We start from the raw sequence: 55,306 nt of genomic DNA, 5'->3' as shown, positions 1-55,306 counted from the left end.
CCCTCGGCGATGTCGCCGGTAGCCTGGGCGGCCTCGGCAACCTGTCGTCGGTGTCCTCCAGTAGTAGTGGCAACGTTGCCGGCCTGCTGGAGTACTGCGCGAAGAACAATTACCTCAACGCCGATGCGGCGACCCAGGTGAAGGACAAGCTGCTGGGCAAGCTGCCGGGCAACACCACCACCAGCGACAGCGGCTACAAGGACGGTGCCAAGGGCATCCTTACCGGTAGCGATGGCAAGAGCCTCGATCTCTCCGGCAGCGGCATCAAGGAGAAGGTCACCAAGCAGGTGTGCGACAAGGTCCTCAGCCAGGGCAAATCGCTGCTCTGACAAGGCTTGCGCACTGCACGGAATTCATCGCGGACTTCGTCCGCGATCGTTCCTTCTACGCGGGCCGAGATTTTTCATAACGCACGTCGCGCTCGTCCACGCGCGTGACCAGCTCCCAGCCCTGCTTCAGGTAGAACCCGTTGGCGCGAATCTCGTCGCCGCCATCCGTCAGCAGCCAGATCCGCTCGTGTTCGCGGAAGAGCTCGGCCTCTGCAGCCCTCAGTAGCGCGCTGCCCAGCCCGCGGCCTTCCCATTCGGGCCGCACGAACAGGGCGAAGACTTCTGCCGATGCCCTATCCACCATGGCGAAGCCCCCGGCGCTGCCGTCCACTTCGGCAATCCAGGCGCAGGGGCCTGCCTCCAGCGCCTCCTCCAGCACTGCCGGTGTAATGCCCAATTCGGCCATCTGCTCACGGCTCAGGTGGTTCTGCCGCACGCTGGTGCGGATGTCGAAGAGGGTGTCGATGTCGGCGACAGTCGCGCGACGAATGCTGGGTGTCATGTGTCTTCCTTGCATCGGTGGCCACAGCGGCGACACCTTTCGGGCGGTGCCGCCGCTTCCGCATCAGGATGCGGAAAAGGCCGGGTGGTAGGCGACCTTGCCGGTTGCCGGAATGTCGCCCAATTGAAGTGCCATGAAGTACTCCGGCGGAATGCCTTCGTAGCGGATCGCCGGGTCCACGACAAAGCCGAAGCGGCGGTAGTAGCGCGGGTCGCCGAGTACCACGCAGACCTGGGCGCCGAGCGCCTTCAGCTGTTCCAGTCCGGTGCGGATCAGTGCTGCGCCTACGCCCTGGCCATGCAGGTCAGGGCGCACGGAAACCGGGCCCAGGCCGTACCAGCCGAGGGCTTCGCCGTCGAGCGTGATGGGCGAGAAGGCCGCATGGCCAACCAGTTCGTCGCCACGCCGGGCGACCAGCGACACGCTCAGCGCGCCGGCGGCACGCAAGGCGTCGACAATGGCGCCTTCGGTGCCGTCGCTGTGTTCAGCCACGGCGAAGGCCGCTTCGGTTACCTGGCGGATGCTGCCCGCGTCCCCAGGCCGTTCGGGTTCGATGTCGTAATGCATGCTGCAATTCCTCTGGTGTGCGGCCGGGGCGCAACGGCGACCCGGCCGGCGAGCGTCAGCGGTTGTCCAGTTGTGGGCGCACGGCGCCCAGCCCGGTGGGATTGATGCGATAGGGCGCGCCGCCGCGAGAGACGATCAGGCGCTTGTTCCTGAGCTTTTTGAAGACTGCCAGGGTGCAGTCGGCCAGTACGTACCCGTCACGGGTATAGCACTCGACGAAGACGACGCGCCCGGAGTCGTCGCGCTGGAAGGAAATGTGGCCGCCCTTGGCCAGGACGTGCAGGGTCCGTTGTTCCGGTCTGGAAATGTTCACGGTGGAAACCTGTATGCAGTAGGTGCGAAAAAACCGCAGACACAAGGTTGTGTCCGCCAGCGTTTGTGCGCATCGATAACCGTCCCGCCTTGTGGCAAGGCGCCGGAGGGTTATCGGACTACTGCTATCTCCAACATGAAACCTGTCTCAACGGATCAGTGAGAATGCCCGGAAGTGGGCGCGGCAATTCTAGGCGCCAGGCAGGAGGGCGATCAACCCGCAGGTTGTTGCCGTGTCTTTCGTCTGCTCCCGGCCGATACGGTAAGCTGCCAGGCCTTGCCCAGCGTTCCATCCGGAGAACGATCCATGGAAGACCTCAACACCCTCTATTACTTCACCCAGGTGGTGGAGCAGGGTGGTTTCGCCGCTGCCGGCCGCGCGCTGGACATCCCCAAGTCCAAGCTCAGCCGGCGCATCGCCCAACTGGAGGAGCGCCTGGGCGTGCGCCTGCTGCACCGCACCAGCCGGCACTGCTCGCTGACCGAGATCGGCCAGGAGTACTACCAGCGTTGCGTCGCCATGCGCATCGAGGCGGAAGGCGCTTCCGAGGTGATCGAGCGCAACCGCGCCGAACCGCGCGGCCTGGTGCGGCTGGCCTGTCCGACGACGCTGCTCAACTCCTGGGTCGGGCCGATGCTCACCCGCTACCTGCTCAAGTACCCGCTGGTGGAGCTGTTCATCGAGAGCACCAACCGCCGTGTCGACCTGCTCCACGAGGGCTTCGACATTGCCCTGCGGGTGCGCTTCCCGCCGCTGGAAAACACCGACATGGTGATGAAGGTGCTGGCCAACAGCACCCAGTGCCTGGTGGGCAGCCCGCAATTGCTGGAGCGCAGGGCCGGCGACAGTTCCCCCATGGGCCTGGGCCAGCTGCCCAGCCTGCACTGGGGCGGCATGCAGCGCGAATACCAGTGGGAGCTGTTCAACGAAGAAGGCGAGCGCCTGCTGATCTCGCACAAGCCGCGCATGGTGACCGACGACCTGCTGGCCCTGCGCAACGCCGTGCTGGCCGGCGTCGGCATCGCCCACTTGCCCCGCGTGGCGGTACGCGAGGACCTGGCCGCCGGCCGGGTGGTGGAATTGCTGCCGGGCTGGTCGCCCAAGTGCGGCATCGTCCACGCGATCTTCCCGTCACGCCGCGGCCTGCTGCCCTCGGTGCGCACGCTGATTGATTTCCTCGCCGAGGAGTTCGGCGAAAGCGACATGGTCTGATGGCTCAGTGGCTGTCCGCGCTGGGTTGCGCGGGCGGCGCGATCTTCTTCATCAGCGGCACCAGCAGCAGCGTCACCGCAAAGCACGCACCGACCAGCAGGAAGGCGTCGGCGAAGGTCAGTGTCTGCGCCTCGCGCCAGGTCAGGTCCCACAGGTGCCTGAGCGCCTGCTGGCTCGGTTCGCCATTGAACTCCAGTGACGGCGCCAGCCATTGGTTGAGCGCCTCGTTGCTGCTGTTCAGGTGCTCCGCCAGGCGCAGGAAGTGCAGGTTGGCGCGGTCGTTGAGCACCGTGGCGCAGGCGGCGATGCCGATGGCGCCACCGAGGTTGCGCATCAGGTTGAACAGCCCGGAGGCGAGCTTCAGGCGCTCGGGCGGCAGCGAGCCGAGCGCAAGCGTCACGGTGGGTGCTACGCAGAACTGCTGGGCCATGCCGCGCAGGGCCTGCGGGAACATCAGCTGCGCGGCGCCCCAGTCGTGGGTCAGCGGGGCGAACTCAACCATCGACAGGGTGAACATCACCATGCCCAGCAGCAGGATCCAGCGCAGGTCGACGCGCCGGGCCAGCGCGGCGTAGAGCGGGATGCTCATGATCTGGAAGATGCCGGTGGAGAAGATCGCCAGGCCGATGTCCAGCGCGCCATAGCCGCGTACACGGCCGAGGAACAGCGGCGTCAGGTAGATGGTGGCGAAGATGCCGATGCCGGTGACGAAGCTGAACAGGCAGCCGAGGGCGAAGTTGCGTTCCTTCAGGGCGCGCAGGTCGACGATGGGGAGCGCCGCGGTCAGGCTGCGGTAGATGAAGGCGACGCCGCACAGCGCGGAAATCCAGGCGGTGGCGAGGATGGTGTCGTCGCTGAACCAGTTCCAGCGCGGGCCTTCCTCCATGGTGTATTCCAGGCAGCCGAGGAACAGCGCCATCAGCAGGATCGCCGGGTAGTCGGCGCCCTTGAGCAGCGACAGGTCGGGCTTGTCGATGCGCACCATGATCGGCACTACGATGGCGACGAACAACCCCGGCACCAGGTTGATGTAGAACAGCCAGGGCCAGGAGGAAATATCGGTGATCCAGCCGCCGACCACCGGGCCGAGGGTCGGCGCGAGGGAGGCGATGGCGCCGATGGTGGCGGCGACAATCACCCGCTGCTTGCCGTCGAAGTAGAGAAAGCCGGTGGTGAACACCATGGGGATCATCGAGCCGCCGAGAAAGCCCTGCAGCGCGCGGAAGGCGATCATGCTCTGGATATTCCAGGCCATGGCGCAGAGCAGGCTGGTAAGGGTGAAACCCAGCGCCGAGGCGGCGAACAGCCAGCGTGTCGAGAGCACCTTGGACAGCCAGCCCGAGAGCGGGATGACGATGATCTCGGCGATCAGGTAGCTGGTCTGCACCCAGGCGAGTTCATCGGCGCCGGCCGATAGTCCGCCACCGATGTCGCGCAGCGAGGCGGAGACGATCTGGATGTCCAGCAGGGCGATGAACATGCCCAGGCACATGCAGGCGAAGGAGATCACCTTGCGCCCGGTGGAAAGGCTTTCCACCGGCACCACCTCGTTGCTCCAGAAGTTCACGGCCGGCTGCCCTGGGCGACGCGCTGGTCGGCATCGCCATGGTCATGGGCGCGGGTGTCCACTTCCACCAGCACGGACAGGCCGGGGCGCAGGTTGCCGAGGCGACCGTCGGCGTCGTCCAGGTGCACGCGCACCGGCACGCGCTGGACGATCTTGGTGAAGTTGCCGGTGGCGTTCTCCGGCGGCAGGATGCTGAACTGCGCGCCGGTGGCCGGGGCGAGGCTGTCCAGGTGGCCGTGGAAGACCTTACCGGGAAGGATGTCGGCCTCGATGGTCACCGCCTGGCCAGGTTGCATGCGGGCCAGCTGGTCTTCCTTGAAGTTGGCGTCCACCCACAGGCCTTGTGCGGGGACCACGGCGAGCAGTTGGGTGCCGGCGGCGACGTAGCTGCCGACCCGTGCGCGGCGGTTGCCGATGTAGCCGTCTACCGGGGCGCGCAGCTCGGTGTAGCCGAGGTCCAGGCGTGCCAGGTCGCGGGCGGCGATGGCCTGCTCCAGCGCGGCCTGGGCCTGTTGCCGCTGGCTCTGGATCACGTCGAGCTGGCGCCGCGCGGCGAGCAGGCTGGCGCGAGCCTTGTCGCTGTTGGCGCGGGCGGATTTGAAGCTGGCGTCGGCGCGCTGCGCGGCTTCCACGGAAACGGCGTTGGTCCGCACCAGGGTGGCGTAGCGGTGCTGGTCGTCGCGGGTGCGTACTTCTTCGGCGGCCGCCGCGTCGATCTCCGCCTGGCTCTGGCGAATCAGCGCATCCTGCAGCGAGGCCTGGGCATCGACATTGGTCAGCGCCGCTTCCTCGGCATGCACGGCGCCGTCCGCCTTGGCCAGCGCGGCGCGGTAATCGCGGTCATCAATGCGCGCCAACAGGTCGCCGGCATGCACCAGCTGGTTGTCGCTCACCTTCAATTCGGCGATATAGCCGGCCACGCGCGGGCTGATCACCGTTACGTCGCCGCCGACGTAGGCATCATCGGTCTTCTCCAGGAAGCGACCGTCGAGCCACCAGTGCCCGGCGTAAGCGCCCGCGCCGAGAACGGCTGCCGCTGTGACAGCGAGCTTGAGGGCCTGGCGCGACTTCGGTTTTGCCGTGTCGACGGCTGGCGTGGCGGGAAGGGTGACGGGCTGGTTCATGGCGGCCTCGCTCAGGCGTGATCGGCTTGTGGGATGTGGACGGGGACGAACTGGTCGCCCTCGCGGCGATGGATCTGGTGCTGCGGGCCGATGGCTTCGCCGCTGTCGGCGTCCACCAGGGCGATACGCACTGGGCGGCCCGTGCGGGTGTCCACCAGTTCGGCGGCGCTGGCCATGCCGGCGTGGCGCTTGCCCCACTGCAACAGCGTGAGCAGTACCGGGCGCAGGTCGCGGCCGCGATCGGTGAGCAGGTATTCGAAGCGCGGCGGATGGTCGTTGTACTGGCGGCGTTGCAGCAGGCCGCTGTCCACCAGTGCGCGCAGCCGACGGGTGAGGACGTTGCTGGCGATGCCCAATCGTGCGAGGAACTGGTCGAAGCGCGTGGAGCCGTAGAAGGCTTCGCGAAGGATCAGCACGTTCCAGCTGTCACCGATCAGGTCCAGCGCCTGGGCCACGGGGCAGGGGAGGTTTTCGAAGCTGGATCTGCGCATGGCGGCCTCTCTTTACATGAATGTCGTCATCTAATAAGGCCGCCTTGCCACGGGCCTGGCAGGGCGTCAGGCCAAAGGCGGCTAGAAAGATTATGGTTGTAATCTAAAGGGGTCGCTTGCTTTGCGCAAGTGACTCATCGAAGGGGAAACGGGCGTGGGGATGAGCGGTATACCGAGGTGATATCACCGCTGCGCAAAGAGTTGCCCAATTCTGCGGAAGTTGCCTGGAGAAGTTCTGGGAAGTTGCCCTGAAACCATCTTTTGATGAGTTGGAAATTGGCCAGGAGAATTATCCGGGAATGGCCTGGAACACTTGTTCCATAACTTTCCTGCAGGCAAAAAAAGGCCGCCTGGGGAGGCGGCCAAACCAAAGGATGATGAAGTGGAGCAATCCTCCGGACGCTCTGGAGCGGGCATCCGGGACTCATGTTCTTCATCGGGGCGCAAGCTTAATGGCGATAGCGACAAATGCTTAATCATTCGTCTCGATATCGACTATCGACAAGGCTGGTTGGAGGGCGAGGCGGCGGATTGTTATCTCTTCGCTCGCTCTGCCTATGGCGGGGAAACATAAGAAAGTTATTCAGGATTCAATCGATACGCCTGCCAAGACAAGTCCAACAAAGGGGTAGAAGATGTCTGTTTTCCGTCTTTCCATGCTGGGGGCGATCGTCGCCGGCATTCCGTTCCAGCTGGCGCATGCCGCCGCCGTTGCCGATCAGTCCGAAGCCACCGGCTTCATCGAAGGCAGCACGGCTTCGCTGCTGATGCGCAACTACTACTGCAACAGCGACCGCAAGTCCGGCGCCGGGGACCGCAAGGACTGGACCCAGGGCTTCACGCTGAACTACAGCTCCGGCTTCACCCAGGGCACCGTCGGCTTCGGCGTGGAAGCCTTCGGCAACTGGGGTATCCGCCTGGATGGCGGCGCTGGAACCTCCGGCACCGGCAACCTGCCAGTGCGTGACGATGGCTCGCCGGAAAGCGAATACGGCCGTGCCGGCGGCGCCGTGAAGCTGCGCGTCTCCAGAACCGAGCTGCGCTGGGGCGACCTGCAGCCCACCGCGCCGGTATTCGCCGCAGGCGGCACGCGGCTGTTCCCGCAGACCGCCACCGGCTTCAACGTGCTCAGCAGTGAGATCGAGGGGCTGGACCTGGACGGCGGCCACTTCACCGGCGGCAATGGCCCGGTGACCACCAACGGCGACCATGGCATCTGGGCCTCCTACGCCAACGTCGAGGCCAGCAGCATCGACTACGTGGGCGGCAAGTACGCGGTCAACGACGCGCTGAATTTCTCGCTCTACGCCTCCAAGCTGGAGGACGTGTGGCGCCAGTACTACGGCAACGCCAACTACACGCTGCCGCTGGCGGACGACCAGTCGCTGAACTTCGATTTCAATATCTACCGCACCAACGACGACGGCAGCGCCAAGGCCGGCGAGATCAGCAACACCACCTGGTCGGCCGCCGCCGCGTACACCTTCCTCACCGCCCACACCCTGACGCTGGCCTACCAGAAGGTGCATGGCGACACGCCGTTCGACTACGTGGCGTTCGGCGTCAACGGCCCCGGCGACACCGGCGACTCGATCTTCCTCGCCAACTCCATCCAGTACTCGGACTTCAACGGCCCGGAGGAGAAGTCCTGGCAGTTGCGCTATGACCTGGCGATGGCGACCTACGGCATTCCCGGCCTGAGCTTCATGGCCCGTTATGTCAACGGCCATGGCATCGACGGCAGCAAGATGGCCGCCGACAGCCCCTACCGCGGCTACGGCTACGGCGATGACGGCAAGCACCACGAGACCAACCTGGAGGCCAAGTACGTGGTGCAGTCCGGGCCGGCGAAGGACCTGTCCTTGCGCCTGCGCGAGGCGATCCACCGCGGCAATGCCGACCAGGCCGAGGGTGACGTCAACGAGTTCCGCCTGATCGTCGACTACCCGCTGTCGATCCTGTAACGCCACTGCAGCACCTTGCTGGGTGCTGCAGTGGGGGCTCTTCGTAGGAGCGAGCTTGCTCGCGAATGGATTACCCGGCCGCTCCAGCGTCAAGCGGTTCGCGAGCAAGCTCGCTCCTACAGGACCCGACGTCACGCGCAGATATTCCCGGTTCGCAGGGCGCATAACGCGCCAGCGTCATCCGCCCGGCGAGGGCGGTCTTCTGCGAGCCTGGAGTGCGGGCGGGGCGCTACAATCGGCGCTCCGTTCCCGTCCCGCGAGAAGAGTCGATGTCCGAAGAAGAGCGCCGCACGCAACTGATCGATGGCCCGGTGGGCAAGCTGCAATTGCTGATCGACCGGCCGGGTGTGCCGCCGCAGGGCATCGCGCTGATCAGCCATCCGCAGCCTTTGCTCGGTGGCAGCCCGAGGCACCGCGTGCCGCTGACCCTTTCGCGCAAGCTCTGCGGCGCTGGCTGGCTGACCGTGCGGCCGAGCTTCCGTGGCGTGGATGGCAGTGAAGGCGACTACGCCGAAGGTGTCGGCGAGGCGCAGGACATGCTGGCGGTGATCGAGCATCTGCGTAGCGAGTATCCCGATCTGCCGTTGGCGCTGGTGGGCTTTTCCTTCGGCGCCTATGTGTTCGCTCGCGTTGCCAGCGAGCTGGCACCAGTGGCGGATGCGGTGGCGCTGATGGGCTTGCCGGTGGGAACGGTCCCCGGCGGCCGCGACTACGAAGCACAGGCGGTGCCGGCCGACTGCCTGCTGCTGCACGGCGAGGCGGACGAAATGGCGCCGCTGGCCAACCTGCTGGACTGGGCGCGGCCGCAGCAGCGCGAAGTGGTGCTCTATACCGGCGCCGACCACTTCTTCAAGGGCTGCCTGGAACAGGCAGTGGAGAGGGTGCTCCAGCACCTGCAGCGCACAGTGTCCTAGCAAGACTGGTTGCTGATGGCGTGAGCGCTGTTCTCCGCACGCAGGGCGTGCAGCGTCCAGAGGCCGCCGCAGAAGTCGACGGCGCCGAACAGCACCACTATCGGTTCGCACAATTGCAGCAGGGCAAAGGCGGCGAAGCTGGCCAGCACCAGGGCGCGGGTATACACCGAGGCGAGGAACAGCGGCCGGGATTCGCTGCGGGCGGCGGCGAGGTAGTAGACGCCGATGTTGAACGCCAGCACGCCGACGACCCGTATCCACACCTCCGACGTGGTGGCGACGTGGAACAGGCCGAGCAGCAGGTTGGGCACCAGCATCAGCGCCAGGCCCAGCAGCATCAGGTAGCAACCGAACCATTTGAGGGTGAGGGCAGGTCTGGACATCGTGCAGGTTTCCTTGCGGGGAAGCGGGGCCGAGCGCCCCGCGATGGGCTGAGGGTCAGCGGGTGCCGCGCCGACGCAGGGCCGACGGGCTGAAGTACTCGCCGTCCGGCAGCGCCTGGGTGAAGTCGATGCTGGCCGGCTCTTCGTTGTCCAGGTTCATTGCCACGTAGCGGCGCGCCTGCAGGTCGTGGAAGACGTCGATGGAGGTCCAGGTGGTGGGCAGCTCGTAGTAGCTGCGCAGGTAGGCCATCGATACGCGCCACAGTTCACCGCGGCCGTCGTACTGGTCGACTTCGGCGGCGCCCCAGCTGTCCTCGTCGAGGAACAGCACGCGCTTGGAGTAGATATGCCGCGCGCCCGGCTTCAGCGTGCCTTCCACCACCCACACGCGGTGCAGTTCGTAACGGGTGTACTGCGGGTTGAGGTGGTTGGGCGTGAGCAGGTCCTTGTACTTCACCTCGGCGCTGGCCAGGCGGAAGTTGTTGTAAGGGATGTAGATCTCCTTCTTGCCCAGCAGCTTCCAGTCGTAGCGGTCCGGCGCGCCGTTGTACAGATCGGTGTCGTCGGCGGTGCGCAGGCCATCGGAGGAGGCGATGGGCGTGTCATACGCCAGGCTTGGCGCACGACGCACGCGGCGCTGGCCGGCGTTGTAGGCCCAGGCCTGGCGCGGCTCCTTCACCTGGTCCAGCGTCTCGTGCACCAGCGCGGCGCTGCCGGCCAGGCGCGCCGGGCTCTTGGTGAAGGCGAGGAAGTAGAACATGCGGTTGCCCAGACCTTCGAAATTGCCGCCCGGCTGGTAGTACTTGAACAGCGCCTCCTGCTGGGTGACCACCGGCGAGTAGTCGCCGTTGCGCTGCACGGCAGCCTCGGCGGAGCGGCGCACGATGAAGGTGCCACGGTAACGGGCGATGTGGTTCCACACCGCTTCCACGCCGCTCTGCGGAATCGGGAAGGGAATGCCGCCGAAGGCATCGACGAAGCCATTGCCGTTCTCCGCCAGTTTGGCCGTGGTGGCGTTCTTCAAGGTGTTGTCGTAGACCCACTGCGGCGCCGAGCCGCTGCGCCGGGTCGGGTAGACCGGAATCTGGAAGGTGTCCGGGTAGTTGTTGAACATCGCCAGTTGGCCGGGCGTGAGGTTGGCCTTGTACTGGTCGAGGTTGGCCTTGGTGATGGTGAACAGCGGCTTGTCCGCCGCGTAAGGGTCGATGGGGTGCTGGCCGGGTTTGAAGCCGGCCGGGGCCTGGGTGATGCCACCGGTCCAGGCGGGGATGGTGCCGGCGGCGTTGCCGGCCTTTTCCGCGCCCAGCGGCGTGAGGGTGGATTGCAGCCTGGCTGCGTCCTGCGGGGAAACCGCCGCCAGCGCACTGCCGGCGGACAGGGCCAGCGCGACAGCGGCGCTGATCAGGGTACGGATGTTGCCCATGGTGAATCTCCGCTCAGAAGGAGTACTTGACGTTGAAGCCGACGTTGTCGCGGTCGCGGSYGGCGTTKTYCTGCCCGGCGCCGTAGAACTCGGTGTACTGCAGYTCGGCTTCCAGGSYGTTCAGGTAGGTGGCCTTGAGGCCCAGGGTGTAGGCCTTGCGCCCGGCGATGAAGTTGCCGGCCTGCTGCGAGTTGCCGCTGAAGTCGTCCTTGTAGACGCCGTAGGGCGAAAGGTTGACCCCGGCGAACACGTCGTTCCAGGTACCGGTCAGCAGCAGGGTGGCGCCGTAGGCATTGCGGTTGACCTGGTCCCCGCGGTCGAAGCCGGAGACGTACGCGCCGTTGCTGCGGCCGGAGTAGTAGCGGGTGCTGCCGTCATAGGCGGTGTATTGCAGGCTGCTGCCGCGCAGTTGCTCGGCGGCCACTTCGAACACGCCCATGAACGAGTCGAAGGACAGCGACGGGCCGAAGTTGTAGATCGTCCCCAGCGAGCTGTTGAAGGACTCGACGCGCTCGTAGTCGTGCACCGCTCCGCCGAGGCCGACCATCTGCCCGCCGACATTGACCTTCTGCCCGTCGGCGATCTTGCCGGCCTGGGCGAGCATGTCGCCGAGCAGGTCGTTGGTGGTCGCCACGCCGATCGGCAGGTTGGGCCGGTAGGCGATCTCGCCGAACAGCGAGGCGTCGCCCAGCGTGGTGTTGAAGCTCAGGCCGTACATGCGGATGTTCTCGACGTACTCGCGGCGGGCGTTGGCCTGATTGGCCATGTCCACCGCCGCGGCGGCGTTGACCAGGCCGAGCATCTGCCCACCGCTCTGCACCAGCGCATCGTAGGACGGCGAGCCGACCAGCTGTGCCAGCTGATCCATGTCCAGCCCGGCGTAGCTCTTGTTCAGGTCGGCATAGATCACCGGGTCCTTGGCGTGGTAGTTGACGAAGTAGAAGCCGAATTCGGTGGAGTTGAGCTGCTCGGCGATGTAGTGGAAGGCCACGCCGAACTGGCCGTCGTTCTTCGCGTTGATGTCCTGGCCGATGTGCGACACCTTGAAGTAGCCGTTGCTGTCCAGGTAGTCGGTGCCCTGCAGGCCGGCGAAATGGCTGGCCGAGAGCTGCGGGTAGAGGGTCTGGAACAGCGGGTCGGACAGCGCCTTCACCCGCGTGTAGCCGGTGTTGCCGCCATCGGCGAAAAGGTCGGTTTCGGAGAAGAAGGTGCCGGCCGGGTCGAGGCGGGTTTCCTTCCAGTTCCATTGGTAGAAGGCGTCCATCGACAGGTTGTCGGTGAGGCCGACGTTGAAGCTGACCGCTTCCACCGGCATCAGCACTTCCTTGAGCTCCGAGCCGGGCAGGCGGAATTTGGCAGCGTCCACCGGGTTGGTGGTGTTGATGCCGCCCCGGTAGAACACGCCTTCGCCCCAGTTGAAGACCTGGTTGCCCAGGCGCGCGCTCAGCGGATGGTCGGCGACGTCCCAGTTGCCGTAGAGGTAGGCGTCGAGGATTTCCGCGCGGTGCCCGGCGGTGTCGCGGGTGGCGTCGGTGAAGTGGTCGTTGTGCGGGTAGCTCTGGCTCGGCTGCGGCGGGTCGTTGTGGTCGTAGTAGTCGTTGCGCTTGTCCATGATCTGCGTGTCGTAGAACGCCGAGCCGCGCATGAACAGGCCGTAATTCTGGTAGGTCGCCTCCAGGTCCGAGGTGATCTTGTACACCTCCGAGGCCAGGCCCGTGCTGAAGTTGCGGTTGCCGTCGTTGCTGTTGACGTCGTTGTTGGTCTTGTCCTGACCTTGCACGCGCCACAGCGCGCCGTAGGACACGGTGGTGTCCAGCGAACCGCTGAGCTGGTTGTCGAGGAAACTGAATTCGACGGCCTTCGACTGGCCGCTGAGCATCAGGGGTAAAACGCAGGCAAAGGCGGACCCGGTCTGCAAGCGACGCTTGCGGGATCTGGTGGTCATGTGAGGCTACTCCAACGACTGGTTCTTATTGTGTGTGTCATCAGATGGGGCCGCGTGGCGGCGCCCCTTCGGATAGTGCTCTGCGAAGGCAAATGGGCGTGTTGGGTTCACGCCGGGTGCTGGTCTCCGGTGGTCGGTGGCGCCCGCATTCAGCGGGCGAGGGAAGCTGGCGTGCCAAGCAGCCAGCGTGTGCCGCGCAGTCGTGCCAGCGTCCAGCACAGCGTCGCCAGCATCAGCGTGAGGTGGTAGAGGTCCACGCGCGGGATGCCCCACCAGTCGCCTCGCCCGGCGATACCCAGCCCGGCGAGGACGAACAACAAGGCGCCGGCGATTGCCAGCGGCCAGCGCTGCGAGCGGCCGGGCCAGGCGATGGCGATCAGCGCCAGCAGGTTGCCGGCCAGCGCCAGGTTGTTCGGCAACCAGAGCATCAGCGCGGCGAGGGCGGCGAGCAGCAGATGGCGGGTGGCACCATGCAGGCTGCCGACGGCGATCAGCAGCAGGCTGATGCGCCCGGAGATGCCAGTCATGGTCTGGTGCGCCAGTCGCGCCGTCTCCAGGCCGCCATAGACCAGCGCACCGAGCAACGCAGTGAAGGTGATCAGGGCGAATCCGGCCACGCGCCAGCCGTGTCCGTTCTTCAGGCTGTCCGCCGCTGCCCAGACGCTCGCGGCGCACAGCAACAGTTCGCAGAGCACGCTGGAATTCATCTCAGACCTCCAGCGATTGCGGCTGGCGCAGCGAACGCAGCAGCATGCCGAACAGGGTCAGTGTCGCGGCGAAGAACAGCGCTACTGCCCAGGCTACCGGCAGGCCCCATTGCAGGTGGCCGATGGCGGCCGGAATCGCCAGCGAACACAGCCACAGCAACTGCCAGCGGCCATTGCCAGGCGCGCCTTCCAGGCTGCGGCCGAGTACCCACAGCGAGGCGATGATCCACAGCGCTCCGACCACCTTCCAGGCCAGCGGCAGCTGGTAGGCGAAGGCCAGGAAGCCCATGCCCAGCACCATCAGCAGGAGCATCTGCAGCAGGCAGTAGAAGGCCGTTGCGGCGGAAATGCGTGGGCGATAGATACGGAATGCGGTGATGTCGTGGGGCGGTTTCGGATCGAGCCGCTCGGCAGCGGCCGGGCGCCAGCCGGGGCGGGCGAACCAGACGCGAATTCTGTCCCCCCAGCTGTCGGCCAGGCGGGCGTCGGCAAGCAGGTCGCGGTACTTGTGGAAGTTCGCCTTGAGCGGATCGAAGGTCTTCAGCTGGCCGTGGATGCCGTAGATGATCGGCTCTTCCGACGCCGGGCGCTCCTTGGCGAAGGTGCCGAACAGGTGGTCCCAGAGCATCAGCACGCCGCCGTAATTCTTGTCCACGCAGTAGGCGTTCTGGCCGTGGTGCACGCGGTGGTTGGACGGCGAGGCGAAGCACTGGTCGAACCAGCCGAGGCTGCCGATGTGGCGGGTGTGAATCCAGAACTGGTAACCGAGGATCACCGCCCCGGCGACGATGAACACGCTCGGCGGAATGCCGATCAGCGCCAGCGGCCAATAGAAGAACCAGTTGGTGAGGAAGCCCGTGCTGGTCTGCCGCAACGCCGTGGAGTAGTTGAATTCCTCGCTGGAGTGGTGCACCACGTGGGACGCCCAGACCAGGTTCACTTCATGGCCCATGCGGTGGTGCCAGTAGTAGCAGAAGTCGTAGCCGAGCAGGCCGATGACCCAGACCCACCAATGCGAGGTGGAGAGGTCGAACAGTGCCAGGTACTGGTAGGCCAGCAGGTAGACACCGAAGTTCAGGGCGCGCACGAACAGGTTGATCACCTGGCCGCTGAGCCCCAGTGACGCGCTCGACAGGCTGTCCGAGAGGGCGAAGGTCTGGCGCCGCCGCCAGAAGCTCCAGAGCAGTTCGACCAGCAGCAGCACGAGGAATGCCGGCACGGCGTAGACGATCATGTTGGGCATGTTTCTGCCTCCTTTTTTTGTTGCACGGAGGCTAACGCGATGCGCCAGGGCGGGCGTGATGCAGGGCGCCAGTGCGCATGTCCAGTGGCGTCAATCGGCGGCGCATACGATTGGGTGATGGCGACCCATAGACGCCAGGAACGGCATTACCTGTAGGAGCGAGCTTGCTCGCGAACAAGGCCAAGCCTGACGCGGACATTTCGGGGGAATGCGGTTCGCGAGCAAGCTCGCTCCTACAAGGGCCCCCGCGCCGGAGGTCAGGCGCTGCGCAGGGTCTTGCGGAAATCTGCCGGGGAGATGCCGCGTGACTGGCGGAAGGCATGGCTGAAGGCACTGGCCTGGGAGAAGCCGAGCATCAGGGCGATCTCCATGACGCTGGAATCGGTGCGCCGCAGGTAATGGTCGGCCAGTTCCATGCGCATGGTCTCCAGCACCTGGGAGAAACTTTCGCCCTCGGCGGCCAGCTTGCGCTGCAGGGTGCGCGGTGACATGGCCAGTTCGCTGGCCAGCCCATCCAGGCTGACTTCGCCGCCGGGCATGTGCTCGATCAGCAGCGCCCGCAGCCGCCCGATCACCGAGAGCGGTGCGTAGGAGCGGCCCAGCTGCAGGTCCGCCTCCAGTAGGAGGCTCTTGTGGGTGCGCGGGTCGGCGCCCTGGATTCGCGCGGCGAGCATCGCCTCGGGGAAAACCAGTGCGTTGCGCGGGGCGTTGAACTGGACGGGGCAGCCGAAGAACTCGTCGTAGAGAGCAGCGTCGCCTTGCGCGGCGTGAATCATCTGCACTTCCAGCAGCGGCGCGCTGCTGCCGATCAGCCAGCGGCCGAAAGCCGTCCAGCCCGCCAGCACGGCGTCCTGCTGGCAGGCGCAGTAGGGCTCCAGCTCGGTGATGCGCTGGTCTTCGAGCAGTACACGGCCGTCCCCGATGACGATGTGCGTCTGGCTCGACGGGCTGTCGAAGACGATCTTGCCGAAGCGCCGGATCATGCTCATCGACTCGCCCAGCGTGGCGCTGGTCATCGACACCGCCCCCAGCACGCCGTAGCTGCCGGGGCGTACCGCCGCGCCCACCAGCAGGCCGAAGTGCGGCAAGCCGCTCATGCGCACCGCCAGCTCCAGCAGGGCCCGCAGCTGGTGCATGGGGATGCGCAGGATCGGGTCGGCGAGGCGCTCGCGCTGCAGGCCGATTTCGTTCAGCAGCAGTTCGCCGTCACAGCCGTATTGCTCGGCGGTGTTCAGCACGTGGTTGACGAAGGCGGCGCTGGCGGTGGCGGGATGCATGGCGTGTGGGGCGATCCGGTGGTCCGGTTGGAGAGCGGGTGCAATCTAGCAAGTCGGGCGCCGCCGAGGCCAGCGGCGTCCGTCGGCACGCTCAGACGCGGCCGCTGACCGGAATCCCGGCGCCGGTGATGGCGGCGGCCGCATCGCCGAGCAGGAAGAGAATCACCCCCGCCAGCTGTTCGGCCGTGACCCAGCGGCCGAAGTCCGCCTCCGGCATGGCGGCGCGGTTCTGCGGCGTGTCGATGATGCTCGGCAGCACCGCGTTGACCGTGACGCCCTGGTCCTTGAGCTCCTCGGCGAGGCTTTCGGTCAGGCGCAGCACGCCGGCCTTGGAGGCGGCGTAGGCGCCCATGCCGAAGCCGGCCCGGCTGGCCGCGCCGGCGCCCAGGTTGACGATGCGCCCGGTGGCGGACTGGCGAATCAGCGGCAACAGCGCCTGGCACGCGCACAGGGCCGTGCGCAGGTTGAGGGTGTAGAGGCGGTCCCAGCACTCGACCTCACCTTCGGCCAGGGTCTGCCAGGCAAAGCCGCCGGCGACGTTCACCAGCGCGTCGAGCCGGCCGAAGCGTTCGTCGATCCGGCGCGCTGCGGCCTGGGCGTCGGCCAGCGAGGCGAGGTCGATACCGGTCAGCAGCAGGGCGCCTTCGGGCGTATGGAAGTCCGCGGGCGGCGCTTCGGCCCGGTCGATCAGCACAAGCAGTGCGCCGGCTTCGGCGGCCTGGATGGCCAGCGCCGCACCGAGGTTGCCGAAGGCTCCGGTGATGGCGATGACGCGTTGGGAAAGCGATGAAGGCATGATGAATGGCGCTCGGTGGTTGACGTTCTTGTGGGTATGCTGCGAACGCTAATCACCCTGCCGCCGCGCGGCATGTTCCTGCGCGCCAGATTGGATGCGGCAGCGCGTCATCTGCTTGCCGGGCAGTGCAGGTTCAGGCCAGGTTGCGGAGGTAGGCCCAGGGATAGATCCCGCGGTCATGGCCGTCGTCGAACACCAATTGCACGCCGTAGCCCTGCAGGTTCAGCTGTTGCAGGACTACGCCTGCCTTCACCAGCTCGATGCGACCTTGCAGCCGCGCTGCCCGGCATTGCGAACAGGGGCAGGCGCCGCGCAGGCGGGTGAAGGCAATGCACTGCTCGACGCCGTCGTCCCAGCGGATGCGCAGTTCGCCGTCTGTGCTGGAGCGATGCAGCGCGACCGGCGTGTTCATGTCGACTGGCCCAACTGATTCAGGGCGATGCGCACGGCCTTGCGGACTTCCGGATCGCCGTCCTGCTCGGCGTTGCGCAGTGCCTCGATGGCATCGCCGCTGCCCAGTTCGCCCAGGGCCAGCGCGGCTTCCTTGCGCAGGTTGCTGATGCTGTGCCCGAGCACGACCTTCAACCCCTCCAGCGCCGGCAGGTAGCGCAGCTTGCCCAGCGAACGGGCGGCGCGCAGGCGGACCTGCCAGAAGTCGTCTTCCAGCGCATGCACCAGCGCTTCGCCGGCTTCGGGCAGGGCCAGTTTGCCGAGGGTGCCGGCGGCTTCCTCGCGCACTTGCCAGGCCGGATCGGCCAGGGCGGCCTGCAAGGCCGGCAGCACGCTGGCGTCGATGGCCAGGCCCAGCGCGCCGGCGGCGGCGCGGCGGACCTCTGCGTCCGGGTCGTCGCGGGTCAGCCGGGCCAGGTGCGGCAGGGCGTCGGTGCGTTTGAGCCAGCCGAGGATGCCCACGGCTTCGCGGCGTACGCCGGCATCGGTGTCTTGCAGCGCGGTGAGTGCCGGTTCGGCGGCGGCTTCCAGGCGCAGTTCGCGCAGGGCGCGCAGGGCGCTGCGGCGGACGAAGATATCGCTGTGCGCAGCCCAGGGCAGCAGGCGTACGCCGGCCTCGGCGGTCTTCAGCTCGCTGAGGCTCTGGGCGGCGGCTTCGCGCACGTCCTCGGCGTGGTCGGCAAGGGCCTGGCAGAGCGCGTCCACCACGTCGGGCTCTTCCCAGGCTTCCAGCAGGCGTGCGGCTTCGGCACGCACGCTGGCGGCCTCATCGCCGGTCAGTGCGGCAGCGAGCCAGGGCAGGCCGTCAGGGTCTTCAAGGTCGGCCAGTTCGATCAGGGCGATGCGGCGCACGCCGGCGTCGGCATCCTGCAGACGCGGTTGCAGGTCGAGGATGTCAGGATTATCGGTAGTCAGGCTGAAGTCGGTCATATGGCAAATCGCGGTATCCGTTGTGGAGTGGGCAGCCCCAGCGGCGTCAGACGCGGCAGCTGGCGGCCGTCTTCGTGGCGCAGCAGTTCCAGGCAGTGACGCTTGAGGCGGGAGAATTCCGGGCTGGTGAGCAGGTCGGCGTGGCGTGGTCGCGGGAAGTCGAGGCGGATGTCTTCGAGGATGCGCCCGGGGCGCGGGCTCATCACCAGGATGCGGTCGGCAAGGAACAGCGCCTCGTCGATGTCGTGGGTGATGAACAGCACGCTGGTGCGCAGGCGCGTCCAGATGTCCAGCAGCAGTTCCTGCATCATCATCCGCGTCTGCGCGTCGAGGGCGCCGAAGGGTTCGTCCATCAGCAGCAGGCGTGGCTGGTTGATCAGCACGCGGGCGATTTCCACGCGTTGCTGCATGCCGCCGGAGAGCTGCGACGGCCAGCGATTGGCGAAGCCGTTCAGACCGACCAGCTGGAGCATCTCGTCGGCCTGGCGATGGCGTTCCGCGCGGGGCACGCCGCGCATCTTCAGGCCGAAGGCGACGTTGTCGCGCACGCGCCGCCAGGGCAGCAGGGTGTGGTGCTGGAACACCATGCCGCGCTCGGGCGAGGGGCCGGCGACAGGACCACCGTCCACTTCCAGTTTGCCGGCACTGGGCGCCAGGTGGCCGGCAAGGGCACCGAGCAGGGTGGACTTGCCGCAGCCGGACGGGCCGAGCACGCAGACGAATTCGCCAGGCTCGATGGAGAAGCTCAGGGACTGCACGGCCTCGAAGGCGTCGCGACCGCTGCCGAGGTGGATCGACAGGCCGTCGACGCGCACGCGCCCCGGTGCGCTGGCGGGCAGGCTCATGGCTTGCCTCCGGCCTGGCGCTGCCAGGGTGTGACGAGGCTGCCGAGCTGGCGCACCAGCAGGCTGCTGGCCATGCCGAGCACGCCGATCAGCAACATGCCGACGACGATGTCGGGGTAGTTCTGCAAGGTGTAGGACTCCCAGGTGTAGTAGCCGATGCCCCATTGGCCGGAGATCATTTCGGCGGTCACCAGGCAGAACCACGAGGTGCCCATGCCGATGGCAAGACCGGTGACGATGCTCGGCGCGGCACCCGGCAGCACCACCTCGCGCAGCAGCGCCAGGCGCCCGGCACCGAGGCTGCGGGCGGAGGCGAGCAGGCGCGGATCGACCGCTTCCACGCCGTGGATGGTGTTGAGCAGGATGGGGAACAGCGCACCGGTGAAGGTGATGAAGATCATCGACAGCTCGGAGCTGGGGAACATCAGGATCGCCAGCGGAATCCACGCCACCGCGGGGATCGGCCGCAGCACTTCCAGCGGCGGCAGCAGGCTGTCGCGGGCCCAGCGGCCACGGCCGATGAGCAACCCCAGGGCGATGCCGGCGAAAGCCGCCAGCAGGTAGCCGGCGAGCACCCGCAGCAGGCTGCTGCCCAGGTGGCGGCCGAGCTTGCTCGATTGCGCCAGGTTCCAGGCCGCTTCCAGCACATCACGCGGGCCGGGCACGTTGGCGAAGGTGACCACGCCGAGGTTCACGTGGCGCGCGCTGAGCACCTGCCACAGCGCCAGGCAGACCAGCAGCGAGGCCAGGCGCAGGCTCCAGCGGGTGAGGGTGGTGGTGTTCATCATCGTTCTCCGTCGAGCCCCGGCGCGCGCGGCACCGGGGCTGCACCTCAGCGGCTGGCGACCGCCTGCTGGCTGGCAGCGGCGAAGTCGGCGACTTCCCCGCCGTGCTGGCGGGCGAAGGCGTCGGCCTGTTCGCGCAGCAGGAAGGCGTCCAGCGCGCCGTCCTTGCCGCGCACGAACCAGGCCTGACTGGCCAGCAGCTTGATGCCGCTGTCGCTGGCCTGGGCGTAGACGGCGCGGATGTCCTTGCCTTGCTGCTTCAGCTCGGCGAGTTGCCCCAGCGCTTCACTGGCGGTCGCGTAGCTGCGCACCTTCGGTTCGCCGCGCACCCAGATCTGCGCGACCTTGCGCGTATCGCTGATCGGCTTGTTGGTCAGAATGTCGTTACCCAGCAGTGGCTGCTGCGCGTAGTTCTTCAGCGCGGCGTCGTAGTCGGCGCCGGAGGCCTTGAAGGCGGCGCGGATGTAGCGGTCGTCGACGAACTGCTCGACGTTCAGGCCGCGGTCGGCTTTCTTCAGCAGCTTCAGGGTGTCGATGGCGGTGGTGACGGCCTGGCGGTATTCGGGCTTCCAGGTCAGGTCGCGGGTCTGCAGGCCGAGCGGGCCGTGGAACAGGTAGTTCACTTCGGCGGGAATGCCGGCGACTTTCTCGATCAGCTCGCTGTATTTCTCCGGGTCTTTCGCCAGCAATTGGTTGGCTTCGTAGGTGGCGCGCAGGTAGGCCTCGACGATTTCCGGGTACTGCTGCGCGTAGTCGGCTTCCACCAGCGCGCCGTGGAAGGTCGGTGCCTTGGCCTGGGAGCCGTCGTAGATCTTGCGGGCGATGCCACGGCTCTCGAACAGCTCGGCGAAGGGCACGAAGTCGGCATGGGCGGCGATCTTGTTGGCCTGTAGCGCGGAGCCGGCGACTTCCGGCGGTTGCGCGATGATGGTGACGTCCTTCTCCGGGTCCCAGCCCTGAGCGGCGATGGCGCGCAGCAGCAGACCGTGGGCGGTGGAGGCGAAGGGCACGGAGATGGTCTGGCCCTTGAGTTCGGCCAGCGACTGCACCTTGGACGAGGCGGGCACGACGATGCCGTTACCGCTGCCCTCGATGCTCCCCGAGAGCACGCTGATGAACAGGCTGCGCTTGCCGGCCGCCTCGTGGGCGACGCCGTTGAGCGAGCCGGGGAAGTCGGCCATGGCGCCGAAGTCGAGCTTGCCGGCGAGCATCTCGTTGGTCAGCGGCGCGCCGCTGGTGAAGTTCTTCCACTGCACGTCGTACTGCGCGTCCTTGTACTTGCCGTCGTGCGGCAGGTACTTGTCGAGCAGGCCGAGTTCGCGGATCAACAGGCCGCCGGCGGCGCAGTTGATGGTGGTGTCCTGGGTTCCGATGGCGACGCGGATGGTCTCGCCATGGGCGGTGATACTGGCAATGGCGAGCGCGAGGCCGGCCAGGGTGGTGCGCAAGGTCATGGGTGTTCCCCTCGAATCATGAGTGTTGGAATCGTCTCCGCCGCAGGCCTTGCGGTGGGAAACGAGGGGCGGTGCATCAGGCGTCCGGCGGTGGGGCCGGATGGCGTTTCTTATGGGTTGTTCGGGCTTTTCGTAGGAGCGAGCTTGCTCGCGAACAGCCCTGCTGCAGGAGTTGGTTCGCGAGCAAGCTCGCTCCTACAAGGGAACTTCGTTGCGGGAGCTCAACGCAGGAGGTACGGAATCTCCACGCGCACCGCACCGGTCGGGCAGTCCTTCTCGCAGGGCATGCAGTACCAGCATTCGTCGAAGGCCATGTAGGCCTTCTGGGTGGCGGGGTTGATCGCCAGCAGGTCCATCGGGCAGACCTCGACGCAGACGGTGCAGCCCTTGTCGGCGATGCACTTGTCCTCGTCCACCGTCACCGGGGCGCTGGAGCGGAAGAAGATTTCCTGGGGTTGGTAGGCCATTGCACGCGGTCCTCATCGTGTTGCTTGCCGGCCGTCGTGGCGGCGGGCTGATTCTGTTCGGTGGTTCTGGGGTGGCACTGGTGCTCGGGCCCATCCCTCACCCCAGCCCTCTCCCAGGGGGAGAGGGGGCCGTTCGGTGGGTCTGGAAAGCACCGAGTCAGCCGGCGAGCGCCGATTCATTCGCCGCTCAGGACAGTCGCCTCTCCATCAGGAGCGGGGCGCGTAGCCAGGGTTAGGGTGAGGGGCTCTTCAGGGCGCAAGAATTCAAGCCGCCTCGCTCTTTACCCGCAGTTTTTCGTAAGCCTGCTGCTCGTCTTCATCGAGCGCGATCACATAGGGCTCGATGGGCTTCTTGAAGCTGGTCATCTCGCCGTCGTCGCCCTTCTTCAGGTGCGCATGGCAGAACCAGTCGGCGTCGTTGCGCAGCGGGTAGTCGACGCGATGGTGGTACAGGCCCCAGCGGCTCTCGGTACGGAACAGCGAGGCGCGGGCGGCCATCTCGGCGCAGTCGCGGATCACGCTGACTTCCATGGCGCGCATCAGCTCGTGGGGGTTGTTGGCCTTGAGCTGGTCGAGGTCGCGGGCGATCTCGGCGAAGCGCTGCAGGCCGATCTCCATCTTCCTGGTCACCTTGGGCGGCTGCAGGTAGTCGTTGACCATGCGCCGCAGCTTGTACTCCACCTGTGCTGGCGGTAGGCCGTGCTCGCGTTTCAAAGGCGCGAAGACGCGTTCACGCTCACGCTCCACCTGGGCGCTATCGACCTCGCGGAACTCGCGGCCGGCCACGTATTGCGCGGCATTGGTGCCAGCGAACCAGCCGTAGGTGAAGGCGCCAAGCATGTAGTTGTGCGGCACGGCAGCCATGTCGCCGGCCGAGTACAGGCCCTTGACGCTGGTCTCGGCCTTCTCGTTGACCCACACGCCCGAGGCCGAATGGCCGGAGCAGAAACCGATCTCGGAGATGTGCATCTCCACCATCTGCTGGCGGTAGTCGGTGCCACGGTTGGCGTGGAACTGGCCGCGGCTGGGGCGTTCGTTGCTGTGAAGGATTTCCTCGATGGTCTGGATGGTTTCCTCGGCCAGGTGGTCGAGCTTGAGGAACACCGGGCCGTTGCCGCCTTCGAGCTCCTGGTGGAACTCCCACATCATCTGGCCGCTCCAGTAGTCGCACTCGATGAAGCGCTCGCCCTTGCTGTTGGCGGTGTAGCCGCCCAGCGGGCCGGTGACGTAGGCGCAGGCCGGGCCGTTGTAGTCCTTGATCAGCGGGTTGATCTGGAAGCACTCCAGGTTCGAGAGCTCCGCGCCCGCGTGGTAGGCCATGGCGTAGCCGTCGCCGGCATTGGTGGGGTTCTCGTAGGTGCCCATCAGGTAGCCCGACGAGGGCAGGCCCAGGCGGCCGGCGGCGCCGCAAGCGAGGACCACCGCCTTGGCGCGGATCACCTGGAACTGCGCGGTACGGCAGTCGAAGCCGAGCAGGCCGTTGACCGCGCCTTCTTCATCGGTGAGCAGGCGGGTCACCACCAGGCGGTTGGTGATCTCGATGCGTGCACGCTTGAGCTGGCGGTACAGCACCTTCTTGATGTCGTGGCCCTCGGGCATGGGCAGCACGTAGGCGCCCATGTGGTGGACCTTCTTCACCGCGTAGTCGCCGACCTCGTCCTTCTCGAACTTCACGCCCCAGCGGTCCAGTTGCTGCAGGGTCTCGAAGCTGTGGGTGGCGTAGGCGTAGACGGCGGCCTGGTTGACGATGCCATCGTTGGCGACGGTGATTTCCTTGGTGTACTGCTCAGGCGTGGCGTGACCGGGAATGATGGCGTTGTTCAGCCCGTCCATGCCCATGCTGATGGCGCCGCTGCGCTTGACGTTGGCCTTGTCCACCAGCAGCACGCGCAGCTCGCGGTTGGCTTCCTTGGCCTTGATCGCCGCCATGGGGCCGGCGGTGCCGCCGCCGATCACCACGATGTCGTAGGCGAGTTCCTTGTCCTCGGGGATCTGGGAGAGATCGAACTGGGTCATTGGTGCTGTCCCTTGTGGCGGTCGATGCGCAGGCGGTACTGGAAGGCGTCGCCGCGGTAGTAGAGGTGTTCGTAGTCCAGCGGCGCGCCGTCGGCGGTGTGGGTCAGGCGTTCGATGCGCATTACCGGCGAACCTTCTTCCACCTCCAGCGCGCGGGCCAGTTCGGCATCGGCGAGGATGGCGTCGATGGCGAGGTCGGCATGGCCCAGGGGCAGGGCGCAGTCGTTCTCCAGGATCAGGAAGATGTCGCGGCTGACCAGGTCGGCCTTTTCCAGCCGCTTGCCAACGGCCTCCGGCAGCCAGGTGATTTCCAGCGACACCAGCTCGCGGTTGACCAGGCGGGCACGCTTGATCTGCACCACGTTCTCGCCCTCGGCGACTTGCAGACGGGCGGCAACCTGGGCGTTGGCGGGCACGGTCTTGAAGCTGCGCAGGCGGTTGATCACTTCGTAGCCGCGCTGGGTCATGGATTCGCCCAGGCCCTGCAGGGTGCTGACGTTCTGGAAGGCCTTGGGCTTGGCGACGAAGGTGCCCTTGCCGTGGATCTTGAAGATCAGCCCTTCCTTCTGCAGGTCGCCCAGCGCCTGGCGCACGGTAATCCGGCTGACCTCGAAGGCCTTGCCCAGCTCGGCCTCTGACGGCATGCGGCTGAGCGGCGGATAGGTGCCGTCGAGGATGCGCGTGCGGAGGATTTCCTTCAGCTGGCTGTACAGGGGAACGGGGGAGAGGGGGAGTAGTTCGACCATAGTTCATAACTTGTTATGACGAGTTGCCGAAACTATAAAAGGAATAGCTGATTCAGGACAAGAAACGATTTCGCATAAGCATAGAAAGCGCCGTCAGCAGGGGTATCTCAGGTTTTTTTGTAGGAGCGAGGGGGACGCCCAGTCCTTGCTCGCGAACCGCCTGATGCCAGAGCGCCCGGGTAATCCGTTCGCGAGCAAGCTCGCTCCTACAGGGTCAAAAGTCCTCGCGCGGAGATTTCCGCCCCATAGGGCGGACATAACCTCAGAACGGCCGGCTGCCAGACAGGCTGATGCGCTTCAGGCGCCGCTTCTCGCTGGCCGGGAAGGCGTTGCGACCATGCAGCACGGCCTGGTTGTCCCACCAGACGATGTCGCCCACCGACCATTTGTGGCTGTAGATCAGCTCGGGCTTCTGCAGGTGTTCGCGCAGCCGCTCGACCAGTGCGGCCCCTTGCACGGGATCGGCACCGGGGATTTCCACCTCGGTGTGCACGGAGAGGAACAGCACGCGCTTGCCGTTTTCCGGGTGGGTGCGCACCAGCGGGTGTTCGGTGCCCTGGATGGGCTCGATGTCCGGGGTGCGGTAGCGCACGAAGGTGCCGTTGTAGCCGCCGCTCTTCAGGCGGATGAACGGTTTGTAGTTGATCAGGCGCAATGGGTCGATCTCGGCGCGGGTCGCCTCGTCCAGTGTCTCGTAGGCGCGGGCGAGGTTGGTGAACTGGGTTTCGCCGCCGGTCCTGGGCACCTCTAGGGCGTAGAGGAAGGAACCGGAAGAGGGCACCGGCGTCCATTGATGGTCAACGTGGGCCGGCAGGGCGAAGTTGCCCAGTTCACCGTCCTCGGTGTTGGCCACCTTGACGATGTCGGGGGCCTTGCCGTCTGCACCGGAGGACAGCACGGGCACATCTGCCGGTGGCTGGAACACCGCGCCGAACAGCGTGGCGAAGCGCAGGTACTGCTGGTCGTCCAGGTCCTGGTTCTTGAAGATCAGGATGTGGTGTTCGCGGTGGGCCTGCCTGATTGCCAGGATCTGTTCCGGGGTCAGCGGCTCGCGGGCGTCGAGGCCGTGAACTTCGGCGCCCAGCGGGGCGTCGAGGGGGACGATGGCGAAGGGTTCGGGGGTGGGTTGTTGTACGGCGTTGGATTGGGTCATCTCGAGAATCCTGAGTTTGGGGCTTCTCTCACCCCAACCCTCTTCCGGAGAGAGAGGGGGCAGTCCGATGCAGCGGGTCATCCCGTTGCGCCGATCTACTCCCTCTCCCCTTGGGAGAGGGCGGGGGTGAGGGGCTTTGGGGAAAGGCTCAAACCTTCTTGATCGTCCGACTACGCTGCCCGTCGATACCCACCGGCACTTCGCCGCTGAGCGTCACGCGGCGCACGATGCGCGGCTGGGTGCCGTAATCGTCGACGGCGTAGTGCTGGGTCGCGCGGTTGTCCCAGATGGCCACGTCGCCCGGCTGCCAGCGCCAGCGCACGGTGTTTTCCAGGCGGGTGACGTGGCTCTGCAGCACGGCGAACAGGTGCGCCGAGTCGTGCTGCGAGAGGCCCTTCAGGCGCTTGACGAAGTGTCCGAGCAGCAGCGTCTTCTCGCCGCTGATGGGATGCACGCGCACCACCGGGTGCTCGGTCTCGTAGACGGTGGAGGTGAACACCTTGCGGTATTCCTCCAGGCGCGCCGGGTCGACGTTCGGGCGCACGCTGGCATAGTCGTATTCGTTGCTGTGCACGGCCCAGAGCGAGTCGGCCAGCGCCTTCAGCTCCGGCGTCAGGTCGTCGTAGGCGGTGGCGGTATTGGCCCAGACGGTATCGCCGCCAGACTCCGGTGCTACCACGTTGCGCAGGATCGACGCCTTGGGATAGGCGTCGACGAAGGTCACGTCGGTGTGCCAGGAGTTGGCGCGGCGGCCCTGGGCGCCGTCCAGCTCCAGCAGGTAATGGGTGCCTTCCTGCACCGGCACGGTGGGGTGCGCCACCGGCTCGCCGAGCAGCTTGGCGAAGGCTTCCTGGCCCTGGTCGTCGAGCTGGGTCTGGCCCCGGAAGAAGATCACCTTGTGCTGCACCAGCGCAGCCTGGATGGCCTCGATGGTGGCGGCGTCGAGATCGCCGGAAAGCGTCACGCCGCGAATTTCCGCACCGATGCGGCCGGCTACCGGGTGGATGTCCAGGTGTACCAGGTCTTGCTGAATGGCTTGTGCTGCAGTGCTCATCTCATCGTCCTCTTGCTGTGGCAATAGCGCCGCGCTCGGGAGCGCGGCGGATGGGGATCAGAAGTCGTAACGGACCGACGCGCCCAGAGTCCGCGGCTGCCCCACCGAGGCGGTGTAGGAGCCGTTGATGCTGGCGAAGGCGGCCAGGTAGTAGTCCTTGTCGAAGGCGTTCTTCAGCCAGACCGAGGCGTCCAGCTGGCCGTCGCCGAGGTCCTTGCGCAGGCCGACGGAGAAGTTCGCCAGGCCGTAGCCGTCGATCTTCGAGAGGTCGGAGTTGTCCAGCGTGCCCTCGGCCTCGGAGCGGTAGGAGTAGCTGCCGGTCACGTACGGGCGGATGCCGTCGTCGAGGTTCCAGGCGTATTCGCCATTGAGGTTGGCGATCCATTTCGAGGCGCCGACCACGCGTTGCCCCGTGAGGTCGCAAGTGGCGGGCGCACCGGGCTGGGTGGAGATTTCCGCCGGGCACGGGGCGTCCTTGAACGACAGGTAGGTGACGTCGTTGTAGGAGCCGTTGAAGTTCAACGTCAGGCCGCGAATGGGCAGCGCGGTGGCCTCGAACTCCAGGCCGCGCGAGCGCACGCTGCCGGCGTTGGAGAGCACCGAGACCAGCTGGGTCGAACCCGGCGGCTGGTACAGCGTGGTGGCCTGGTAGCCGTGGATGCCGGTCCAGAAGAGGTTGGTGTTGAGTTGCAGGCGGTTGTCGAACAGTGTGGTCTTGATCCCCAGTTCGGCGTCGTTGGCGCGCTCCGGGCCGACCAGCAGGGAGTCGGCGCCGGCCGTGGGCGCACTGGCCACGGCCAGGTTCACGCCGCCGGACTTCTCGCCGTGGGACAGCGAGGCGTAGCCGAGCAGGTCATCGGTGAACTGGTAGCTCAGGCTCAGCAGGGCCGAGGGCGCGAAGCTGTAGAGACTGAGGTCGCCCGAGTCGTAGGCGCCCAGTTGGTTGTTGCGGACCACTGCGCCGACGCCACTGACCGGCGCACCGCCGACCGGGGCGAAGCGCTCGACCTTGGCGTCCTTCTCCTCGTAGGTGCCGCGCAGGCCGGCGGTGAAGTCCAGCTTGTCGGTGAGGTGCCAGGTGCCCTGGGCGAACAGCGCGAAGCTGTCGGTTTCGATCTTGCCGTTGGCCTTGGAGTAGGTGTTGTTCAGGGCGTTGAGGTTCGCCCCCAGCAGGTACGGGTCGGCCAGCGGGCCGTAGTCGGTGAAGGTCTTGTTGCCCAGGTTCTGGTTGAACGCATAGGCGCCCAGCACGTAGTCGAAGAAGCCGCCGGTGGGCGAGGCCAGGCGGATTTCCTGGGAGAACTGGCGGTCGTGGACTTCCACGCCGGTGTTGTTGATCGCCGAGACGTTGAGTTGCTCGTCGTTGGCCGGGGTGAAGTGCCAGTAGCGATAGGCGCTGATGGAGGTCAGCTTGTAGCCGCCGTTGAGGTTCCAGTTGGCCTCCACCGAGCTGCCGCCCTGGTGCACGCTGACGTGCTGGCGGCTGTTGATGTTGACCTTGTGCCGGTCCGGATCGCGGATCGGCGAAGCGCCTACTGCGGCGGCGCGCTGCCAGAAGCGGTCGGCGGCGCCATAGACCACCATGCTGCCGTTGCTCGAATCCTCCTCGTTGTAGTCGTTGATCCAGCGCAGGTCGAAGTCCTCGTTGGGTTTGAACAGCAATTGCCCGCGGATGCCCTGGCGCTCGCCGCCGTTCAGGTAGTTGTCGTCATGGACGTTCTTGATGTAGCCGTCGTCGCGGGTGCGGTAGGCGGACACACGCCCGGCCAGGGTGTCGGTCAGCGCGCCGGAGACGGTGCCCTTGCCCTGGAAGTAGCCGTCCTGGCCACCGGAGACCTCGACGCTGCGCTCGGGGCTGAAGGTCGGTGCGCGGGTGCTGATGTTCAGCACGCCGGCCGTGGTGTTCTTGCCGAACAGTGTGCCCTGCGGGCCGCGCAGCAGTTCCAGCTGCTCGATGTCCAGCAGGTCGAACACTGCCATGCCTGGGCGGCCCAGGTAGACGTTGTCCAGGTAGACCCCGGCGCTGCCTTCCAGGCCGTCGCTGGCCGGGTTGTTGCCGATGCCGCGCACGGCGATGCTCGACTGCCGCGCGTGGATGAAGGCGACGTTCACGCTGGGCAGGATCTGCTGCAGGTCCTGCACCTTGTAGACGCGCTGGGTTTCCAGAGTTTCGCCGCCGACCACGGTGATCGGCGTGGGTACCTTCTGCGAATCCTCCTCGCGGCGGCGGGCGGTGACGGTGACCTTGCCCAGGGTGGCATCGGCCTTGGCCGGCGCGGCGCTTACGGCCTTATCGGTCTGAGCGGCAGTCGTGCTGTCCTCGCTTTCCTCGGCGAGCACCGGCAGGGCGCCGCCCAGTGCCAACAGCAGGACCACTGCGTAGTCCGGAGCGCGCAGCCGGCGCGGGGCGAAGGGGAAGGGCGAATGTCTCGAAATCATGCTGTGTCCTTGTCTGTCCGCGCCGATCGCGGGCAAAAGGGGGCCGCGCCACACGAAAGTGGCGAGCGACGTTTTCTCTATGGGGTCTGCGGCGTTTGCTGTCAGCGACAGCGCGGCTGACACATTCGCGAGGAAAGGAGGGGCAAGGCTGGCATCGGGCGACTCCTGGTCTGAGCTATATTCTTAGTTCATAAAAGAATAGATGTTTGTTTTATTCTTCATTGACGGAATAAGAGCTTGCATTTAAAACCAGCGCATAACGAGCGGCAAATGCCTTTGCCCACTATTTTCAATGCCGGAAATGCATCATGGATCTGCGCCAACTCCGCTACTTCATCGCCCTCAACGAACACCGCAGCTTCGTTCGCGCGGCCGACGCCATGGGCATTACCCAGCCGGCGTTCAGCCGCAGCATCCAGGGCCTGGAGCAGGAGCTGGGCTGCCGCCTGGTGGACCGAGGCAGCAAGGACCTGCGGCCGACTCCCGAGGGCCAGGTGGTGCTGCAGCACGCGCTGAGCCTGGTGCAGGGCGCGAACAACCTGAGCCATGCGGTCGCGAGACTGAACAAGCTGGATTCGGGCGAGTTGCGCTTCGGCAGCGGGCCGGCCCCGGCGCAGAAGCTGGTGTCCGACGCGGTGTCGCGCTTCGTCCAGCGCTACCCGCGCATCCACATCCAGTTCGGCGTGGACAACTGGGAGCGCCTGGCGCGCAGCCTGAGCCGCGAGGAGATCGAATTCTTCGTCGCCGACATCCGCCATTTCGAAGCCGACCCGAACTTCCAGACCCGTGCGCTGAAGCCGCGCAGCGGCCTGTTCTTCTGCCGCCAGGGGCATCCGCTACTGGCCAAGGAGAGCCTCTCCACCAACGACATGTTCGCCTACCCGCTGGCCGCCACGCTGATCCCCCCCAGCGCGCGGAAGATGCTCGCCAACCTCAGCGGCAAGATCGACATCACCACCAATGTGCAGTGCGAGGACATGGCCTCGCTGGTGCGCATCGTCAGCCAGACCGACGCCATCGGCATCGCCGTGGAGGAGGCCCTGAGCGAGCCCATGGCGCGCGGCGAACTGGTGCGCCTGCACTTCCGCAACCTGCCCAACAACGTCGACATCCTCCAGGCCCGTTGCGGCATCGTCACCCGCAGCGGCGACCGCCTCTCGGCAGCGGCGCGGGCAATGATCGAATTGCTGGTGGACCTCGACGCTGGGGTGGAGAGCGCGGTGGCGTGAGGCGGGTTGTCATGGGAGCAAAGCGAACCGGTAGGGCCAGCAGCTAAGATAGGCTGGCCGCACTGTCCATGGCTGCCTGCAATGAACCTCTCCTTCCGCCCCGCCCGGATCACCGATGTCCCCTACGTCCAGCGCGGCGAAGAGGCCTATATCCGTGAGTGGGAGCCTGCCCATGAGGCGCGCTGGAGGGAAGGCTTCGACCGGCATCTGGCGCGCTGGCTCGATCACTTTGAGCGTCTGACCATTGCCGAGCACGCCGGCGAAAGCGTGGGCTATAGCTTTTGGATGCCGGAAGATGGCAGCGCGGAACTGTGCACCCTGGGCGTCAGCACGGCGTGGCGGGGCAGGGGCGTCGGTGCAGCGTTGTTGCAGCGCTACATCGAGGACGCCCGGCAGGAAGGCTATACGCGACTCAAGCTCAGTGTGCGCCCCGACAACCCGGCGCGGCGCCTGTATGAGCGCGCCGGGTTCCAGCCACGGGGCTGCGACGCCCTGGGCTATCGGCAGTACGAATTGCTGATCGACTGAGGCGTCAGACCCACTCGGTGCTGCGCTTGCGCCGCACGCGCAGCATGGTCGGCAGGATCAGCCCGGCGAGCAGGCCGGCGCCGGCGATGCTGCCGCCGTAGGCCATGTAGCGCATCAGCACCTGCTTGTTCTCGTCGCCCAGTTGAGCCTGGGCATCGCGCAGTTGCGAGCGGGCTTCGTTCAGCTCGCTATCCAGCGCGGTACGCGCGGCCTGAAGTTCGTCGATGAGCTTCTTGCGCGCATCCAGGGTTTCCTGCATGCCCTGGACACGGTTCTTCCAGCTGTCGTCGATGGTCTGCAACTGCGTGGTCAGCTCGGTGACTTTCTGCTCCAGCGCCGGCAGACGTTCGGCCTGGCCGGGTTTTTCCTGCAGGTCCTTGCTGGCGATCCACACGCTGTTGCCGCTGTCGCTGCGTACCTGGCTGTAGTCGCCGGAAGTGCTGAGCAACTGGACCTGCTGCCCGGACGTGAGGGTGCCAACGATACGGTAACCATCGGTGGGGCCGCTGCGCACATAGGTGCTCAGGCTGTCGTTCACCCAGCGCGCGTTGCTGGCGGGCTCCTCGGCCTGGGCCGGGACGCCGGCTGCCAGCAGGCCGGCAAACAGGCAGGCGCCGAGGGCGCGGGTCTGGAGGGGAGAAACTCGTGCAGGGAAACGACGCGATAGGGACATGGGCAATCTTCACATGACTTGAAACGAAACCCGCCTTGCGGGAGTGAAAACGCCGGCCGGGCGTTTTATTTGAAACGAAGGGTTCAGAACTAGCCGGGTGGCCAATGGCCAGGGGCTCCACCCGGTGGGCCGACAGCACACAGACAGTCGTCGGACGCCGAGAGTTCACCGGTAGGAAATTGCACGGATGAGTGGTGGAAATACGAAGGCCCATGCCGCCCATGGACGCTTCGCCGTGATGGCGAGGCGTCCATGGGGCTGGCTTCAAGGCTTGCGGATGTTGACCAGGGTGGCGCCATCACTGGCGTTGCGGAACTCGAAGGCGACCCTGTCGCCCACGCTCAGGCCGTCGAGTTGTGCAGCGGTGGCCTTGAAGGCCATGGTCATCGGTGGCCAATGCAGCGCCGCCACCGGGCCATGCGCGAGGGTGACGAGGTGGCGTTCGGCGTCGATGGCGCGGACGCTGCCCTCGGCGCTCGCGATGGGCGTTTGCTGGGCGCTGTCCATGCTTATGCCGTCCATCTTCATGCCGGCGTCGTCTTCGGCCAGGGCGGAATGAGACAGGGCGAGTAATAGGGCGCCCAGGGTGATCAGTGGGGTTTTCATGGGATGTCTCCAGGTTGCGGTTGGCTGGCTGCCGACGACTGACGACGACGCATCAGCCAGTAGGCGGCGGGAATGACGAACAGKGAAAGSAGSGGCGCGGTGATCATGCCGCCGACCATSGGCACGGCGATGCGRCTCATKACCTCGCTGCCGGTGCCGCTGCTCCAGAGGATSGGCAGCAGGCCGGCGACGATCACCGCCACGGTCATGGCCTTGGGGCGTACCCGCTGGACTGCGCCCTCGCGGATCGCCGCCAGCAGCGAGGACGGCTGGTTGGCCCGGGGATGCTCGGCCCAGGCGTTCTTCAGGTAGACCAGCATGATCACGCCGAACTCCGCGGCCACGCCGGCCAGGGCGATGAARCCRACMCCCGTGGCCACCGACAGGTTGAAACCCATCAGGTACAGCAGCCAYACGCCKCCGGTGAGKGCGAAGGGCARGGTCGCCATGATCAGCAGGGCCTCGTCGATGCGCCCGAACGTCAGGTAGAGCAGCACGAAGATGATCGCCAGGGTCGCCGGGACSACCAGCTTGAGGCGGGCGTTGGCGCGCTCCAGGTACTCGAACTGTCCGGAGTAGCCCAGGCTCATGCCCGGAGCGAGCCTCACCTCGCGCTCCACCGCCTGGCGCAGGTCCGCCACGACCGAGGCCAGGTCACGGCCGCGGACGTCGACATACACCCAGCCGGAAAGCCGGGCGTTCTCGCTCTTGAGCATCGGCGGCCCCTCGCTGATGCCTATTCGCGCTACGCTGCCGAGGGTGATCTGGCCGCCCTGTGCGGTGTAGATCGGCAACTGGCGCAGGGCCTCCACCGAGTCGCGCCATTCGCGCGGGTAGCGCACGTTGATCGGATAGCGGGCCAGCCCTTCCACCGTTTCACCGATGTTCTCSCCGCCGATGGCGCTGCYGACGATGGCCTGCACRTCGGCGATGTTCATGCCGTAGCGCGCCGCCGCCTGGCGGTCGATRTCGACGTCGATGTAGCGGCCGCCGGTCAGGCGTTCGGCCAGCGCCGAGCTGACGCCCGGCACCGTCTTCGCCACCCGCTCCACCGCCTGGGTCGCACGGTCGATCTCGGCCAGGTCGGTGCCGGCGATCTTCACCCCGATGGGGCTCTTGATGCCGGTGGCGAGCATGTCGATACGGTTGCGGATCGGCGGGATCCAGATGTTGGTCAGGCCCGGCACCTTCACCACGCGGTCCAGTTCCTCCACCAGCTTTTCGCTGGTCATGCCGGGGCGCCACTGGTCCCTGGGCTTGAAGCGGATGGTGGTTTCGAACATCTCCAGYGGCGCCGGATCGGTGGCGGATTCGGCGCGCCCGGCCTTGCCGAAAACACTGGCGACTTCCGGCACGCTACGGATCAGGCGATCGGTGTTCTGCAGCAACTCCGAAGCCTTCTGCGCGGAGAGGCCGGGCAGGGCCGAGGGCATGTACAGCAGGTCGCCTTCGTTCAGCGGCGGGAGAAACTCGCCGCCCAGGTGGGACAGCGGCCAGAGCCCGGAGAGGAACACCAGCGCTGCCACCGCCAGTGTGCTCCGCGGCCGGCGCAGTACCGCATCCAGGGCCGGCTGGTAGAGGCGGATCAGCCAGCGATTGAGCGGGTTGCGCTGCTCCGGTGGCAGCTGCCCACGAATCCAGTAGCCCATCAGTACCGGCACCAGGGTCACCGACAGCCCGGCGGCGCCGGCCATGGCGTAGGTCTTGGTAAACGCCAGCGGGCCGAACAATCGGCCCTCCTGGGCTTGCAGGGTGAACACCGGGATGAACGACAGCGTGATGATCAGCAGGCTGAAGAACAGCGCCGGCCCCACTTCCACGGCGGCCTCGATCATGACCTTCCAGTGCTGCTCGCCGACCAGAGGAACGCCAGGGTGCTGCCGGTGCCAGGCCTCGACGCGCCTGTGTGCGTTCTCGATCATCACCACYGCCGCGTCGACCATCGCRCCGATGGCGATGGCGATGCCGCCMAGSGACATGATGTTGGCRTTGATCCCCTGRTGACGCATGACGATCAGCGCGATCAGCACACCCACCGGCAACGACACGATGGCCACCAGCGACGAGCGCAGATGCCAGAGGAAGGCAGCGCACACCAGCGCTACCACGAGGAATTCCTCGATCAGCTTGTGGCTGAGGTTGCTCACCGCGCGGTCGATCAGTTGGCTGCGGTCATAGGTGGTGACGATCTCCACGCCTTCGGGCAGGCTCTTCTTCAGTTCCTCCAGCCGGTCCTTCACCCGCGTGATGGCTTCGCGGGCGTTCTTGCCGCTGCGCAGGACGATCACTCCGCCCACGGCTTCGCCTTCGCCGTCCAGCTCGCCGATGCCGCGGCGCATTTCCGGGCCGAGCTGGACACTCGCGACGTCGCCCAGGGTGACCGGGCTGCCATTACCGGACAGGCGCAACGGGATGGCGCGAAAGTCGGCCAGGCTCTTCAGGTAGCCCGAGGCGCGTACCATGAACTCCGCCTCGCCCAGCTCCAGCACACCACCGCCGGTTTCCTGGTTGGCCTTGCCGATGGCCTCGATCACCTGGCCCTGGGTRATRCCCAGGCTGGCCAGCCGMACCGGGTCGAGCAGCACCTGGTACTGCTTGACCATGCCACCGACGGTGGCAACTTCCGCAACATCAGGCACCGTCTTCAGTTCGAACTTGAGGAACCAGTCCTGCAGGGCGCGCAGCTGGGCGAGATCATGCCGGCCGCTGCGGTCCACCAGGGCGTACTGGTAGATCCAGCCGACGCCGGTGGCGTCTGGGCCGAGCGCCGTCTTCGCCGTGGGCGGCAGGCGCGACTGCACCTGGTTGAGGTACTCCAGCACCCGCGAGCGCGCCCAGTAGAGGTCAGTGCCATCCTCGAACAGCACGTAGACGAAGCTGTCGCCAAAGGAGGAAAAGCCGCGCACGGTCTTCGCACCGGGCACCGACAGCATGGTGGTGGCCAGCGGGTAGGTGACCTGGTTCTCGACGATCTGCGGTGCCTGTCCCGGATAGCTGGTGCGGATGATGACCTGGACATCGGAAAGGTCTGGCAGGGCATCGACCGGTGTACTGCGTAGCGTCCAGACACCCCAGGCGACAATCAACAGGGTAGCCAGCAGTACCAGGAAACGATTGGCCACCGACCAGCGTATGAGCTTCGCGATCATGGCTGTTGCTCCTGCTTGCGGACCTGTTCGATTACCAGGCCTGAGTCTCCCTGGCTGACACCGAAGCGAATGCGATCGCCAGGCTTCAGGCCGGCTGCCAGTTCAGGGCGAGCGAGTGCAAAGGTCATGGTCATGCCGGGCATGCCCAGGGTGTTGAACGGGCCGTGGCTGATGGTCAGACCCTGTGCGGTGATCTCCACGATGCGGCCATCCGCTTCATGCACAGCAGGCATCGTCATCTTTGCCGCCGGCTCTTCTGCCGTGCGCGCTTCGATGCCTTTCAGGCTGGCCTCCGAGTCGATCAGGAACTGCCCGGAAGCGACCACCCGCTGGCCTTCGTCCAGACCTTGAAGTACGGCCACCAGCCCATCGTTCTCCTGGCCGAGACGCACTTCCACCGGGCGGAACCGGCCTTGGTCCTCCGCCAGCATCACAAGATTGCGCTTGCCGGTGCGGATCAGCGCTTCGCTGGGGATCTGCAGCACATCGCTCTGGCCGGCCAGGTCGAGGCTGACCTGTGCGGTCATGCCGGGGAACAGTTGTCCATCTGGGTTGGGCAGCTCGATGCGCAAGCGCAAGGTGCGGCTCTGCTGGTCGTTCTCCGGAAGGATGCTGGTCAGGGTACCGGTCACCGGATGGCCTGGCAGCGCTGGCAGACGGGCATCGACCGACTGGCCGGCCTTGAGTCCTGCGGCTTGCACCTCCGGTACGGCGGCCTCCAGCCAGACACGACCCAGGCCGTTGATCCTGGCCAGGGGGGCGCCAACGGCCAGTGTCATGCCGGGGCGCACCTCCAGCTCACGGATGACTCCGGCAATCGGCGCGTCCAGGGTAGTCACCGGCTGGACTCTGCCGCTGCGCTCGATCTGTTGCACGAGTCCGTTCGGCATGCCGGCCAGCAGCAGGCGTTGTCGCGCCGCCGCCAGTAGCGCCGGTTCGCCCGAATGGCGCAAGGCGATGAACTCTTCCTGCGCCGCCGCCCACTCTGGCACCAGCACATCGACCATTGGAGCTCCGGCGCTCACCACGTCGCCCGGCGCAAGCGAGTAGGTACGCTCGACGAAGCCGCCGGCGCGCGCCTGCAGCACAGCCACATCACGATCATTGAAGGCCAGCACGCCAGTGACCTGCAGCGTACGGTCGAGCGTGCCGCGGGTAACGCTGGCCAGGCGTACGCCGAGGTTCTGCTGGATACCTGGCTCGATGCGCACCGCCGGTACACTCTCGGCAGCATCGGCATACTTGGGCACCAACTGCATATCCATGAAGGGCGACTTGCCCGGCGCATCGAAGTGCTGCTGCGGCACCATCGGGTCGTACCAGTACAGCGGCTTGCGCTCCGGGGTGGCCGAGGCCAGCGGCGCCTGCACCTGAGCCTGCCGGGCAAGCCAATAGCCGCCAGCGCCGCCGACAGCCCCTGCGAGGATCAATAGCGCGAAGGTGTTCCAGGGGAAGCGGTTCATGCGCGTCCCTCCTCATAGGTGAAGTAGAGACGCGCGGCGACCTGTGCAAGGGAGCCTTGCAGGTCGATCTGTTTGAGCCGGGCCTCGACCAGTTGTTGGCGGGCACTCACTACCTCGTCGAGACCAGACTTGCCTGATCGGTAGCCGGCGGTGGCCAGGCGTACCTTCTCCTCGGCCAGCGGTACCAAGGTGCCGGTGCTGCGCTCGACGGCGCGTTGTAGCCGGCGGTATTCAGCCAGGTCGCCCTCCAGTGCCTGCTCGTGTTCGCGGGCCAGCGCCTCTCGCTCGGCCTCCAACTGCCTTACCTGGGCTCGTCGCGCGGCAATCTTCGGGTCCTGGCGGGTGCCGGTGAACAGCGGCAAGTCGAAACTAACCTGCAACGTCATCATGTCGCCGAACTCGCGGCCACGGCGCTGGTAATCCACTTCCCAGCTCCAGTCCGGTTTCTTCTCGGCCACGGCCTCGCGCACTAGGGCTTCGGCCTCGCGGGTCATCGGACCGTAGGCGGCAAGTTCGGGGTGCTGGTGCAACTGTTGCAGCGAGTGGGAGGCGTCGATGGACCAGTGCGGGAAGTCGCCGCTCAGCTCCTGGGAAGCAGCCTGGCCAATCCAGCGTTTGAGCGCCGCCCGTGCCTGGGCTTCCTGGCGCAGCAGGTCGTCTTTCTGCTCGTCCAGCAGCGCGGCCTCCTGACGCGGCGCCACCGCATCGACAGTACTTGCGCGACCCCCCGCCAGACGTGCGCGGACGGTGGCGTCGAGCAGGCGGTTTTCGCGGTAGAAGTCGTCGAACATCGCCAGCTTGCGTTGCAGCGTATAGGTCGCGATCCAGGCCTGGGCCGAGGCACTACGGACCTTCAGGCGTTCGACGCCAGCTTCGGCATCGGCGCGTTCGATGGCGGCCTGGGCGGTCTCGACGCGGGCCTTGCGCTTGTCGCCGTTGGGCATCTCCTGCATCAGGCCGACGACCTGCATGGACATGTTGTCGCGCTGGGTGCTCCAGCGTTCGCCACCCTCGATGGGGACGTTCTGCAGACCAAGATTGAGCTTGGGATCGGGCAGTTCCCCAGCTGGAATGGCGGCGCTTCTCGCCGCCGAGGCTTTCTCGTTCTGTGCGAGCAGGGAAGGGGCGTTGCGTTCAGCCAGCAGCAGGGCGTCGTCCAGTGACAGGGACGCAGCCTGTGCCGACCAGCCCGGCAGCAGCGCGAGCAGCAGCCAGCCGGGGTGGAGTCGGACGTGAGTCACGATGAGGATTCCTCAGGAAAACCAGCGCGTGAGCGCAAGCCACCCGGCAGCCTTCAGGGCCGCGGGCAGGGTTCAGGTCGAGAGAGGAATCAGGCGCAGGGAGGTCGCCAGAGGTCTGCAGGTGCCTGGCTGAGAACTACATCGATGTACGGCGAAGGCCGCGGGGGAGTGGCGACGGGATGGGCAGCTTTCAGGACGCTGACCTGCAACAGGCTGCTGGTCTTGCATTCCTGCCCACTCTTGCAGTCCTTCTTGCCATGCTGGGTCATCTTGCCCAAATCCTGGCAGCAGTCCTGATCCATACCCGCCATCTGGCCCATGCCCATGCTTTGCATCGGGCAGGGTTCAGTGGGTGCCTCAATTCCCGCCATCCCCGTGAGAGGAAGCGTGAGGCTGAGGAGCAAGACGATAAGCAATCGAAGGCGACGGGTCATGATGGGCAGTGTATTCAGACCTTTCTGAGGCAGCAACAGAAACCCAAGCGGTGTGTATCAGTCTGTAGCCTGGATCTCTGAGGCCCGCTTCTGGCCGATTGCTGCCCCCCTGATGACAATTAGCTAAGAATGGTCAGGCCGAAGGCGAAGAACGCTCAAGTATGCGTTGTTGACCATCTATGTGGCGATGTTGGCCGCTAACAACGATTTTGCCAGCGCCTCCTGATCTGCCTCCGGTTCGATGAGTTCCATGCTGACCTGGCGTTTCGCCAACAACATCTGCCACAGCTGCTGGTCGATGGTGTTTTCTACCAGCGGGATCTTCACGATGACCATGCGCAACTGGCCGTTGCGATAGGCTCGGTCTTCGGCCTGGTCTTGCTGGCCAGGCGTCCAGGGCAGGCCGAGGAAAAACACGTAGTTCGCTGCGGTGAGGTTGTTGCCGGTGCCGGCGGCCGACGTGGTGCAGATGAACACGCGGTAGTCGGGGTCTTCCTGGAACTTGTCGATGGCCTTCTGACGCTTCTTCAAGGTATCCGTGCCGACCAAGGTGACGTTGCCGATGCCGGCCTGATCGCAGAGCTCCTTGAGCATCGCCACCGTTGGCTTGAACTCGCAGAAGAGGATTACCTTGTCAGCCGGATCCAGCTCGCTGACCAGGTCCATGGCCACGCGGACCTTGACCTGCTCCAGGTAGCGCCGGAGGGCACCGAGTCGAGCGAAGATGGGCCTGTCCTCGAGGCGCAGCGTGTCGTACATGCGACGCTCGTCTGCAGCCAGCTCCACGGGTAGCAGCTGCCGCTGCTTGCCCTTCAGGTTGGGCAGGACGTCCTTGCGGCGGCGGAGCATCCAGTCGCCGAGCTCGGCGCGCAGGTTCTGACGGAACTCCGGGTTGCCAGCGAAGCGCTCACAGAAGTCCTTGAGCGACAGTTGGCCAACAGGATGCCCAGATAACCGGAGGAGCGTGTGGAGCTCGGTTTCGCGGTTGAGCACCGGCGTGCCGGTGAGCAAGTAGCGATTGGGGACCTTCGCGGCGATATCGAATCCGTGGCGTGTCCATTCCGCCGTGGACTCCTTCAACCTATGCGCTTCGTCGATGATCATGACGCTGAAGCGCTCGGCCTGGACGACGAAGTCGCCCAGCCGCTCGTAGTTGATGACCATCCACTCCGCCGTCGGATCGTCCTGCTGCAGAGCAACCCGGGCTTCGGGGTAGACCGCGTGGATCTCGCGCTCCCAGTTGATCAGCAGGGAAGACAGCGTGATCACCAGGATCGGCGTGCCGGCAGCGCGGATGTGTGCTGCAATCACTGCCTGGCGTGTCTTGCCCAGCCCCATGTCATCGGCCAGCAGCGCGCTGGTCCGCTGAAGCAGGTGCGCGATCCCAGCAGGCTGGTGATCCAGGAGTGAGTAGCCGCGCAGGGCCTCGGTGATCGCGCTCTGGGTGTACTCAGTGCGCTCGATCGGCGAGACGGCCGCCAGATAGATATCGGTGGAGACCTCCTCGTCCCCAGTCGGGGCCGCAGGCTCCTGGGGAGGACCGCCGAGGCTGATCCTAGGCATGTCCTCCGCCGGCGCGACAGTTCCGTCGCTCAGCAGCTCCTGGACGACATCCAGGATCTCGAACTGGTCCTCGGCTAGCCCGAGTTCCAGGATCACATTGCTGCGCACCAACTCTGCAGAAGCGTCGATGCGCCACGAGCTGGAGTGACCTAGGAAGACGCCGTGCATGCGCCGCGCGACCGCAACGACGCCAGGGTGATAGTCGCCCGAGAGCAGCACGCCGTCGTCTGCCAGCGGGGCGATGCGGAGCTTCAAGCCCCAGGCGAATGCTTCACGGGTTGGGTCGGCCTGAGCCTTCTCCAGCTTCTGCTGGAAGCTTTGCCAGGATTCGGTGTAGCGGTCCTGGGCGAGTTCCTGCAGGCGGTGGAAGAGCAGGTCCAACTCGTGGAAGAGCTTGTTCTTGGGAAGCCTCCAGTACCGGTAATACGGATGATCACCGCGGCGGATGTAGAAGCCGCCACGGGCGAGCAGCACCTTGTTGGCACCCTCCAGGAACGGCAGCTGCAGACCGAAGTCGTAGCCGTCGAATACGACGTTGCCGAGCAGTTCGGGCGAGCGGTTCATAATGCGGGGGCGAGCCATACGCTACATGCCCCTCGGCTGGGTCATATCGGGCTTCCCCTTGACCGAGGGGTACGACACCTTGCAACCGGTAGATCTATACCCTGTGCACCCCCAGAAGTCGTACTGACCAGCCTTCTGCCTGCGAGTAAGCGGTTCCCCGCATTTGCCGCACTTGTACTCGCTGCTGGTAGGCCGTGAAGCCGGTGCGTTAGCGCCGCGTTGCATGGTGGCAGACGGTTGAGTCTGCAGCTTATGGAGCTCCGCCCCGAGGTGCTCGTAGAATCTGGCCACGACGGAGCTGTACGTCTCTTGGCCCTGGGCGATCTTGTCCAGGTCCTTCTCCATGCTGCTGGTGAACTCCAGCTGCAGGAAGGTGAAGTTGCCTTCAAGCTTGGCTATTGTCTTCTCCCCGAGGGGGCCAGGGACCAACTTGCGCTTTTCCTCGACGACCAGGCTCTTGCCAGTGATGTTCTTGACGATTGCGGCGAAGGTACTTGGGCGTCCAATCCCCAACCGCTCCAACTCCTTGATCAGGCTGGCCTTGGTGAAGCGCGGCGGCGCCTTCGTTTTCTGGCTGAGCACTTCGCCCTGGTGAACGGCGAGGATTTGCCTGGGCTCCAGTTTCGGGACTGGGTTCTTCGGCGGCTCGGTCTTATCTTCTTCAGCGTCGTCGCCCTTGAGCAGCTTCTTCCAGCCGAGGTAGAAAATGGTGCTACCGGTTGCGGCGAAACGCAGTGGGCGTTTATCCGGTCCCTTGGCCAGGAGCTTGACGGTGCGTACATCGTAGATGGCGTCCGCAAGCTGACTCGCCAGCGCGCGTATTCGGATGAGTTTGTAGAGCGACTGCTCATCGGGCGTTTCGCCCGCTATTTCGTCAGCCCAACTGGTCGGCGTGATGGCCGGGTGGCCTTGCTGGGCGGCATCGCCGGCTTGGAATACCCGGCGCTCCTCGACTGCCTCCAGCCCCATCTGGCGTGCAACAGCCTTCAGATGCACCATCGCATCGTCGTCCAGATTGGGGTTATCAGTACGGTGATAGCTGATGACGCCCTGCTCGTAGAGCTTCTGGGCAATCATCATGGTCTTGTCCGGATCCCACCCCAAGGCCACGCTGGCCGCCTGCTGCATCGTCGAGGAGATGAAGGGCGCGGGTGGCCCGCGGCGTTTCTTGCTGTCGGAGCAGGACTCGACGATTACGGCGCGCGTCCCGGCAACCTGGCTGGCCAAGGTGCCGTCCTGGACGTAGGGGTGGTCTTCAGTCGCAAAGTCAGGAACGGTCACCCACTCTGCCTTCCACTTCTGCTTCGTTGCCTCATCCAGAAAGGTCAGGTCCACGCCGAAGTGGTGAATGACCTTGAAGTTGCGAATCTCGCGTTCGCGCAGGAGCACGATGTAGACGGCGACAGATTGAACGCGACCTGCAGACGTGGGCTCGCCGAGAGTGCGTCGAAGTTCCTGCGTTACGAGGTAGCCCACCAGGCGGTCCAGAACACGCCGGCATTCCTGGGACGCTACCAGCGGCAGATCTATCTTGCGCGGGTTCGCCAGTGCCTCTCGTACTGCCGATTTGGTGATCTGGTTGAAGGTGATGCGCCGGTAGTCGCGAATGCCCAGCGTCTGCTGGATGTGCCAGGCAATCGACTCACCTTCCCGATCCGGGTCAGTGGCAATGTAAATCTCCGTGGCCGTCTTCAACGCATCGCGCATGCTTTTGACGTTGCGCTGGCTCTTGGGCAGCACTTCGTACACTGGGCGCAAGTTCTTGAGCACACCCGTGGTGATCATGGTGCTGTCCTGGCCCTTCTCCGGCAGGTCGCGGATGTGGCCGCCGCTGGCGACAACCATCCAGTCCTCGCCTGGGCGCAGCTTCTTCATCATGGGACCGAGCTTCTTCAGCTTGCCCGGTGCCTCGATGATCATGAGTTTCATGGGGTGCCCCTATCCGTTGATCCAGGCCGCACTGTTGCGGCAGGCCTGAACTGGATCAACGCGAAATGGGCATTAGGTGTGGGGTGAATTTGGCGGGAGGGTCGATATGGACTAGAGGTTCAGCGTCAGCTGCTGGGCCTGCCGGTACCCTTTCAGCCAACTGGCCAACATGGCGGGGTGCTTGTAAGGGCAGGCATGCACGGGAAGCCCTTTCTGCGCAGCTTCTGCACCAGCGGCTGCAATGGTCAGATGAGGGTTGTTGAAGTGCCTCCTATCGACCTTTTGCTCTGGCGCGCTTTGATCTGACACAGAGGGCCTCCTGTGATTTAGGTTGGCGCTGCAGTGCAGGTTACCGACCGGGAGCCTTGTTTACCGTCACAACGAGATGATAACGGCAGTTCACCTGTTTGAGGGGCTGCTTGCCGTCCACGGTCATTACTTGGTCACAGCTAAATTCGGTGACTTCTTCTCGACCGAACTGTGTCCTTCTAGGAGCGGTCGTCTCGAAGTCGAGTTGCTTGAACTGTGGCGCCCCTGTGGCCTTCACATCCTTAGCAGGATTCAGGAAGCCCAGCACTTGATCGCTATGGAGCCAATAACTGAGAGTGACCGCCCCATCGGGCTGGACGATCGGCGTCACATTCAGATCGTAACCATGCTGATAAGTGGCGGGGGTCAGAAGCTCCTTATCTCCCGTAGAACTCACCTTCGAGACGCAGGAGCTGGTGACCTGGGCCTGCGCTCGGAGCGTTTGACCATTGTCGATAATGTCTGCGAACGACATGACCATGTAGTCGTCCCGATACAGGGCTCCGGAGACCAAGAGCTTGTCGTTGGGCCCCTGTTCGATGGGAGCCGCCGCCCAACTGGGCGTGTGAGTGATCAGGGCGAGCGCGAAGCAGAAGGCGGTCCGAAACTGTTTCATGGGTTGGCACCGAGTGTAGGGGATCGTCGAGAGATGCCTGGCTTCCAGCGGCTTCACGATGTGGCACATTTTTGCTGGAGATGGCTCGGCAGAGCTCGTTCTGACGCAAGGCTCGGCTTGTTCAAGGCGGAAAACACCCGGAAATGCGCATTGTGAGGCAGTGGATTTCCCTCACCCTGCAGGATCGTTCCACAAGAGACCTGGGCAGGCGCTGCTTGCAGCGCCCCCCTTTCGGCCCGGCTGTTTCGGGCCGAAGCACCCAGGTTGCCGTAGGCACCATCACTGTGGTCCTGGCTGGGTGATTCCAGTGGAATCACCCAGCTCGCCGTCGGCGCCGGCGTCCAGCCCCAGGTCGAGCGGTTCCAGTGGAACCAGTTGTCCAATCGTCCGCACTGAGGTCAGGGCTGGCTGGGTAATGCGGGCCGCAACACCCTCACGTCAAGCAAGGGCGTTGTGTTACGGGAAACAGTTGTGGAGTGGATATGAGGTGAAACGCCACGACTCAGTAGTCCTTGGCGTGGGAGCTTCACGAAGGGGGCGCGATTTAGCGCCGGTCTATCTGCGAGGGGATTTGACGCAGTTGGCCTAGGAACTCGGTGTTCGAAAGCTTACCGTCCACACGGTCCTGAAGAATGGGAAGGAGTAGAGCCTGCTGCTCTTTGCTCAGCTTGCGATAGAGCTCGACGAGCTCGAGCTCGGAGGGGGTGATGGGTTTGTTCAACAATTGGGCCATGGCGGTTGCTGTCAGAGGTTGGACTGAAGACATGGATGACGGAGCAAAGTTCTTGCCACCTGCAGCTTCGCGACGGGCCGCCTCACCAAATGCGTTTCCGGAGGCGGGAGTGACTGGGTGGTACAGGAGCTACGCGATGGGACGTCCTTGTCCCCGGGAGCCTCGCGAAGGGGCGCGCTAAATTAAGGAGGGGGGTTACAGGGGAATGTCGTCGTCAAATCCATCGTAGTCGCGCATGTCCTGGGTAGGGTGCTGCGGCGCAGGCGGCTGACGATCAGTCCGAGGATTCTGCTGTTGTTGTTGGCCGGTCCCGGAGGTCAGGAGCGATACCTGGGCAACCCGATGGGGGAGGATCGCAACTCGGCTCGCCTCGACCTTCAGTGCCTGGACTTCCTCGCCAGTTTGCTTGTCCTTCCAGCTGTCCATGATGGCGCGTCCCTGGACCAGGACCCGCATGCCTTTCTGGAACACAGAGGCGAAGCGCTCGGCATCCTGATGCCACCACTCGACGTTGCACCAGAACCCTCCACGGTCCTTATAGCCACCTTGGCCGTCCGGGATCGAGTTGTCGAACATGATGTTGAGACGCAGAAGTTGCCGCGGGCCATTGTTGCCGTTGGGGAAGCTCTTGTACTCGGGCAGGGAGCCGATGTTGCCTTCCCATACTACGGGTGTGCTCATGGTGGATCTCCGGTCAGTTGTGTTGCGATGGATTCGTGTTCTGCTGCAGGCGAACCAGGTACTCGCCCTCGGCCTGGCCCATCTTCTCCGCGCACTCGGCGGCCTGTTTGGCGATGGAGTGGATGAGGCTCATCTGCATGTTGAGGATGATTCGTTGCTGCTCGAGGGCGAGCAGGTCCTGCAGCAGGTGGGATGGAGTCTTGGGTTGCCGCAGCATCTCCGCCCAGATGCCCACCCCCATCTTTCGGGACTGGATGTGCTGCCAGCGAAGAAAGGTTGTTCCGGCCTGGGTGTTCTGCTCGATCAACCGAACTGGAAGCAAGCTGAAGGGGTGATGGCGGACCTGGGCCAGCACTTCCTGGGCAAGCTGTTTCAGACCGACTTCCAGCGCCTGGCAATGCTCGGCCAACTGGGTCATCTCCCCCTTACCTTTAAAAGGTCTTAAAAGGCCTTTTAGTGAGGCACTCTGTTGCAGGCCCTGATAGGCAGTCTGTTGCAGCGGTCGGAAGAGAGTCTGTTGCAGCTCATGCTTCGGGCGGTTGTGCGGCAGCATGATGATCAGTCCTCGCCGAGATCTTCGTGGTCATCGGAGAAGGGCTCGCGTGGTTGTGGTTGACCGCGAGTGATCGGTGGGGCGAAGGAAGAACGTCTGGTGCCCTCCAGGATGTCCTGGGGAATCTCACCGTGCCGCTCGTACATCTTGCGAGCCTGGTCTGCTTTTGCGTTGTTCGCCGCGAAGTCGTCGCGGCATGCACCGGAAAAGCGATAGAGCTGGGCCAGCCCGAAGAGGCTACGCAGAACGCGGGCGCCTTCGTCGATCCACAGCTCCATGTCGCGCCGGCCGATGAGACCAACGTGCTGAGCCAGAAGGATGCGTCGAACGATCTCGTCGTAGGAGGTCAGCAGGTAGACCGCCTTGAAGCCCAACGGGTTGGAGATGAAGAGCGGCAGCTTGACGGGCTGGATCGAGAGGTTATTGCCGATGGTGATCATCGAAGGCAACTGGGCCATGACATCGTCCAGACGTTTGTCGATGACCTTCAGGGCTTCGTCCGACTCGTTGATTTTCTCCTCGAGCCGAATCATCCACCAGTCGGAGTAGGGGTCGTCCTGGGAGGCACCACGCGACATCTGATTGATCTTCGCGCAGAAGCCTGCCAGCCCGAGAATGCTGGCCTTGCCTTCAGTCTGAGGGCGGCCCATCCAGATTCGCGCTGCGTGGTGCGTGTGGAGGGTGAGCTCAACAGCACTCCGCAAGGAGCCAATGTTGAGCTGGTAGTTGTCAGCCATGGGCACGGTTTCCTTATTAAGGTTGAGGAACGTGCCCATGCTCCTAATCAGCGGGATCTGCCGCAGCAGGAAATGCTCAGCCCGCCGGCCGCGATTTTGTTCTTGTCCTATATAAGGAAAGGATGTGGCTGGGTGTTTCCAGTAGCACCAACCAGCTTGCCGTCGGCGCCGACGATCAGGCCCTGGTCGAGKGGTGCGGGCCGGACCATCCCGCTCGCYATCGGCGCCGGTGATCAGTCCCTGGCTGAGTGATTCCAGTGGAATCACCCAGCTCGCCGTCGGCGCCGACGATCAGGCCCTGGTCGAGTGGTGCGGGCCGGACCATCCCGCTCGCCATCGGCGCCGGTGATCAGTCCTTGGCTGAGTGATTCCAGTGGAATCACCCTGCCGGCCATCGGCGCCAGGCTCTCGGTCGAGAGGGAGAGGCATCGGCTGTTCAATCAGTCGATGATCCTCCCTGACGTGGTTTCAGCTGTTGCCAAATCGAGTTCATAGCCGCTTTCGCAGTCTGCATCCCTGCCTTGGTTGGCGGGGACTGAGGGCGTGCAGCAGGTGCTCCAGGGCTGGCAGGCTGTGCCTGGACGACCTTGGGTTGCAGTTGCGGGCTGGGCTGCCAGTCAGCGTTGAAGTCTCCGCGAATGGCGCGCGTTGCCAGCGATGACAGGTAAGCCATGGGTTTGCTGACCTCACCCTCGATGCAGCGATGTGCCCATTGGCCCATGACGGCTTCCCTCAGGTCATCAGGGACCGTTTGCATGATCGATCGGGCTTTTCCCCGGTGCTCAGTGCTGAGCATTTCCAGGGCAATCAGCCAGTTCGCCGCGACGCCTTCTGGATTACCCGCGGGAAGTACAGAGCTTTTACAAACATCTTTGTGTGTATCTGTATACGTACTATATGAGTTCGGAATCCGAACTAAGGGTGTACTCGGCGAATTTCCACTGAGTTCGGAATCCGAACTGAGAGGCAGAGCGCCTTGTTTCGCTGGGTTCGCGCTGAGTTCGGAATCCGAACTCAGGGGCGACTCGTTGATTTCATACTGAGTTCGGATTCCGAACTCAGGGGCAGGGAGGGCGTGCAGCTTGCTCTCGACTGCCCAGGCCTGACCATTAAGACGTTCAGCAATCGTGTCGACGTGCGTCGGAAGGCGGCGTCCTACGTCCGGGTCGCTGGTGAACTCGCGCCAGGAAATCTCCGCCACCTCCTTAATGGCCTTGTTCTGATGCTCCATAGATTGGAGCAATAGCTGCATGTAGTCCTTATCGAACTCGATGGCTTCAGCCGGGGTTACAGGCTCGTCATGTAGGAGATACACGTTGCCTTGGACCTGGCCGCTCATTTCATTGCGCACTCTGCGCCCAAGGCTCAGCCAGCGAGTGAGTCGAAGCACGGTCAGCGCTTTAGACACAGTCTCCCGGGATGCGTGTTTTCCTGGATTCATTCCCAGGTAAGGACGGAGTTGATCGTAGGTCGGGAATGCCGTAACGCCGTCTTCATTGACGAGCAGGCGGAAGACTTGCCAACAGTTTCTTTCCAGAGGCGTCAGGCGATTATCGAGCAGCAGTTTTCGTGGAACCGTCTCATGAGGGTTCCCGCTGAAGATGATCCCGGCGTACTGCGAAGGGGAGGCGGACTGCGCCGCGGTCTCCTGTGCTCTCTTCTTTTGTAGATGGGCCTCGAGATGTCCCGAGGCCGAATCTAGGAGCGTCGAAATGGGGAACCGGGCGAGCTTCATTTTGCTTTGTCGCCTTCCTCGGAGGTGACGGCCACCACCTGTTGTTGATCATGGAGCAACAGCATCTGCGCACTGTGGCGCCAGGGGTTATCCTTATTTGGCGGATAGACTCCCTGGCTGATCCAGTTCGTGATGCGGTGCCAGATCTGAGCCAGCGTCAGGCCATCGGTGATCAGCTCTTCGGCTACCAACATGGCTACATCGAGCATGGCCAGGCTGTCCGCAAGGTCGACCTGATTCTCTTCCATGAGATGAACCCACCTGTGCCAAACCAAGTGATCTTGGTCTTCAGAGAGCTCAGGCCAGCGACCTCGTGGCGTCTTCACACCAATGACCGCTCGTTGCAGTGCAATCTCTTGAGGCGATAGGCCAAAGAACTTGTTGAGCAAATTCGTTGTTGCGCCCAGTCGAATTGCGCGCTCGATCAGCCGGTTTTCTTCTTCGGAACGCTCCGCGCCGGAGATCAGCTTCATGACGATGGATTCGTCGATACTGACCTTGGCCCAGGTGACGGGGGTATTGAGGAGCAGGCTCATAACGGTAGGGTGCTGGATTTGGCCCAGCACCTCCGGGGCAAGCCCCATCTCGATGCAGCGGTTCAACTGGCCGTTGCGCATCAGGTTCAATATCTGCGACAGCACAGCTTCGTTTATTGGTGACTTGGACATTGCGATTCCCTCCCGTAATCGTCCGCAATCAGCTGTCGAGAGCAGGTGTGTTCTGGGTGTGCTCCTGGATCTCCAGGTCGATGAGACGACGTGCGAGGCGCACAATCCGGAACAACTTGACCAGAGCACCGTCGCTCAGGCGCCCGCGATCATCCGGGGCCTGGTCCTTTGCCATCGGTTGCCCGAGGAGCAGTTGGCCGAGACCGGCAGCGAATTCGAATTCCATGAGGCCATCGCGGGCTTCAGGCTGATCTTCCAGCAGTTTCAGAGCGATCGCTGTTGCACCGCTGAGTGACTGCAGAAGCGTCACCGTGTGATGTGCAGTCGCGGTGATTTCAATTTCTTCCTGGGGCTGCCGGTAGGAAAACCCGATGCCGCCGTCTACCTCAAAGATGTCGCCGGGGGCGTCAACGGCCTGGAGAATCTCCACAGCCAGGTTGGCGATGTGCTTGCGCAGTTGGTCGGCAGTGTCGATCTCGCGCTCGATGTACCAGAGGTCGCTGATGGGGTGCAGTCCCCCGGCCAGGACCGGGATGGATACGAGTGCGTTGGAGTTGAAGTCAGGCAACTGCTCTCCATCCAGCGCGGCCAGCTTCTGTTTCATTTCCGTCACGCGAGAGCTGATGTTCGCGGGGGAAGCGACGTGGCCATCAATGCGTGCCTGACGCTCCTCGGCCGTCATCTGGCTGCTATCAGGAGGTGTGGTGGTCCGCGTCTCCTGCCGTTTTGGCTGGGTCGATGGGATGGTCGATGGTGAGTTCTGGCTGGTCGTCTGAGGAGGCAGAGCGGGCACCTGCGTGCCAGTCCCGCCGGTTTCGGCAACTTGAGGCGGCGGGGGGGATGGAACTTCGACTACCGGGGTAGTACGGCGCAGTTGATCTTGCTGCTGGGTGATCTCGAGCAGCACGTCTTCGTAGCCGAGGCCGAGAGGCCCCTTCATTTGGCCAATCAGCTCATCCTGGAAACGCTGGAAAAGAAACTCATCGGCATCACCTTCAAATTGAGCCAGCACATCCTGGAAGAGCATCTCGAATTCAATTGCCTCCCCCTTGTAGTGCTTTTCCCAGCAAGCGGAGGATGTTTTTCGAAGCGATAGCAGTTTCTCGATCTGAGGTTTTCCAAGCCCGCTGTAGAGCATCCCCGGGATGGCCGGTAGGAGATATCGGATGGCGTCCAGCATCTTGCTGATATGGGATTGAGATATTGGGTATCCATCTGCGGCTAGTCGTCGCGACAGTTCTCTTTGCGATACCGCTTGGCCGGTCTCTGCCTCATAGTGAGCTTTGGCCTTATCGATCCCCACAGCACGCTCAATGAACTTGAGGTCGCCTTTCAGGTCGTTCTCGGCCAAGTGGCCTACCAAGGTGAGAATCTCGCCTCGCACTTCGTCCCAGGGGCGGAAGAGGCAGTGGAATCGATAAAATTGCTCGTCGCCGGTCTCCTGATAAAGCTCTTTCAGGATGGCTAGGCGAGTGTTGCCCCCATTGCGAATACAGTGTTTCTGCTCGCCTGGTCGACGAGTGACCGGCGGGGGAGTATCCAGGCCACGGGCCTTGATGGAGGCCTTGATTTCTTCGTACTTCGGATTGCGCGTCGTCCTCGGGTTGTCGTCATAGGGCAGGACGTCATCCAGTGTCAGCACCATCGGTGTATCGACGATTGGGTCGCTGAGGTGCGACGCGGGAGTTGCCTGAGACTGGAAGCCAGTCTTGAGCATGGCGTCTTTCAGGGAGATCGGCTCGGCCATGATTACAGTCCTCGCGCGTCGTTGGCGGAGTCGGCACCAGTAGGCTGCTGGGACAGCAGCCGGTCGATGACCTGGTTGGCTCGCTGGATCTGCGACTCCAGTTCGTCAACGCGCTCCAGGCGATGGAGGATCTCGCGATTCAAGGATCGGTCGTTGTCCTTGGCCAGCTCGGCAATGCGGCTTTTCATCCCACAGGGCATGCGGACTACGAATTTGTCTTCGGGCTCTTTGGTGGCAGTTTGGCGATCAGCGCTCATGTCATTTCTCCGGAATTCTGGCGGCAGGTTTCTCAGCGACGCTTCAGCTGGTCGTGCAGCTGGGTCGGGAGGCCACGAATGGTCAGCACGTCGCGCTCTCCGTCGTACTCGACCTTGCTACCGAGCAGGTGGGCCTCAAAGCTGATCGAAAGGCCTTCCGCGCGGCCGGTGAAGCGGCGGAACTGGTTGAGGGTGCGCTTGTCCGCCGGGAACTCTGGCGACAGGCCGTAATCCTTGTTGCGGATGTAGTCGTAGAAGGCGCGCGGCGCCTGGTCGTCCATCAGTTCGGAGAGTGCGTCCAGGGCCATCGGCTCGCCGATCTTGGCCTGGCTGGTGGCGTAATCCACCAGCACATCGGTCCTCTCACGGGCCTGTTCTTCGGGCATGTCTTCGCTTTCCACGAAATCGCTGAATGCCTTGAGCAGGGTGCGCGTCTCGCTCGGACCGTCGACGCCCTCGGTGCAGCCGATGAAGTCGCAGAAGTAGTCCGAGACCTTCTTTCCGCCTTTGCCCTTGATGAAGGAGATGTACTGCTTGGAAGTCTTGTTGGTGCGCCACTCGGTGACGTTGATGCGCGCAGCCATGTGCAGCTGGCTGAGGTCAAGATGGCGCGAGGGCGTTACTTTTAGCGCCTCGGTCACCGCCACTCCTTCGCTGTGGTGGAGGAGGGCGATGGACAGGTAGTCCGTCATGCCTTGCTGGTAGTGGCAGAACAGCACGTGGCCGCCTGTGGAGAGATTGGACTCCTCCATCAAATGCGCGAGCTGTTCCAATGCATGGCGGCTGAACTCGACAAAGTCCATGCTGCCAACCAGGTACTCGTTCAGCCAACCGCTGAACGGGTAGGCGCCAGATTCGCCCTGGAAAAGGCCCCAGGCCTTGTTCGGCTTGGCGTTGTAGCTCTCGTTGAGGTCGGCCATGAGGTTTTCCATAGCCTGGGAATCGACCAGCTCGACATCACTGATATGCAGTGCAGCGGGGTTGCCGTCGGGCTTCTTGTCGATCAGGTGGACGATGGCGTGACGAATAGGCATTAGATGATCTCCTGACAGGACGACTGGGCCGCTTGAACGTCGGCGCGACGGAGGCGCGCGAGAGCGTTGAGGGCCGAATGACAGTCGCTGGCGGTGAAAGAGGTGAAGATGGGCAGCCGGCCAGGATTGCTGAATTTGACGTGGCCGCCGGCGGTGCGGCTTGCGCTCCATCCGAGTTGTTCTGCAGTGATGACCAGGCGTTTCAAGCCGTCTTGGGCGCCGCGGAGGAAATTACGCATGAGCGGTTTCCTCCTGCTGCTGCAGCCAGGTCTCCATGTCCTGCAGGCCTGCTGGAAGGGTTCCGGTGCGAGCTGCCTCGAGGAGGCGCTCCACCAAGCGTTTCAGGTGCTTATCCAGCTGGTGCCGTTGGCAGGCAATCTCGTCATGCGATGAGCGGAGCATTTGCACTTCTTCCTGCAGCTGCTCGAGGACCAGAGCACCGCCGGCGCCTGCAGGGCAGACTTCAGCTGCAGTCGCTCGGAACTGGGTGAACAAGCGTGCCTTCCAGTCCTGGCGGCAAGGCCAGAACCGGTGGCCGCGCTCCACGTTCCAGCCGCTGGTCCACGTGCGGCATTTTCCGCAGTCCGGGCACGGCATCTCGCCGCCACCGTCCAGGTGATAACCGCAGTGCATGCAGATCCAGGTGGGGCCAGCACGCAGCAGCAGCTCAAGGCGTAGCTCGTTGTTGTGGATACGGTGCAGTGGGCGGAAGGTGGTGATCTCAGACATCACGACCTCCGCTCAGAAACCAGCGGCTCTCGATGTAGTTCGCTTTGTCACCAGGCTGCCCTGGCAGCTTGGCGATCACACCTTGGCCTTCGCCGAAGAGGCGATCGGCCAGGCGCTGTGCAGCGACCTCATCGCTCCAGGTGCAGCTTGCGCGCTTGCCTTTCACCGTGTTGGTGAAGAACCCGGCGCCGTCGAATTTCACTACGCACTCGCGGGAGATTGCGCTCATGGGGCGACCTCCTGGTTGAGTGCATCGCCGGCCTGGACAGCCACGATTTCAGGGGAGTCGCCCGGATAACGCGTCGCCAGGTCGGTCAGAAACTCACGTGCGGCCTCCCTGGCGCCGGGGATGCGGAACACCACTGTGCAGTGATGAACTTCCGCCTGGCCAGGCAGGGAGGGGACTACTCCGACTTTGAGCGAGCAGCTGAACAGGTACTTTGGAACCCAGACAGACCAGAAGTAGTTGGAGAGCAGCGCGCCCGGTGCCTTCAGGCTGACCTCCAGGGTCCCCGCGTCCGTTTCGAGGATCTCGATGTACTGCAGATTCTCGAACTCACTGAGCTCACCGTAGAGAGCTGCAGGGGCGACAGTGCTGTGGTCGCGCCCGAGACGAGTGATGACTTGGCTGATGGCGTCGAGCTCGATCGCGTTCAGGCCCGCGCGATGAGCATGGGCTAAAGCGGAGTCTTCGAACGGCACGCCGGCGGCGATTGCAGGGAAAGCACCATTAGCGCGCATGGGATACCTCCCGCAGCTCGTCAATGTCGTAGCTGCCGCATACGTGGCAGGTGAGGACCTCAATCTCGCCTTCAGGGCTGGTTTCGGCCGGAACGAACTGGCGCACGCTCGGCAGCGGGTGGTGAGTACCGCAGTTGCGGCACCAATGGGTGATGAGGGAGGGCTGACCGGAAGTCATGCGTATGCTCCTTGCAACTCGTGAGCGCTGAGATTGGCGAAACGCGTCTGCTGGGGGATGAAGGCAGTGCGGACGGTTCCGGTCGGACCGTTGCGGTTTTTTCCGACGATCAGCTCAGCAATTCCTTTGGCTTCGGTATCGGGGTTGTAGACTTCGTCCCGGTACACGAAGAGGATCAAGTCAGCATCCTGCTCGATGGCACCGCTATCTCTAAGGTCCGCGCTGATGGGGCGTTTGTTTGGGCGGCGTTCCAGATCTCGGTTCAGCTGAGAAAGAGCTATAACCGGGCAGTCCATCTCCTTTGCCAGAGCTTTCAGCGAGCGCGAGATATCGCTGATCTCATTGGCCCTGTTCTCTTGGCCCGGGCTGCGCATGAGTTGCAGGTAATCGGCCATGATCAATGACGGCTTGCCGTAGCGGCGAGCAGCGCGGCGCGCCTTGGCTCGTAGCTGCATCGGGGTGAGGTTGCCGGTATCGTCCATGACGAGTCGCGTTCCATAGCCATCCATGCGAGCAACGGCGCCGGTCAGCTTCTGCCAGTCCTCTTCCTCGAGCCTGCCCTTCAGCAGCCTGGAGAGATCGATGTGGCCGAGAATGGCCAGCAGTCGGTACACCAGGGCCTTGGCCGGCATTTCCATGCTGTACACCTGGACCGTCTGATCCGGGCGCGACTTCAGTGCAGCGTCGACGATGCTCAAGCAGAACGAGGTTTTGCCCATCGAGGGGCGGGCGCCGACTATGACCAGGTCGGCAGGCTGGAGTCCCGAGGTCAGCTCATCGAGATCGTCCAGGCCAGTTGAAACCCCGGTCACCGTGACGTTGCCGTTGAAGTTCTGGTCAATCTGGTCGACGACCTCGATCATCGTGTCGCGGACGTTCACGAACTCGGAGGTCGACCGGCCTTCACCCATTGCGAACAGCTGCTGCTCGATCGACTCCTGGACCTCGTTGGCATCAGCCTGTTGGTCAGTCGCGGCGCGCGAGCACTGGTAGCCCAGGGTCATCAGCTGACGAAGGTGCGACCGGTTGCCCACGATGGCAGCGTAGTGCTGGATATTCGCAACCGACGGAGTGTTCATGGCCAGCTCAGCCAAATAGGCCAGACCGCCTACTTCCTCATGAGCCTCCAGCGCTTCGCCGATGGTGACGATGTCGAAGGGACTGTTCTTCGAGGCAAGGTCACTGATCGCTTTGAAAATCAGCTTGTGCTCGCGTCGGTAGAAGTCTTCTTCCTGCAGCTGATCGCCGACCAAGTCCCAAGCATCGTTGTCGAGCATCAGCCCTCCAAGGACACCCTGCTCGGCTTCAATCGAGTGGGGAGGGGCGAGGTCCAGATGATTCATCTGGCACCTCCGTGCACAAGCGCAGCCTGGCGATCCCGGCCGACACCACGACGCAGCTGGGCCTTCTTGCCTGCCTCCCATCCAGCGTGCAACGAGCTGCGATCATGGCCCTTGGCAGGCGTCGAGCTTATGTTGGTGTGCTGGAGGTTCGGGTGGTGCAGGCTGAGATAGGCGCTGATTTCAGCGCGGGTGTCGGAGTTCATGCCTGTGGCGAATTGGTCGACTTTCTGTGCAACGGCACGTATCCAGCCTTCCGCGAACAGCTGTCCGCGGCGCCGCTTGGTCTTCAGCTGACAGCGAGTCAACTCGGCGACATGCTCGCGGCGAGCTTTCTGCAGCTGGTTGAGCAGGCTGCTGTAGGTGTACGCAGCCAGATCAGGGCCTACTCCCTTGCCCAGGAACTTGAAGCAATAGCCCTGGCCGTGCCGGTAGTAGGAAAGGTGACTGCAATCGAAGGCCTCTGCGCAGGCCAAGGCCAGCGAGTGGTGCCAGTCTGCAGGAGAGCGACGGGTATGCGTCGGGACGCTGGCTTCGTCGACCAGGCTTGCGCGGATGTCCTCATGCTCCAGGTTGTACTGGGCCATGAGTGCGCGGGCATGACGAAGCGCGGTTTCGACCTCATTAGGCGTGGCGCCGTTGGAGTTGGCCAAGGCCATCAGCTTGGACACTTTGTCCAGGACTTTTTGCTTGTCCATCAGGCCTGGCCCTCCTTCGAAGAGGAAGGGGAGGACGTGGTGAAGCTGTCCAGCGCTTTGCGCCACAGCTCGATC

The 55,306-nt window shown here is 64.4% G+C and carries 55 protein-coding genes and 1 pseudogene (2 of these 56 only partly in view); 6 read left to right on the top strand and 50 right to left on the bottom strand.

Features of this window, described 5'->3' with window-relative positions:
- On the top strand, positions 1-329 hold the 3' portion of the coding sequence (locus tag A6723_RS15725; RefSeq protein WP_054911144.1) for a DUF2501 domain-containing protein. The gene continues 73 nt to the left of window position 1, outside the view; 329 of the gene's 402 nt are visible here — the last part of the coding sequence; its start codon lies off the left edge, out of view; the stop codon is at positions 327-329.
- Between the two features lie 55 nt (positions 330-384).
- Here the strand turns inward: A6723_RS15725 and A6723_RS15720 are convergent, their stop codons facing one another.
- From A6723_RS15720 to A6723_RS15710, 3 genes are all read right to left on the bottom strand, one after another.
- The gene (locus A6723_RS15720) at positions 385-831 is read right to left on the bottom strand and encodes a GNAT family N-acetyltransferase (RefSeq protein WP_054911145.1); all 447 of its coding nucleotides are present in this window, start codon (positions 829-831) and stop codon (positions 385-387) included.
- 63 nt (positions 832-894) lie between these two features.
- Positions 895-1,398 carry a GNAT family N-acetyltransferase gene (locus tag A6723_RS15715; RefSeq protein WP_054911146.1) on the bottom strand — a complete coding sequence of 168 codons (504 nt, stop codon included), beginning with the start codon at positions 1,396-1,398 and terminating at the stop codon, positions 895-897.
- 55 nt (positions 1,399-1,453) lie between these two features.
- Positions 1,454-1,711 carry a YjhX family toxin gene (locus A6723_RS15710; RefSeq protein ID WP_054911147.1) on the bottom strand — a complete coding sequence of 86 codons (258 nt, stop codon included), beginning with the start codon at positions 1,709-1,711 and terminating at the stop codon, positions 1,454-1,456.
- 306 nt (positions 1,712-2,017) lie between these two features.
- Here A6723_RS15710 and A6723_RS15705 point away from each other — a divergent pair, with 306 nt between their 5' ends.
- On the top strand, positions 2,018-2,923 hold the full coding sequence (locus A6723_RS15705) for a LysR substrate-binding domain-containing protein (protein WP_054911148.1): 906 nt from the start codon (positions 2,018-2,020) through the stop codon (positions 2,921-2,923).
- A gap of 4 nt (positions 2,924-2,927) precedes the next feature.
- Here the strand turns inward: A6723_RS15705 and A6723_RS15700 are convergent, their stop codons facing one another.
- The 3 genes from A6723_RS15700 to A6723_RS15690 form a co-directional block, all read right to left on the bottom strand.
- The gene (locus A6723_RS15700; protein ID WP_233298894.1) at positions 2,928-4,415 is read right to left on the bottom strand and encodes a DHA2 family efflux MFS transporter permease subunit; all 1,488 of its coding nucleotides are present in this window, start codon (positions 4,413-4,415) and stop codon (positions 2,928-2,930) included.
- 71 nt (positions 4,416-4,486) lie between these two features.
- Complete coding sequence (locus A6723_RS15695; protein WP_054911150.1) at positions 4,487-5,614, bottom strand: HlyD family secretion protein; 1,128 nt, start codon at positions 5,612-5,614, stop codon at positions 4,487-4,489.
- Positions 5,615-5,625: 11 nt separating this feature from the next.
- Positions 5,626-6,105: a helix-turn-helix domain-containing protein gene (locus A6723_RS15690; protein ID WP_054911151.1), complete on the bottom strand. Its 480-nt coding sequence runs from the start codon at positions 6,103-6,105 to the stop codon at positions 5,626-5,628.
- A gap of 635 nt (positions 6,106-6,740) precedes the next feature.
- Here A6723_RS15690 and A6723_RS15685 point away from each other — a divergent pair.
- Both A6723_RS15685 and A6723_RS15680 read left to right on the top strand, forming a co-directional pair.
- The gene (locus tag A6723_RS15685) at positions 6,741-8,069 is read left to right on the top strand and encodes an OprD family porin (RefSeq protein ID WP_054911152.1); all 1,329 of its coding nucleotides are present in this window, start codon (positions 6,741-6,743) and stop codon (positions 8,067-8,069) included.
- A 269-nt stretch (positions 8,070-8,338) separates the two neighbouring features.
- Complete coding sequence (locus tag A6723_RS15680) at positions 8,339-8,983, top strand: alpha/beta hydrolase (RefSeq protein ID WP_054911153.1); 645 nt, start codon at positions 8,339-8,341, stop codon at positions 8,981-8,983.
- Here A6723_RS15680 and A6723_RS15675 read toward each other — a convergent pair.
- From A6723_RS15675 to A6723_RS15590, 18 genes and pseudogenes are all read right to left on the bottom strand, one after another.
- On the bottom strand, positions 8,980-9,366 hold the full coding sequence (locus A6723_RS15675) for a hypothetical protein (protein WP_054911154.1): 387 nt from the start codon (positions 9,364-9,366) through the stop codon (positions 8,980-8,982). The genes A6723_RS15680 and A6723_RS15675 overlap by 4 nt on opposite strands.
- Positions 9,367-9,421: 55 nt before the next feature.
- Positions 9,422-10,789 (bottom strand): DUF1329 domain-containing protein, encoded by a 1,368-nt coding sequence (locus A6723_RS15670; RefSeq protein ID WP_054911155.1) that lies wholly within the window; start codon positions 10,787-10,789, stop codon positions 9,422-9,424.
- A 13-nt stretch (positions 10,790-10,802) separates the two neighbouring features.
- Positions 10,803-12,734: a DUF1302 domain-containing protein gene (locus A6723_RS15665; protein WP_064979798.1), complete on the bottom strand. Its 1,932-nt coding sequence runs from the start codon at positions 12,732-12,734 to the stop codon at positions 10,803-10,805.
- A gap of 149 nt (positions 12,735-12,883) precedes the next feature.
- Positions 12,884-13,441 carry a hypothetical protein gene (locus A6723_RS15660; RefSeq protein ID WP_054911157.1) on the bottom strand — a complete coding sequence of 186 codons (558 nt, stop codon included), beginning with the start codon at positions 13,439-13,441 and terminating at the stop codon, positions 12,884-12,886.
- A 1-nt stretch (position 13,442) separates the two neighbouring features.
- Entirely contained in the window at positions 13,443-14,684 is a 1,242-nt protein-coding gene (locus A6723_RS15655) for a sterol desaturase family protein (protein ID WP_064979796.1), read from the bottom strand.
- A 257-nt stretch (positions 14,685-14,941) separates the two neighbouring features.
- Positions 14,942-15,961, bottom strand: a complete 1,020-nt coding sequence (locus A6723_RS15650; protein ID WP_054909281.1) for an AraC family transcriptional regulator — start codon at positions 15,959-15,961, stop codon at positions 14,942-14,944.
- Between the two features lie 91 nt (positions 15,962-16,052).
- Entirely contained in the window at positions 16,053-16,757 is a 705-nt protein-coding gene (locus A6723_RS15645; protein ID WP_054909280.1) for an SDR family NAD(P)-dependent oxidoreductase, read from the bottom strand.
- 133 nt (positions 16,758-16,890) lie between these two features.
- Entirely contained in the window at positions 16,891-17,169 is a 279-nt protein-coding gene (locus A6723_RS15640; protein ID WP_054909279.1) for a gamma-butyrobetaine hydroxylase-like domain-containing protein, read from the bottom strand.
- Positions 17,166-18,137 (bottom strand): HEAT repeat domain-containing protein, encoded by a 972-nt coding sequence (locus tag A6723_RS15635; protein ID WP_054909278.1) that lies wholly within the window; start codon positions 18,135-18,137, stop codon positions 17,166-17,168. The genes A6723_RS15640 and A6723_RS15635 overlap by 4 nt, the downstream gene beginning before the upstream one ends.
- Entirely contained in the window at positions 18,134-18,982 is an 849-nt protein-coding gene (locus tag A6723_RS15630; protein ID WP_054909277.1) for an ABC transporter ATP-binding protein, read from the bottom strand. The genes A6723_RS15635 and A6723_RS15630 overlap by 4 nt, the downstream gene beginning before the upstream one ends.
- Positions 18,979-19,767, bottom strand: a complete 789-nt coding sequence (locus A6723_RS15625) for an ABC transporter permease (protein WP_037018010.1) — start codon at positions 19,765-19,767, stop codon at positions 18,979-18,981. The genes A6723_RS15630 and A6723_RS15625 overlap by 4 nt, the downstream gene beginning before the upstream one ends.
- A 47-nt stretch (positions 19,768-19,814) precedes the next feature.
- The gene (locus A6723_RS15620; protein ID WP_054909276.1) at positions 19,815-21,221 is read right to left on the bottom strand and encodes an ABC transporter substrate-binding protein; all 1,407 of its coding nucleotides are present in this window, start codon (positions 21,219-21,221) and stop codon (positions 19,815-19,817) included.
- A 221-nt stretch (positions 21,222-21,442) separates the two neighbouring features.
- Positions 21,443-21,688: a ferredoxin family protein gene (locus A6723_RS15615; protein WP_024767017.1), complete on the bottom strand. Its 246-nt coding sequence runs from the start codon at positions 21,686-21,688 to the stop codon at positions 21,443-21,445.
- A gap of 264 nt (positions 21,689-21,952) precedes the next feature.
- Positions 21,953-23,704, bottom strand: coding sequence for a fumarate reductase/succinate dehydrogenase flavoprotein subunit (locus A6723_RS15610; protein WP_054909275.1), 1,752 nt, complete (start codon positions 23,702-23,704; stop codon positions 21,953-21,955).
- Complete coding sequence (locus tag A6723_RS15605) at positions 23,701-24,450, bottom strand: GntR family transcriptional regulator (RefSeq protein WP_054909274.1); 750 nt, start codon at positions 24,448-24,450, stop codon at positions 23,701-23,703. Before A6723_RS15605 ends, A6723_RS15610 begins: the two co-directional genes overlap by 4 nt.
- A 262-nt stretch (positions 24,451-24,712) precedes the next feature.
- On the bottom strand, positions 24,713-25,603 hold the full coding sequence (locus A6723_RS15600) for a TauD/TfdA family dioxygenase (RefSeq protein WP_054909273.1): 891 nt from the start codon (positions 25,601-25,603) through the stop codon (positions 24,713-24,715).
- A 148-nt stretch (positions 25,604-25,751) separates the two neighbouring features.
- Positions 25,752-26,657 (bottom strand): TauD/TfdA family dioxygenase, encoded by a 906-nt coding sequence (locus tag A6723_RS15595; protein WP_024767020.1) that lies wholly within the window; start codon positions 26,655-26,657, stop codon positions 25,752-25,754.
- Between the two features lie 57 nt (positions 26,658-26,714).
- Positions 26,715-29,082 (bottom strand): annotated as a pseudogene (locus A6723_RS15590) (TonB-dependent receptor); the annotation flags it as partial.
- Positions 29,083-29,404: 322 nt separating this feature from the next.
- On the opposite strand from A6723_RS15590, the gene A6723_RS15585 reads away from it, so the two are divergent.
- Both A6723_RS15585 and A6723_RS15580 read left to right on the top strand, forming a co-directional pair.
- Positions 29,405-30,325, top strand: a complete 921-nt coding sequence (locus tag A6723_RS15585) for a LysR family transcriptional regulator (protein WP_037010248.1) — start codon at positions 29,405-29,407, stop codon at positions 30,323-30,325.
- A gap of 81 nt (positions 30,326-30,406) precedes the next feature.
- Positions 30,407-30,853 (top strand): GNAT family N-acetyltransferase, encoded by a 447-nt coding sequence (locus tag A6723_RS15580; RefSeq protein ID WP_054909271.1) that lies wholly within the window; start codon positions 30,407-30,409, stop codon positions 30,851-30,853.
- Positions 30,854-30,857: 4 nt separating this feature from the next.
- Here A6723_RS15580 and A6723_RS15575 read toward each other — a convergent pair whose 3' ends face one another.
- The 26 genes from A6723_RS15575 to A6723_RS15450 form a co-directional block, all read right to left on the bottom strand.
- Positions 30,858-31,526 (bottom strand): TIGR04211 family SH3 domain-containing protein, encoded by a 669-nt coding sequence (locus A6723_RS15575; protein WP_054909270.1) that lies wholly within the window; start codon positions 31,524-31,526, stop codon positions 30,858-30,860.
- A 264-nt stretch (positions 31,527-31,790) separates the two neighbouring features.
- The gene (locus tag A6723_RS15570; RefSeq protein ID WP_054909269.1) at positions 31,791-32,132 is read right to left on the bottom strand and encodes a copper-binding protein; all 342 of its coding nucleotides are present in this window, start codon (positions 32,130-32,132) and stop codon (positions 31,791-31,793) included.
- Positions 32,129-35,281, bottom strand: coding sequence for an efflux RND transporter permease subunit (locus A6723_RS15565; protein ID WP_064979794.1), 3,153 nt, complete (start codon positions 35,279-35,281; stop codon positions 32,129-32,131). The genes A6723_RS15570 and A6723_RS15565 overlap by 4 nt, the downstream gene beginning before the upstream one ends.
- The gene (locus tag A6723_RS15560; protein ID WP_054911100.1) at positions 35,278-36,744 is read right to left on the bottom strand and encodes an efflux RND transporter periplasmic adaptor subunit; all 1,467 of its coding nucleotides are present in this window, start codon (positions 36,742-36,744) and stop codon (positions 35,278-35,280) included. Before A6723_RS15560 ends, A6723_RS15565 begins: the two co-directional genes overlap by 4 nt.
- Entirely contained in the window at positions 36,741-37,985 is a 1,245-nt protein-coding gene (locus A6723_RS15555; protein ID WP_054911101.1) for a TolC family protein, read from the bottom strand. Before A6723_RS15555 ends, A6723_RS15560 begins: the two co-directional genes overlap by 4 nt.
- An 89-nt stretch (positions 37,986-38,074) precedes the next feature.
- A complete protein-coding gene (locus tag A6723_RS15550) occupies positions 38,075-38,419 on the bottom strand; it encodes a hypothetical protein (protein WP_054911102.1) in 345 nt (114 codons plus the stop codon).
- A gap of 177 nt (positions 38,420-38,596) precedes the next feature.
- Positions 38,597-40,564, bottom strand: coding sequence for a DEAD/DEAH box helicase (locus tag A6723_RS15545; protein ID WP_054911103.1), 1,968 nt, complete (start codon positions 40,562-40,564; stop codon positions 38,597-38,599).
- A 3-nt stretch (positions 40,565-40,567) separates the two neighbouring features.
- Positions 40,568-42,475 carry a type I DNA topoisomerase gene (topA, locus tag A6723_RS15540; RefSeq protein ID WP_054911104.1) on the bottom strand — a complete coding sequence of 636 codons (1,908 nt, stop codon included), beginning with the start codon at positions 42,473-42,475 and terminating at the stop codon, positions 40,568-40,570.
- Between the two features lie 111 nt (positions 42,476-42,586).
- On the bottom strand, positions 42,587-42,784 hold the full coding sequence (locus tag A6723_RS31300; RefSeq protein ID WP_054911105.1) for a CrpP family ICE-associated protein: 198 nt from the start codon (positions 42,782-42,784) through the stop codon (positions 42,587-42,589).
- Positions 42,785-42,824: 40 nt separating this feature from the next.
- On the bottom strand, positions 42,825-43,400 hold the full coding sequence (locus A6723_RS15535; RefSeq protein ID WP_139092997.1) for a hypothetical protein: 576 nt from the start codon (positions 43,398-43,400) through the stop codon (positions 42,825-42,827).
- A gap of 928 nt (positions 43,401-44,328) precedes the next feature.
- Positions 44,329-44,814 carry a single-stranded DNA-binding protein gene (locus tag A6723_RS15525; RefSeq protein ID WP_054911108.1) on the bottom strand — a complete coding sequence of 162 codons (486 nt, stop codon included), beginning with the start codon at positions 44,812-44,814 and terminating at the stop codon, positions 44,329-44,331.
- Between the two features lie 13 nt (positions 44,815-44,827).
- The gene (locus A6723_RS15520) at positions 44,828-45,367 is read right to left on the bottom strand and encodes a DUF3158 family protein (RefSeq protein WP_054911109.1); all 540 of its coding nucleotides are present in this window, start codon (positions 45,365-45,367) and stop codon (positions 44,828-44,830) included.
- Positions 45,368-45,372: 5 nt separating this feature from the next.
- The gene (locus A6723_RS15515) at positions 45,373-46,104 is read right to left on the bottom strand and encodes a PFL_4669 family integrating conjugative element protein (protein WP_064979793.1); all 732 of its coding nucleotides are present in this window, start codon (positions 46,102-46,104) and stop codon (positions 45,373-45,375) included.
- Positions 46,105-46,540: 436 nt separating this feature from the next.
- Positions 46,541-47,839: an STY4528 family pathogenicity island replication protein gene (locus tag A6723_RS15510; protein WP_054910343.1), complete on the bottom strand. Its 1,299-nt coding sequence runs from the start codon at positions 47,837-47,839 to the stop codon at positions 46,541-46,543.
- Complete coding sequence (locus A6723_RS15505; protein WP_054910344.1) at positions 47,836-48,507, bottom strand: DUF2857 domain-containing protein; 672 nt, start codon at positions 48,505-48,507, stop codon at positions 47,836-47,838. The genes A6723_RS15510 and A6723_RS15505 overlap by 4 nt, the downstream gene beginning before the upstream one ends.
- 28 nt (positions 48,508-48,535) lie before the next feature.
- Positions 48,536-50,254, bottom strand: a complete 1,719-nt coding sequence (locus A6723_RS15500) for a ParB family protein (RefSeq protein ID WP_054910345.1) — start codon at positions 50,252-50,254, stop codon at positions 48,536-48,538.
- A 2-nt stretch (positions 50,255-50,256) separates the two neighbouring features.
- The gene (locus A6723_RS15495; RefSeq protein ID WP_043273988.1) at positions 50,257-50,511 is read right to left on the bottom strand and encodes an Arc family DNA-binding protein; all 255 of its coding nucleotides are present in this window, start codon (positions 50,509-50,511) and stop codon (positions 50,257-50,259) included.
- A gap of 32 nt (positions 50,512-50,543) precedes the next feature.
- Positions 50,544-51,545, bottom strand: a complete 1,002-nt coding sequence (gene yejK / locus A6723_RS15490) for a nucleoid-associated protein YejK (protein ID WP_054910346.1) — start codon at positions 51,543-51,545, stop codon at positions 50,544-50,546.
- Complete coding sequence (locus A6723_RS15485; RefSeq protein ID WP_054910347.1) at positions 51,545-51,784, bottom strand: hypothetical protein; 240 nt, start codon at positions 51,782-51,784, stop codon at positions 51,545-51,547. The genes yejK and A6723_RS15485 overlap by 1 nt, the downstream gene beginning before the upstream one ends.
- Positions 51,777-52,274: a hypothetical protein gene (locus A6723_RS31790; RefSeq protein ID WP_139092996.1), complete on the bottom strand. Its 498-nt coding sequence runs from the start codon at positions 52,272-52,274 to the stop codon at positions 51,777-51,779. Before A6723_RS31790 ends, A6723_RS15485 begins: the two co-directional genes overlap by 8 nt.
- Positions 52,267-52,503 (bottom strand): hypothetical protein, encoded by a 237-nt coding sequence (locus A6723_RS15475; RefSeq protein WP_054910348.1) that lies wholly within the window; start codon positions 52,501-52,503, stop codon positions 52,267-52,269. The genes A6723_RS31790 and A6723_RS15475 overlap by 8 nt, the downstream gene beginning before the upstream one ends.
- Positions 52,500-53,015 carry a hypothetical protein gene (locus A6723_RS15470; protein WP_054910349.1) on the bottom strand — a complete coding sequence of 172 codons (516 nt, stop codon included), beginning with the start codon at positions 53,013-53,015 and terminating at the stop codon, positions 52,500-52,502. Before A6723_RS15470 ends, A6723_RS15475 begins: the two co-directional genes overlap by 4 nt.
- Positions 53,005-53,193 (bottom strand): hypothetical protein, encoded by a 189-nt coding sequence (locus tag A6723_RS15465; protein WP_054910350.1) that lies wholly within the window; start codon positions 53,191-53,193, stop codon positions 53,005-53,007. Before A6723_RS15465 ends, A6723_RS15470 begins: the two co-directional genes overlap by 11 nt.
- Entirely contained in the window at positions 53,190-54,536 is a 1,347-nt protein-coding gene (gene dnaB / locus A6723_RS15460; protein ID WP_054910351.1) for a replicative DNA helicase, read from the bottom strand. The genes A6723_RS15465 and dnaB overlap by 4 nt, the downstream gene beginning before the upstream one ends.
- Positions 54,533-55,231, bottom strand: coding sequence for a DUF2786 domain-containing protein (locus A6723_RS15455; protein WP_054910352.1), 699 nt, complete (start codon positions 55,229-55,231; stop codon positions 54,533-54,535). The genes dnaB and A6723_RS15455 overlap by 4 nt, the downstream gene beginning before the upstream one ends.
- Positions 55,231-55,306: the 3' end of a hypothetical protein gene (locus tag A6723_RS15450; protein ID WP_054910353.1), read on the bottom strand. It continues 713 nt past the right edge of the window; 76 of the gene's 789 nt are visible here — the last part of the coding sequence; its start codon lies off the right edge, out of view; it ends in the stop codon at positions 55,231-55,233. Before A6723_RS15450 ends, A6723_RS15455 begins: the two co-directional genes overlap by 1 nt.

It is taken from the genome of Pseudomonas sp. AU11447, from assembly GCF_001672555.2.
In the GTDB taxonomy this organism is placed as follows: domain Bacteria; phylum Pseudomonadota; class Gammaproteobacteria; order Pseudomonadales; family Pseudomonadaceae; genus Pseudomonas; species Pseudomonas nitroreducens.
This window is presented reverse-complemented; position numbering and strand designations above follow the sequence as displayed.

Coding starts and splice junctions, on each gene's coding strand:
- A6723_RS15720 (WP_054911145.1), bottom strand. CDS start 831: ATGACACCCAGCATTCGTCGCGCGACTGTCGCCGACATCGACACCCTC.
- A6723_RS15715 (WP_054911146.1), bottom strand. CDS start 1,398: ATGCATTACGACATCGAACCCGAACGGCCTGGGGACGCGGGCAGCATC.
- A6723_RS15705 (WP_054911148.1), top strand. CDS start 2,018: ATGGAAGACCTCAACACCCTCTATTACTTCACCCAGGTGGTGGAGCAG.
- A6723_RS15700 (WP_233298894.1), bottom strand. CDS start 4,415: ATGTGCCTGGGCATGTTCATCGCCCTGCTGGACATCCAGATCGTCTCC.
- A6723_RS15695 (WP_054911150.1), bottom strand. CDS start 5,614: ATGAACCAGCCCGTCACCCTTCCCGCCACGCCAGCCGTCGACACGGCA.
- A6723_RS15690 (WP_054911151.1), bottom strand. CDS start 6,105: ATGCGCAGATCCAGCTTCGAAAACCTCCCCTGCCCCGTGGCCCAGGCG.
- A6723_RS15685 (WP_054911152.1), top strand. CDS start 6,741: ATGTCTGTTTTCCGTCTTTCCATGCTGGGGGCGATCGTCGCCGGCATT.
- A6723_RS15680 (WP_054911153.1), top strand. CDS start 8,339: ATGTCCGAAGAAGAGCGCCGCACGCAACTGATCGATGGCCCGGTGGGC.
- A6723_RS15675 (WP_054911154.1), bottom strand. CDS start 9,366: ATGTCCAGACCTGCCCTCACCCTCAAATGGTTCGGTTGCTACCTGATG.
- A6723_RS15670 (WP_054911155.1), bottom strand. CDS start 10,789: ATGGGCAACATCCGTACCCTGATCAGCGCCGCTGTCGCGCTGGCCCTG.
- A6723_RS15660 (WP_054911157.1), bottom strand. CDS start 13,441: ATGAATTCCAGCGTGCTCTGCGAACTGTTGCTGTGCGCCGCGAGCGTC.
- A6723_RS15655 (WP_064979796.1), bottom strand. CDS start 14,684: ATGCCCAACATGATCGTCTACGCCGTGCCGGCATTCCTCGTGCTGCTG.
- A6723_RS15650 (WP_054909281.1), bottom strand. CDS start 15,961: ATGCATCCCGCCACCGCCAGCGCCGCCTTCGTCAACCACGTGCTGAAC.
- A6723_RS15645 (WP_054909280.1), bottom strand. CDS start 16,757: ATGCCTTCATCGCTTTCCCAACGCGTCATCGCCATCACCGGAGCCTTC.
- A6723_RS15640 (WP_054909279.1), bottom strand. CDS start 17,169: ATGAACACGCCGGTCGCGCTGCATCGCTCCAGCACAGACGGCGAACTG.
- A6723_RS15635 (WP_054909278.1), bottom strand. CDS start 18,137: ATGACCGACTTCAGCCTGACTACCGATAATCCTGACATCCTCGACCTG.
- A6723_RS15630 (WP_054909277.1), bottom strand. CDS start 18,982: ATGAGCCTGCCCGCCAGCGCACCGGGGCGCGTGCGCGTCGACGGCCTG.
- A6723_RS15625 (WP_037018010.1), bottom strand. CDS start 19,767: ATGAACACCACCACCCTCACCCGCTGGAGCCTGCGCCTGGCCTCGCTG.
- A6723_RS15620 (WP_054909276.1), bottom strand. CDS start 21,221: ATGACCTTGCGCACCACCCTGGCCGGCCTCGCGCTCGCCATTGCCAGT.
- A6723_RS15615 (WP_024767017.1), bottom strand. CDS start 21,688: ATGGCCTACCAACCCCAGGAAATCTTCTTCCGCTCCAGCGCCCCGGTG.
- A6723_RS15610 (WP_054909275.1), bottom strand. CDS start 23,704: ATGACCCAGTTCGATCTCTCCCAGATCCCCGAGGACAAGGAACTCGCC.
- A6723_RS15605 (WP_054909274.1), bottom strand. CDS start 24,450: ATGGTCGAACTACTCCCCCTCTCCCCCGTTCCCCTGTACAGCCAGCTG.
- A6723_RS15600 (WP_054909273.1), bottom strand. CDS start 25,603: ATGACCCAATCCAACGCCGTACAACAACCCACCCCCGAACCCTTCGCC.
- A6723_RS15595 (WP_024767020.1), bottom strand. CDS start 26,657: ATGAGCACTGCAGCACAAGCCATTCAGCAAGACCTGGTACACCTGGAC.
- A6723_RS15585 (WP_037010248.1), top strand. CDS start 29,405: ATGGATCTGCGCCAACTCCGCTACTTCATCGCCCTCAACGAACACCGC.
- A6723_RS15580 (WP_054909271.1), top strand. CDS start 30,407: ATGAACCTCTCCTTCCGCCCCGCCCGGATCACCGATGTCCCCTACGTC.
- A6723_RS15575 (WP_054909270.1), bottom strand. CDS start 31,526: ATGTCCCTATCGCGTCGTTTCCCTGCACGAGTTTCTCCCCTCCAGACC.
- A6723_RS15570 (WP_054909269.1), bottom strand. CDS start 32,132: ATGAAAACCCCACTGATCACCCTGGGCGCCCTATTACTCGCCCTGTCT.
- A6723_RS15560 (WP_054911100.1), bottom strand. CDS start 36,744: ATGAACCGCTTCCCCTGGAACACCTTCGCGCTATTGATCCTCGCAGGG.
- A6723_RS15550 (WP_054911102.1), bottom strand. CDS start 38,419: ATGACCCGTCGCCTTCGATTGCTTATCGTCTTGCTCCTCAGCCTCACG.
- A6723_RS15545 (WP_054911103.1), bottom strand. CDS start 40,564: ATGGCTCGCCCCCGCATTATGAACCGCTCGCCCGAACTGCTCGGCAAC.
- topA (WP_054911104.1), bottom strand. CDS start 42,475: ATGAAACTCATGATCATCGAGGCACCGGGCAAGCTGAAGAAGCTCGGT.
- A6723_RS15535 (WP_139092997.1), bottom strand. CDS start 43,400: ATGAAACAGTTTCGGACCGCCTTCTGCTTCGCGCTCGCCCTGATCACT.
- A6723_RS15525 (WP_054911108.1), bottom strand. CDS start 44,814: ATGAGCACACCCGTAGTATGGGAAGGCAACATCGGCTCCCTGCCCGAG.
- A6723_RS15520 (WP_054911109.1), bottom strand. CDS start 45,367: ATGCTGCCGCACAACCGCCCGAAGCATGAGCTGCAACAGACTCTCTTC.
- A6723_RS15515 (WP_064979793.1), bottom strand. CDS start 46,104: ATGGCTGACAACTACCAGCTCAACATTGGCTCCTTGCGGAGTGCTGTT.
- A6723_RS15510 (WP_054910343.1), bottom strand. CDS start 47,839: ATGAAGCTCGCCCGGTTCCCCATTTCGACGCTCCTAGATTCGGCCTCG.
- A6723_RS15505 (WP_054910344.1), bottom strand. CDS start 48,507: ATGTCCAAGTCACCAATAAACGAAGCTGTGCTGTCGCAGATATTGAAC.
- A6723_RS15500 (WP_054910345.1), bottom strand. CDS start 50,254: ATGGCCGAGCCGATCTCCCTGAAAGACGCCATGCTCAAGACTGGCTTC.
- A6723_RS15495 (WP_043273988.1), bottom strand. CDS start 50,511: ATGAGCGCTGATCGCCAAACTGCCACCAAAGAGCCCGAAGACAAATTC.
- yejK (WP_054910346.1), bottom strand. CDS start 51,545: ATGCCTATTCGTCACGCCATCGTCCACCTGATCGACAAGAAGCCCGAC.
- A6723_RS15485 (WP_054910347.1), bottom strand. CDS start 51,784: ATGCGTAATTTCCTCCGCGGCGCCCAAGACGGCTTGAAACGCCTGGTC.
- A6723_RS31790 (WP_139092996.1), bottom strand. CDS start 52,274: ATGTCTGAGATCACCACCTTCCGCCCACTGCACCGTATCCACAACAAC.
- A6723_RS15475 (WP_054910348.1), bottom strand. CDS start 52,503: ATGAGCGCAATCTCCCGCGAGTGCGTAGTGAAATTCGACGGCGCCGGG.
- A6723_RS15470 (WP_054910349.1), bottom strand. CDS start 53,015: ATGCGCGCTAATGGTGCTTTCCCTGCAATCGCCGCCGGCGTGCCGTTC.
- A6723_RS15465 (WP_054910350.1), bottom strand. CDS start 53,193: ATGACTTCCGGTCAGCCCTCCCTCATCACCCATTGGTGCCGCAACTGC.
- dnaB (WP_054910351.1), bottom strand. CDS start 54,536: ATGAATCATCTGGACCTCGCCCCTCCCCACTCGATTGAAGCCGAGCAG.
- A6723_RS15455 (WP_054910352.1), bottom strand. CDS start 55,231: ATGGACAAGCAAAAAGTCCTGGACAAAGTGTCCAAGCTGATGGCCTTG.